Raw genomic sequence first — 56,141 nt, 5'->3', positions numbered from 1 at the left:
TATATATGTAGGGATACAGCGGATCGTAAAGCCATGGACCAAGCCACTGCCGAAATTGCCCAGACTGCGGCCCGCCTCGTGGTCGAGGAAGGTCTGGAATGGGGGCCTGCCAAGCACCGCGCTGTGCGCCAGCTGGGACTGCCCTCGCGCACTGCGCTGCCGGGCAATGACCTGGTGGAAGAGGCTGTGCGCGAATACATCGCCCTGTTCTGCGCCGACACCCAGCCCCAGGAACTGCAGGCCCTGCGCGAGCTGGCTCTGCAATGGATGGATCGCCTGGCCGAGTTCCGTCCCCACCTGGCCGGCGCCGTCTGGCGCGGCACGGCCACGCGCCTGTCCGATATTTATCTGCAACTGTTTTGCGACGACCCCAAATCGGCAGAGATCGCACTGATCAACCAGCATGTGAACTACGAACCCAGCACCGTGACGGGATTCACTGGCCAGAGCGTGGAGGCGCTGAGCATCCATGCCTTCTGCCGCCCGCTGAACGAGGATGTGGGTGTGCACCTGCTGGTCCATGATCTTGACGATCTGCGCGGCGCGCTCAAGCCCGATGGACAGGGGCGCAGCCCGCGTGGCAGCGCAGAGGCATTGCGCAAGCTGTTGAACCAGGACGAAGGGGAGGCCGACCGTGGCTGATTCCGTGGATGCAGGTCAAAACACATCTTCCCGCCGCCGCTGGCTGATGGGCGGCGTTGCCGCCGCTGCGGGACTGGGTGGCGCCGGATTGGCCTGGTGGCGATTTCAGCCCCATGCCATGGAGTCCAGCGCCGAAGAGCAGCTGTGGCAGCAGCGTTTCATCACGCCGGATGGCTCGGCCATGACGCTGTCGCGCTGGCGTGGCAAGCCGGTGCTGGTCAATTTCTGGGCCACCTGGTGCCCGCCGTGCGTGCGCGAACTGCCCATGCTGGATGCCTTCTCGGCACGCCAAGACCAGCATGGCATTCAGGTCATTGGCCTGGCCGTGGACAAGCCCGAGGCAGTGCAGCGCTTTCTGGGCCGCACACCCCTGCGTTTCCCCGTGGCGCTGGCGGTGGAAGGCGGTCTGGGCCTGACCCGCTCGCTCGGCAATCTGCAGGGCGGACTGCCCTTCACCGTGCTGCTCGGCGAGGATGGCCTAGTGCGGCAACGTAAAATAGGTGAGCTTACTACCGAAGATCTGGCTTCCTGGAGCGCAAAAGGCTGATTTCCGCAGCGACCGAGCCTGTGCAGGCTCAGGAAATCCCCCGAATTCCATGGCGACGTTGATGAAAAATATGCCTCAAAGCACGCAGAAGGGCGAAATTGGAGTAAATTCGCGCCCTATTTAGTTGTTAGCCGCTGGAGCTCCCATGGATTTGCGAAAACTCAAGACCCTCATTGATCTGGTGTCCGAATCGAACGTGTCGGAACTGGAGATCACCGAAGCAGAGGGCAAGGTCCGGATCGTCAAGAGCGAAGGCGCCGTGGTGCAGCACTACGTGGCTGCGCCCATGCAGGCTCCGATGGCTGCGCCCGTGGCAGCACCTGTGGCCGCTCCCGCAGCAGCGCCCGTGGCAGCCCCTGCCGAGGCAGCCGTCGCGGGACATGTGGTGAAGTCGCCCATGGTCGGCACCTTCTACCGCGCATCCAGCCCTGGCGGCAAGCCTTTCGTGGAAGTGGGCAACCAGGTCAAGGAAGGCGAGACCATCTGCATCATCGAAGCGATGAAGATTCTCAACGAGATCGAGGCCGACAAGAGCGGCACCATTACCCGCATCCTGGGTGAAAACGGCCAGGCCGTCGAGTACGGCCAGCCCCTGTTCGTGATCGAGTAACCTGCAGGCGAGCGATGCCGCAAGCGGCACGACGCCCTGGCGCGAACGCATGCCGCGGCGCGACAGAGCAATTGGCTCAACTGACGGCTTCGGCCTGCGTACCGCCGCAGGCACCAAGCCGCGAGGACCTTCATGTTTAAGAAAATTTTGGTTGCCAACCGGGGCGAGATCGCCCTGCGCATCCAGCGCGCCTGCCGTGAACTGGGCATCAAGGCGGTGATGGTGTATTCCGAGGCCGACCGTGACGCAAAGTACGTCAAGCTGGCCGACGAGGCCGTGTGCATCGGCCCCGCTCCTTCGCCGCTGAGCTACCTCAACATGCCGGCCATCATCTCGGCCGCCGAGGTGACCGACGCCGAGGCGATCCACCCTGGCTACGGCTTTCTCAGCGAGAACGCCGACTTTGCCGAGCGCGTGGAAAAGAGCGGCTTCACCTTCATCGGCCCCACGCCCGACAACATCCGCACCATGGGTGACAAGGTCTCGGCCAAGCAGGCCATGATCAAGGCGGGCGTGCCCTGCGTGCCGGGCTCGGACGGCGAACTGCCCGACGATCCGGTGCAGATCCGCCGCATCGCCAAGGCCGTGGGCTATCCGGTGATCATCAAGGCCGCAGGCGGCGGCGGTGGCCGTGGCATGCGCGTGGTGCATACCGAGGCGGCGCTGATCAATGCCGTGCAGATGACCAAGGCCGAGGCCGGTGCGGCCTTCGGCAATCCGGCCGTCTACATGGAGAAGTTCCTGCAGAACCCGCGCCATGTGGAAATCCAGATCCTGGCCGACAACCATCGCAATGCCGTCTACCTGGGCGAGCGCGACTGCTCCATGCAGCGCCGCCACCAGAAGGTCATCGAGGAAGCGCCGGCTCCCGGCATTCCCCGCCGCCTGGTCGAGAAGATCGGCGAGCGCTGCGCTGCAGCCTGCAAGAAGCTGGGCTACCGTGGCGCAGGCACCTTCGAGTTCCTCTACGAAAACGGCGAGTTCTACTTCATCGAGATGAACACGCGCGTGCAGGTGGAGCATCCGGTGACGGAACTGATCACGGGCGTGGACATCGTTCGCACCCAGATCATGGTGGCCGCAGGCGAGAAGCTGCCTTTCACCCAGCGCCAGATCAATGCCCAGCTCAAGGGCCATGCGATCGAATGCCGCGTGAATGCCGAGGACCCCTACAACTTCATGCCTTCGCCAGGCCGCATCACCATGTGGCATGCGCCCGGTGGCCCGGGCGTGCGCGTGGACTCGCACGTCTACAACAACTACTTCGTGCCGCCGAACTACGACTCCATGATCGGCAAGATCATCGTTCACGGCGACACGCGCGAGCAGGCGCTGGCACGCATGCGCACTGCGCTGCTGGAAACCGTGGTCGAAGGCATCAAGACCAACATCCCGCTGCACCAGGACCTGATGGTGGACGCCAAGTTCATGGAAGGCGGCACCAACATCCACTACCTGGAAGAGTGGCTGGCGCACCGCAACGCCAACAAGCGTTGAGCGGGTCACCCGATCGACCATGCATGCTGGCCCCCGGCGACGGCGGCCGGCATTTTTCATTGATTGCTTAGAAAAGGATGGGCCCATGTTCGAGTTGAGCCTGCTGTGCCCGGAAGACCGGGTCGAAACCATCAGCGATGCACTGGATGCGCTGGACGCCCTGAGCGTATCGGTCGAGGACGCCGACGCGCAGACCGAGGCCGAGCAGGCCCTGTTCGGCGAGCCCGGCATGCCGCCACCCAAGGACGGCTGGCAGCGCAGCCGCCTGGTGGCGCTGTTCCCCACGCAGCAAGCGGCCGAAGAGGCACGTGATCTGCTGCTGCCCCAGGACTTCTTCGAGGGCTGCAGCATCATCGCCGTCAAGCAGGTGCCCGAGCAGGACTGGGTGCGCCTGACGCAGTCGCAGTTCGCCCCCGTGGACATCACCCCCGAATTCTGGATTGTTCCCACCTGGCACGAACTGCCGCCGCAGGCGCGCGTGAGCATCCGCCTGGACCCGGGCCTGGCCTTCGGCACGGGTACGCACCCGACCACGCGCATGTGCCTGCGCTGGATCGCACGCCAGCCCGAGGGCAGCCTGGGGCGCACGCTGGACTACGGCTGCGGCTCCGGCATCCTGGCCATCGGTGCGGCCAAGTTCGGTGCCACCGACATCGACGCGGTGGACATCGACCCGGCTGCCGTGGAGTCCACGCGCTACAACGCCGATGCCAACGCCGTGCAGTTGAAGGCCGGCCTGCCCGATGCCGTGACGGGTGAATACCGCACCGTGCTGGCCAACATTCTGGCCACGCCGCTCAAGGTGCTGGCGCCGCTGCTGTGCGCCCGCGTGGCGGAGGGTGGAAGCCTGGTGCTGGCCGGCATCCTGGAGCGCCAGGCCGACGAACTCAAGCAGGCCTACGCGCCGTACCTGGCACTCGAAGTCGCCGACAGCGAAGATGGCTGGATCCTGATGACCGCGCGCCGCGCGGCCTGATTTGCGCCACGAGTCCCTGCGCGGCTGCCGCCTTCATGGCGCGTGCCGCGAGCAGCTGCCTACAATCGATCGCTGATGAGCCAAGTCACCCGCTGTCCTGCCTGTGGAACCCGCTTCAAAGTGGTGGCCGACCAGCTGCGAATTTCGCAGGGGTGGGTGCGCTGCGGCGTCTGCCATGAAGTGTTCGATGCCTCCGAGGATCTGCAGCCCCTGCCGGCCACGCCTGCGCATGCCGCCGGCAATCCCGTGGCGGGCGGGGCATCGCTCGATGGGCCGGAATTCGAGGACGATGACATCCGCGAATTCCGGGAGTCCATGTGGCTGCCGACGGCGCCCGTGGGGCTGCCTGGGCGGGGTGCTCCGGCACCGGCTGCAGCCACGGCAACTGCTGCAAGCACGGCGCCTGCTGCCAGGGTCGAGCCTTCGCCTGCCGTGCCGCCTGCCGAAGCTGCGGCTCCGCAGGCGCCCGCGTCCACGTCCACGGCGCCGCCTGCGCCGACCCCTTCGGCTTTTGGCGCCGACGATCCGGGCCGCGAGCTGCCTGGCGCGTCGCTGGTGGACGAGATCCTGGCGGCGTCCGTGGCTGCACCAGCGGCGCAGCCCCAGCCTGACGCGCGGCATGAGCCGGCGGTGGCGTCCCCGCCCGGCCTGGAGCCCGAACCCGAGCCTGAACCCCAGCCCGAGCCTGAACACAAGCCTGTTTCCGCGCCATCGCCGCACAAGGTGGATGGTGCCGTGCCGTCCCAGAAAGCCGATGCGCCTTCGCTGTCCGTCCCGACGGGCCTGGTCCGTGAATCGGAGCGGCAGGCGCAGGTATCCGTGCCTTCGCCGGAGTTCTCCCGCTGGCCCGACAGCGACGGCGAGGGTGGCAGCGACGACCAGCCTGCGCTGCCCGAGGCCGAGCCCGGCTTTGTGCGTCAGGCGCGGCGCAAGGCCTTCTGGCGCCGGCCTGCCGTACGCGTGGCCCTTGTGCTGGGCTGCCTGCTGGGCGCGGGCGCTTTGGCAGGCCAGGTGATGTGGGGCCAGCGCGATGCGCTGGCCGTGCAGCATCCTTCGCTGGCGCCCACGCTGCAGACCCTGTGCGCCATGGCGGGCTGCGAGCTGCAGCCGCGCCGACAGATCGGCGATGTGGTGATCGGCAGTTCGGGTTTTCGGCAGCTGCCGCGCAACGGCCAGTACCAATGGAGCCTGAGCCTGGAGAACCGCTCGGACTTCGCTGTGGCCATGCCGGCGGTCGAGCTCACGCTCACCGATGCGCAGGACAAGCTGCTGCTGCGGCGCGTGATCCGGCTCGACCAGTTCGGTGCCCCCGCGCAGATCGAGGGCCATGGCGAATGGAGCGTGACCGCCCCGGTCGAAGTGCAGGGCCTGGAGTCCGCCGTTGCCGGTTACCGCGCCCTGGTTTTTTATCCCTGATTCCCCTGACTCTTCAAGAAAGCCGAGACACACCATGGCCGCTCTCATCTGCGGATCGCTTGCGTTCGACAACATCATGACCTTCGACGGAAGGTTTGCCGACCAGATCCTGCCTGACCAGTTGCACATCCTCAATGTGTCCTTCCTGGTGCCCACGCTGCGCCGCGATTTCGGCGGGTGCGCGGGCAACATCGCCTATGCGCTGAGGCTGCTGGGGGGCGATGCCTGGCCCATGGCCATGGTGGGCAGTGACGGTGCCGACTATGTGCAGCGTCTGCAGGAGCTGGGCGTGCACACGGCGCACATCGGCCAGTTGCAGGACACGCACACGGCCCAGTGCATGATCATGACCGACCGCGACAACAACCAGATCACGGCCTTCCACCCGGGCGCCATGATGCAGGCCCACGGCAACCGCATCACGCCCGAACTCAGGGAGCAGGTGCGCGTGGGCATCATCGCTCCCGATGGCCGCGAGGCCATGATCGAGCATGCCCAGCAGTTCAAGGCTGCAGGCATTCCCTTCGTCTTCGATCCGGGCCAGGGCCTGCCCATGTTCGACGGGCAGGATCTGCGCCGCTTCATCGAGCAGGCCGACTGGGTGGCCGTGAACGACTATGAAGCCCGCATGCTCAGCGAGCGCACGGGCTGGAGCCTGGAGCAGATTTCAGGGCAGGTGCAGGGCCTGGTGGTGACGCTGGGCGCGCAAGGCTGCGAGGTCTGGGTGCAAGGCACCAAGACCCCGGTGGCGCCTGTGCAGCCCGCTGCCGTGGTCGACCCCACGGGCTGTGGCGACGCGTGGCGTGGCGCCCTGCTGTTCGGCCTGGAGCGTGGCTGGGATCTGGTGCGTTGTGCAGAACTGGGCAACCGCCTGGGTGCGCTCAAGATTGCCAGCCGCGGCCCGCAGAACTACGTGCTGGACTTCGCCAAGCCCTGATGCGGTGATCGCCGGGTGGCGGTACAGCCGCCATCGTCGCAATGAAAAAAGCCCGACTCGAAAGAGCCGGGCTTTTTGCTTTGAGACCGGAGAAGTCTCAGGGCTTGCTGCCTGTGGGGAAGGGCCATGCGGCTTGGGGTGCCAGGCGGGTTTGCGCGATGGGCGCGGGTGCGGCAGCGGGAGCTGCAGGCGCGGCAGCGGCGGGAGCTGCTGCGGCCTTCTTGGGAGCAGCGGCCTTCTTCGGCGCTGCAGCCTTCTTGGCGGGAGCGGCAGGAGCTGCTGCAGCCTTGGCGGGTGCTGCTGCGGGCTTGGCAGCCGGTGCAGCGGCGGGCTTCTTGGCCGCAGGAGCTGCAGCCTTCTTGGCGGGAGCTGCGGCCTTCTTGGCGGCAGGAGCAGCAGCCTTCTTGGCAGGCGCGGCAGCCTTCTTTGCAGCAGGAGCAGCAGCCTTCTTGGCGGGAGCAGCGGCCTTCTTGGCAGCAGGCGCAGCAGCCTTCTTGGCGGGAGCAGCGGCCTTCTTGGCAGCAGGAGCAGCAGCCTTCTTGGCGGGAGCTGCGGCCTTCTTTGCAGCAGGAGCAGCAGCCTTCTTGGCAGGAGCGGCGGCCTTCTTTGCAGCAGGCGCAGCAGCCTTCTTGGCAGGAGCGGCGGCCTTCTTGGCAGCAGGAGCAGCAGCCTTCTTGGCGGGAGCAGCGGCCTTCTTTGCAGCAGGAGCAGCAGCCTTCTTGGCGGGAGCAGCGGCCTTCTTTGCAGCAGGCGCAGCAGCCTTCTTGGCAGGAGCGGCGGCCTTCTTGGCAGCAGGAGCTGCAGCCTTCTTGGCGGGAGCAGCGGCCTTCTTCGCAGCAGGCGCAGCAGCCTTCTTGGCAGCAGGAGCAGCAGCCTTCTTGGCGGGAGCGGCAGCCTTCTTTGCAGCAGGAGCCGCAGCCTTCTTGGCGGGCGCTGCCTTGGCAGTGGCCGTGGCTTTCTTCACGGCTTCAGCCTTGGGGGCGGCCGCCTTTTTGGCGGTGGTCTTCTTGTCGGTGGGGGCCTTGGTAGAGGCCGTCTTCTTCGCAGTTGCCATCATCTTCTCCTTCGTTGATTTGCACAAAACACTTCGGGGTACGGGGCTCCGAAGCGATTCAATGCGATGTGGAGTGACGCATCGCAATGAACACGGAGACGCCCCACGCCGCAACACCATCGGTATTGCAAAAGCGTGAAGCGCGTCATGGTTCGCATTGTGCCTGCAGAGAAGCGATTAATCCCAGGAAAGTGCGCCTCCGGTTTGATACTCGATGACGCGTGTCTCAAAGAAGTTACGTTCCTTCTTCAAATCGATCATCTCGCTCATCCAGGGGAACGGGTTTTCCTCGTTCGGGAACAGGGCCTCCAGGCCGATCTGCGTGGCGCGGCGGTTGGCGATGTAGCGCAGGTAGCCCTTGAACATCGATGCGTTCATGCCCAGCACGCCGCGCGGCATGGTGTCCTCTGCGTAGCGGTATTCCAGCTCGACGGCCTTGACGAAAAGCGCCGTGATTTCTTCCTTGAATTCGGGTGTCCACAGCTGCGGATTTTCGAGCTTGAGCTGGTTGATCAGGTCGATGCCGAAGTTGCAGTGCATGGACTCGTCGCGCAGGATGTACTGGTACTGCTCGGCAGCGCCGGTCATCTTGTTCTGACGGCCCAGGGCCAGGATCTGCGTGAAGCCCACGTAGAAGAACAGGCCCTCCATCAGGCAGGCGAAAACGATGAGCGACTTCAGCAGCGTCTGGTCGGTCTCGAAGGTGCCGGTCTTGAAGCTGGGGTCCATGATCGCCTCGATGAAGGGGATCAGGAATTCGTCCTTGTCGCGGATGGAGGGAACCTCGAGATAGGCGTTGAAGATCTCGCCTTCATCCAGGCCCAGCGACTCCACGATGTACTGGTAGGCGTGGGTGTGGATGGCTTCCTCGAAGGCCTGGCGCAGCAGGAACTGGCGGCACTCGGGTGCGGTGATGTGGCGGTAGGTGCCCAGCACGATGTTGTTGGCAGCCAGCGAGTCGGCCGTCACGAAGAAGCCCAGGTTGCGCTTGACGATGCGGCGCTCGTCCTCGGTCAGGCCGTTGGGGTCCTTCCACAGGGCGATGTCGCGGTTCATGTTCACTTCCTGCGGCATCCAGTGGTTGGCGCAGGTGGCCAGGTACTTTTCCCAGGCCCACTTGTACTTGAAGGGCACCAGCTGGTTGACGTCGGTCTTGGCGTTGATGATTCGCTTGTCGGCGGCGTTGACGCGCTGGTGTGTGCCGGTGGCGGGGGCAGCTCCTGCGCCGGTCGGCGTGTTCGAGAGGGTGGCGTCGTCGTCAAAGGTCAGCATTTCAATTTTCTCCGGCATGCCCTGAGGCATATGTTCAGTTCATTCGGTGCGAAAGAGGCCTCTCTTTCTGCTCCGGTCAATGTAGGACCATGGGTGGCCTGGCATGTTGAGCAGGCCCAAGGTCCATGGCGAAGATCCTGCGCATGGCGCTGGCTGGCGGGCAGGGCGCGGGGCCTGCGCCGTGGCGAGGCCCCGCGCTGCGCGGCTTACTGGCAGGCTTCGCAGCCGGGATCGTCGATGGCGCAGAACTTGATGTCCGTCGCCGGGGCCTGGGCGCGTGCGGCGGCTGCCGCGGCTTCCAGGGCGCTGGAGGTGCTCACGGCAGCGGGCTGGGCGGCAGCCGTGGGCACTGCGTTGAGCACGCGGCTTTGCACCGTGGACTTCTCGATGTTGGTGGCGCTGGTGGTGCGCAGGTAGTAGGTGGTCTTCAGGCCACGCAGCCAGGCCAGCTTGTAGGTGTCGTCCAGCTTCTTGCCCGAGGCGCCGGCCATGTAGATGTTCAGGCTCTGGGCCTGGTCGATCCACTTCTGGCGGCGTGCAGCGGCCTCGACCAGCCAGGTGGGCTCGACCTCGAAGGCGGTGGCGTACAGGTTCTTGACGTCCTGGGGCACGCGGTCGATGGGGCGCAGCGAGCCGTCGAAATGCTTGAGATCCATGACCATCACGTCGTCCCACAGGCCCAGGCGCTTCAGGTCGCGCACCAGGTACTGGTTGATGACGGTGAACTCGCCGGACAGGTTGGACTTGACCGACAGGTTGCCGAACGAAGGCTCGATGGAGGCATCGACGCCGACGATGTTGGAGATGGTCGCCGTGGGCGCGATGGCCACGCAGTTGGAGTTGCGCATGCCGTGCTGGCCGATCTTGGCGCGCAGCGCATCCCAGTCCAGGCGCGAGGAACGGTCCACTTCCACGTAGCCGCCGCGGGCCTTCTCCAGCAGGTTCAGCGTGTCCAGCGGCAGGATGCCCTGGTCCCACAGCGAGCCCTTGTAGCTGGAGTACTGGCCGCGTTCCCTGGCCAGTTCGGTGGAGGCCCAGTAGGCGTAGTAGCAGATGGCTTCCATCGACTGGTCGGCGAACTCGACGGCCGCGTCGCTGGCGTAGGCGATGCGCATTTCATAGAGCGCATCCTGGAAGCCCATCAGGCCCAGGCCCACGGGGCGATGGCGCAGGTTGGAGTCCTTGGCCTTCTGCACGGCGTAGTAGTTGATGTCGATCACGTTGTCCAGCATGCGCATGGCCGTGGTGATGGTCTTGCGCAGCTTGCCGTGGTCGATGGCGCCGTTGGTGATGTGGCGCGCCAGGTTGACCGAGCCCAGGTTGCAGACGGCGGTCTCGGTGTCGCTGGTGTTCAGCGTGATCTCGGTGCACAGGTTGGACGAGTGCACCACGCCGGCGTGCTGCTGGGGCGAGCGCACGTTGCAGGGGTCCTTGAAGGTGACCCAGGGGTGGCCGGTCTCGAACAGCATGGACAGCATCTTGCGCCACAGGTCCACGGCCGGGATGCGCTTGAACAGCTTGAGCTCGCCGGTGTCGGCCTTGGTTTCGTAGGCCGTGTAGGCGCGCTCGAAGGCTGCGCCGAAGAGGTCGTGCAGGTCGCCGACATCGGAGGGCGAGAACAGGGTCCACTGGCCCTTTTCCATGACGCGCTTCATGAACAGGTCGGGAATCCAGTTCGCCGTGTTCATGTCGTGCGTGCGGCGGCGGTCGTCACCCGTGTTCTTGCGCAGCTCGAGGAATTCCTCGATGTCCAGGTGCCAGGTCTCCAGGTACGTGCAGACGGCGCCCTTGCGCTTGCCGCCCTGGTTCACGGCCACGGCCGTGTCGTTGACCACCTTGAGGAAGGGCACCACGCCCTGCGACTCGCCGTTCGTGCCCTTGATGCGCGAACCCAGGGCGCGCACGCGCGTCCAGTCATTGCCCAGGCCGCCGGCGAACTTGGACAGCAGGGCGTTTTCCTTGATCGACTCATAGATGCCGTCCAGATCGTCGGGCACCGTGGTCAGGTAGCACGAAGACAGCTGCGAGCGCAGCGTGCCGCTGTTGAACAGCGTGGGCGTGCTGCTCATGAAGTCGAAGGAAGACAGCAGTTCGTAGAACTCGATGGCGCGCGCGTTGCGGTCCTCTTCCTGCAGCGCCAGGCCCATGGCCACGCGCATGAAGAAGGACTGGGGCAGCTCGATGCGCGTCTTGCGCACGTGCAGGAAGTAGCGGTCGTACAGGGTCTGCAGGCCCAGGTAGTCGAACTGCTGGTCGCGTTCGGCCTTGAGGGCGGCAGCCAGGCGGGGCAGGTCGTAGTTCAGCAGCTCGGGGTTGAGCAGCTCGTTGTCCACGCCCTTCTGGATGAAGCCGGGGAAGTAGGCGGCGTAGGCCGACTGGATGTCGGCAGGCTGCACGTCATGGCCCATGACCTCGCGCACGATGGTGTGCAGCAGCAGGCGGGCGGTGACGTAGGTGTAGTCGGGGTCCTTTTCGATCAGCGTGCGCGCGGCCAGGATGGAGGCCTTGAAGACTTCTTCGATCGGCACGCCGTCGTACAGGTTGCGCAGCGTCTCGGCAACGATGGGCGCGGCCTGGATGTCGGCATTGAGGTTGCGGCAGGAGGCCTCGATCAGGGCCAGCAGGCGGGCCTGGTCCAGCGGAACGCGCTGGCCGTTGTCGGTCACATGCAGCACGGGGGCGGGCGCGGCCGCAGCGGCGGCAGCGGCCTCGGCGGCCTTCTTCTGCTCGGCACGCTCCTGGTTGCGGCGGTCGCGGTACAGCACGTAGGCGCGCGCCACGTCGTGGTGGCCGCCGCGCATCAGGCCCAGCTCGACCTGGTCCTGCACGTCTTCAATATGGAAGGTGCCGCCGCCCGGACGCGAGCGCAGCAGGGCGCGCACCACGGCCTGGGTGAGCTCGTCCACGGTCTCGCGCACGCTGGCGGAGGCAGCGCCCTGGGCGCCGCGCACGGCCAGGAAGGCCTTGGTCAGCGCGACGGCGATCTTTTGCGGGGTGAAGGGCACCACGTCGCCGCTGCGGCGGATGATCTGGTAGCCGTCCTGCACGGACAGGTGATGGGCGGAGGAAGGATTGGCAGCATCACCGTGCGCAGCGGGAGCCAAAGAATTCAGTGCTTCTTGCATGAGTTTCCTCAACGGGTGTTTGTGGATAGAACGGACGCGGACCTGCACTGGGGGCAGGCTTGCTGGGAGATGGAATCGATGGCCGGATGTGCACACCGTTTTCACAGGGTGTGCACAGCTTGTGAACACTAGATATGGTGTCCGGCGTGCTCTCAGGCACTACCTGTAGTGTATCGCCGTCTCATGTACACGGGGTACTCACGGCCGGAAAACCGCTGTTTGCGCTGCGCCAAAACAGTGCCCAGCATGCAAGCCCATAGCAGCAGATCACCGCTGCGCGGTGGCTGGCGGGCGATGGCCTGTCGCAAGCCGCTACAGCCTTGCCGCTGCGCCGGTCGGACCGCCGAAAGCCCCATGAACAGTGGGGCTGCGACACATGCGTGAATTTGTAAAAAAAGATCAGGCCGGCCCGGCGTGCGCCTGCGCGCCACATGGGTTGCTTTCTGGATTGACAGCGCACTTTTCCTGGGCCTGTGGACAAGCCGGCCTGCGTGCAAGGCCTGGCGCAGTCCGGCAGGAGGGTGTGTGCTTACGTGGAGGGCTGGCCGGCGCGGGGCGGCAGCTGCCAGTTCGCCGTGGCCTGGTGACGGGACAGCAGCCCGCGCAGCCGGGGCCAGTCGAAGCCGGGGCCGGGATCGCGTTTGCGGCCGGGCGCAATGTGCTCATGGCCTGCGAGATGGGCGACGGGGTAGCGTGCGGCGATGGCTTCGCACAGGTTCTCCAGGGCCGCATATTGCGCCGGCTCGAACGGCAGTCCCTCCAGGCCCTCCAGCTCTATGCCGATGGAGTCGTCGTTGCAGCGGTCCTTGCCGCGCCAGCTGGAGGCGCCCGCATGCCAGGCGCGCGCGTCACAGTCCACAAATTGCCAGACCTCGCCCAGGCGCGTGACGAAGAAATGGGCCGACACCTCCAGGCCGCGTATGCCCTGGTAGTAAGGATGGGCGTCCCAGTCGAGCTGGTTGGTGAACAGTTGCTGGACCGCCCCCGTGCCGTACTCGCCGGGGGGCAGGCTGATGGAGTGCACGACGACCAGATCGACCAGGGCCTGGGCCGGGCGCTCGCCGAAGTTGGGCGAGGGCAGGTGGCGTGCCTGTTGCAGCCAGCCGCCTTGCCAGGTCCAGGCCGGGCCCATGGTCGTGGTGGCTGGTGCCTGCGGATCAGGCTTCGCCATGGCCGCCTCCGTCCGCCTCGGCGCTGGCGTCGCCGGGCAGGGCGATGTTCAGCCGGTCGATGCGGTAGCGGATCTGGCGCAGGCTCAGCCCCAGGCGCGCGGCCGTGGCCGTGCGGTTGAAGCCGTTTTCCTGCAGCGCCTGCACCAGGATGCCGCGCTCGCGCTCGTCCAGCCAGGCCTGCAGGTCGCGGGGCAGCTCCATGTCGGCAGGCTCCGGCGGCGGTGCGGCGCCGTCGTGCGCCTGGGTCTGCGTCGATGCGGGTGGAGCCGGCGGAGTGCCGCAGGGCAGCTGCATCTCGGGGTCTATGCGCAGCGGCCCTTCCTCGCCCAGCGTGATGGCGCGGTGCAGCAGGTTCTCCAGTTCACGCACATTGCCGGGCAGGGGCAGGCGGGCGATCTGCTCCAGGGAACGCTCGTCGATCTCGGGCATGGGCAGGCCCGACTCCTGCGACAGCCGTGCCAGCAATGCACGGCACAGCGCGGGCAGGTCCTCGCGGCGCTCGCGCAGCGGCGGAAGAAGTACTTCGATGACGTTGAGGCGGTAGTACAGGTCCTGGCGAAAACGTCCTGCCTGCACGTCGGCGGCCAGGTCGCGGTGGGTGGCGCTGACGATGCGCACGTCGGCCGCTTCCTCCTGCGCCGAGCCCAGGGGGCGCACGCGGCGTTCCTGGATGGCGCGCAACAGCTTGGCCTGCATGGGCAGCGGCAGGTCGCCGATTTCGTCGAGGAACAGGGTGCCGCCGCGTGCCGCCTGGAAATAGCCGTCGCGGTCCTGGGTGGCTCCGGTATAGGAGCCCTTGCGGGCGCCGAAGAACTCGGCCTCCAGCAGGTTTTCGGGAATGGCGCCGCAGTTCACGGCCACCATGGGGCCGTGGGCGCGCTGGCTGCAGGCGTGCAGGGCGCGCGCCACCAGCTCCTTGCCCGTGCCCGACTCGCCGTGCACCAGCACCGGCGCCATGCCGCGCGCCACCTTGGCAATGCGCTGCTTGACGGCCTGCATGGCGGGCGACTCCCCAACCATGGCGTCGAGCGCCCCGCCGCCGCTGAGCACGGGGCTTGCGGCCGACGCCGCCGAGGGGCTGCGCGCCGGCATCACGCCGGGGGGCGGCACGCCGCCCACGCCCTGGGCGGCCGAGGCCACGACCAGGCGGAACTGCTTGAGGTCCACGGGCTTGGTCAGATAGTCGAAGGCGCCCGAGCGCAGGGCTTCGACGGCATTTTCGGCCGAGCCGTAGGCGGTCATGACCACGCAGCGTTCTCGCCGTTGCTGGTTGCGCAGGTCCTGCAGCAGCTCCATTCCCATGCCGTCGGGCAGGCGCATGTCGGTGATGACCACGTCGAAGCGCTGGGTCTGCAGCTGTTCGCGCGCCTCGCCCACGCTGGCGGCGGTTTCCACGCGGTAGCCTTCGCGCAGCAGGGTCAGTTCATAGAGGGTGCGCAGATCCGGCTCGTCGTCCACGACAAGAATCGATGCGGCAGCGGGCAGGGAGTTCAAGGGCATCACACCACAATCTGGTCAAACAGGGAGGCCGGCAGAGCCGATGCGGCGCCGGCGCGGAACACGATGCTGAAGGCATTGCCCTCGACAGGGCCGTGCGGCGCGGGCCGCGACAGCCGCTGGTAGCTGATGCCTGCATCGTAGCGCTGGCACAGCTCGCGGCAGATGTACAGGCCCAGGCCGCTGGAGCGGCTTTCCGACGAGAAGAAGGGCTCGAACAGATGGCGCTGCACCGTGGGCTCCAGTGCGGCGCCGTCGCTCCAGACCTGCAGCCAGATCTGGCCTGCGGCCGGCGCGCCGGTCAGCACCTGCAGCGTATGCGGCTGCTGGGCGTTGCTGCGGTAGCGCTGGGCGTTGTCCAGCAGGTTCACCAGGATGCGGCGCAGGTGCTCGCCGTCGAACACCACGGTCCTTGCGCGCGCGTCCAGCAGCAGCTGGACGCTGCGCGCAGGCTGGCCCTGGGCCTGCCACTCCTGGCAGGCCTGGGCCACATGCTGGTCCAGGTCCAGCAGGCCGGCGTGGGCCTCGCCAATGTGCTGCTGGGCCCGCGCGATGTTGAGCACGTCCTCGACGGTGCGCGCCAGCCGCTCGGCGTTCTGGCCCACGATGCGGCACAGCTGCTGCTGGGCCGGGTTCTGCGCCAGATCTTCTGCCAGCAGGGCGTTGGCCTGGGTGATGGCGGCCAGCGGATTGCGGATCTCATGGGCCACGGCGGCGGACATGCGGCCCATGGAGGCCAGCTTTTCCGTGCGCAGCCGCGCCTCCATTTCGCGCAGGTCGTGCAGAAAGACCACGCACAGCTGCTGCAGCAGCGCGGGCTCGGCGGCATCGGTGGCGTCGGACGGGGTGGCGACCTCGGTCAGCCAGGTGCGCAGATGCAGTCCCGTCATGCCTTCCTGGCCGATGGACTGCAGATGGATGGCGGCCGATATCGGCAGGTTCTGGGCAAAGCTCTGGGCCACGGCATCCTGCAGCCGCTGCCAGCCGGCGTGCTCCTTGAGGGCGAAGGGCAGGGCATGCGCGTCGGCCAGTCCCAGCAGGTGCAGCGCGGCCGGGTTGGCCTGCTGCACGCGGAATTGGGGATCAACCACCAGCACGCCTTCGCCCAGGTGGCGGATCACCAGGGCATTGACCTGCTCCTGGGCCTGGGCCTTGCGGCTGCTGTGCTGTGCCAGGTGCCGCTCGCGCCGCACGCGGCGCGCCAGCTCGTGCGTCAGATAGGCCACGGCGAAATAGCCTGCGCAGGCAAAGCTGGCCTGGTAGTAGGCCTGGGTACTTTCTATGCGGCCCGCTAGGTCCTGCCATGCGACCCAGCCCAGGGTCAGCAGCGTGACGCTGGCCGTGGTGGCCAGCGCCAGCGTCAGATTGCCCAGCACGGCCGAAATCAGGATGGGGATGGCCAGCAGGGCCGAGTAGTTGAGCGGGCCTGTCTGCAACACCTGCAGCAGGCAGATGGCCGCGATGTCCACGCCGATCACGGGCAGCCAGTGCACGCCGGCGCGGGCAGAGGGCGGCTGCTCGCGTGCGGTCAGCCGCACCAGCAGCGTCAGCCCCAGGTAGCCCAGGCAGACCAGCCAGACCAGGGGATTGCCGCCGGGCTGCACGCTGAGCAGCGCCAGCTGCAGCAGCAGCAGCGCGGTGGCGATGAGAACGCGGCCCGTCAGAAATCCCTGCCACAGCCGGACGAAGGGGGCGTTGGCGTCGTGCGGCGACTGCGCCGTGGCCTCGTCGATGGTGGGCGGCGGGGAGCGGGCGGCGTCCTGCATGCTCAGCGCCGTTGCGCCAGGGCCCGGTGCTCGGCGCTGCAATAGCTGCGGCCTGCGGCCTCGATGGCTTCGCTGCGCGGCAGGTGCAGTCCGCAGTGCGCGCATTCGACCATGTCCTGTGGAGCCGCCAGCGGCGCGTTGGCCGGGTTGGCCGGGTTGCGCGGCGCAGCCGCCTGGCGCCGCTCACGGGCCTCGGTGCGGCGCTGGCCGCGCCAGACGCCGACGGCAATGACGATGACGATCAGGACCAGCAGGTACTTCATGCGGCGCGCTCCAGCAGCACTTCCATTACGAAGCGTGATCCCGCATAGGCCAGCAGCAGCAGCGCGGCGCCTGCGTAGAGCACGCGCACGGCGCTGCGGCCACGCCAGCCAAAGCGCGCACGGCCGATCAGCAGCACGGCAAAGGTCAGCCACGACAGCAGCGAGAACACCGACTTGTGGTTCCAGACCCAGGCCTTGCCGTAGAGCTGTTCGCCGAACAGCCAGCCTGCGGCCAGCGTGGCCGTGAGCAGCACAAAGCCTGCGGAGACGAAGCGGAAGGTCAGGCGCTCCAGCGTGAGAAGGGGCAGGCCGCTGTCATGCCCGCCACCGCCCAGCCGCATGTGCTGCTCGGCGCGTGTCATCAGCGAGGCATGGACCACGGCGGCGGCGAACAGTCCGTAGGAGGCAATGCCCAGCGCCAGGTGCAGCGGCAGCCAGGGCGAGGCGTTGACATGCAGGGGCGTTCCCGGAAACAGCGCGGCCAGGAGCACGGCGGCCGTGCCCAGCGCTGACAGCGCCAATTGCGCGCGCATCTTGGGGAACAACTGCTGTTCGACCCCATAGACGGTGAGCACCAGCCAGGCCGTCATGGACAGTGCTGGCGCGAACCCGAAGTGCGGCTGTTCCCCGAGCAGGCCCCAGGCCAGGGCCAGGGCGTGGAGCACCCAGGCCAGGCGCAATGCGGCGCGGGCGCCAGCATGGCTGATGCGTCGGGCACCGGCGGCCGGCACGGCATAGGCCACGGCTGCGGCAAGCGCCAGCATCCAGCCCAGGGGCGATGCGTTGGCGGAAATCAGGGGGACGGAGAGCATCTTTCTATGATAGCTGTGGCTTTCCTGCCGCCGGTTGTGCAGGCTCAGAATCCGGGCGCCGTGCCGTGGTTCGGAGCGCATTTTCTTCAGGGCTCGATGGCTGCCTCGATGCGATTGCGCCCCAGGGCCTTGGCCTGGTAGAGCAGGCCGTCCACCTTCTGCAGCCAGGTTTCCAAAGGCGCGGCAGACGGCTGCCGCACGGTGAGTACGCCGCAACTGACGGTGAGCAGCGGCGCCGTGGGAGAGGCGGCGTGGGCGATGGACAGGCGCAGCACTTCCTGGCGGAAATTCTCGGCCATGACCTGGGCGTCGCTTTCGCCGGGGAGGATGAGCGCGAATTCCTCGCCGCCAAAGCGCGCTGCCAGGTCGTAGGGCCGGCGCGCATGGCGCTGCAGCGTGGCAGCCACTGCCTTGAGCGCCTCGTCCCCCTGCACATGGCCATAGCAGTCGTTGTATTGCTTGAAGTGGTCTATATCAATGAGAGCCAGGCCCACGGACTCGCCCGTGCGCAGGCTGCGGCGGTGGGAGCGCTCCAGCATGTCGTCGAAGTGGCGGCGGTTGGCCAGCCCTGTCAGCCCGTCCACCATGGCCAGGCGCTCCAGGGCCTGGCGCTGCAGGGCCAGGCGTATCTGGTTGCGCACGCGCACCTCGACCACGGCGGGACGTATGGGCTTGGAGACATAGTCGGCCGCGCCCAGGCGCAGGCCGTATTCCTCGGCCTGGGCATTGCTCTGGCCGGTGATGAAGATGACGGCGATATGGGCGGTGCGCTCCTGTGCGCGCAACGCACCCAGCACCTCGTAGCCGTTCATGCCGGGCATGGCCAGGTCCAGCAGGATCAGCTGCAGCCGGTGGGCTTCGCGCTGGGCGATCACCAGCGCACCCGGGCCGTCCTTGGCCAGCAGCACACGGTAGTGGGGGCTCAGCAGCTCGGCCAGCATGCTGCGGTTCAGCCGTTCGTCGTCAACGATGAGGACCGTGGGCAGTTCCGGCCCGGTCAAGGCTTCAAACATCTGCAGCTCCCGGTAGGGCCGTCAGGTTCACGGCCATGCTCCGCGCCAGCTGTTCGAGCGCCTGCAGCGCCGCCTCGGTTTCCAGGGACTCGGTGCAGCGCTGGATGCGCTGCAGCACGGACGCATGGCGCCCGTCGACCAGGGGCCGCAGCCGATCCAGTTCGGCCATGGCGGCATAGTCGCTGTCGGCAATCTGCAGCCGCAGCCGAGCCAGGGTGGACGAGACTTCTTCCGCGGTCATCGGCTGCCGCTGCGGGGGGGGCGCGGCAGTGGTCACGGCGGTCACGGCGGCCGCGGACGCCACGGCCACTACGGCCGTCTGCCCGGACCGCCGGGCGATTTCCGCCAGCAGGCCCTGCAGTCCATCGGCCAGCGCCTGGACCAGGGATTGCAGATCGCCGCCGGGCCGTGCGTTGCCGCCATTGCCGTCGCCTGACAGGCAGGCTTGCGCACCGGTCTCGGCCATGGCCGACCATTGCTCCAGCAGGTCCGCGCCCAGGTAGCCCAGACTGCCCTTGAAGGTGTGCACCAGCGTTGCCACGGTGTCCCAATGTCCGCTGCGCACGGCATCGCGCAGCCGTTGCGGCGCATCGGCAAAGTCCTGGGCAAAGCCTTCGATGGCGTGGAGCATGCGCGGCGATTGGCCGGCAAGGCGTTGCCGCAGCCGTGCCGGATCCCAGGCCTGGGCAGGACTTGACGGCGTCGGCTGCAAGGGCGCGGCCGGCGCAAGCGCTGCCGTTGGAGGAGGGCCCGCGCGCAGGCAGCGCTGCAGTGTCTCGTACAGCAGCACATCGTCAACGGGTTTAGTCAGATGGGCATTCATGCCTGCGGCCTCGATCCGGGCGCGCTCCTCGACATAGGCCTGCGCAGTCAGCGCGATCACCGGAAGATGCCGCAGCGCGCTGCGCGTGCGGATGGTGCGCGTGACACTGAGGCCGTCCATGCCGGGCATGTGCACGTCCATGAGCACGGCATCGAAAGGCTGGGTGTCCAGCAGCTGCAGCGCCTGCAGACCGTCCTGCGCAGTCTGTACCGATATGCCGGCCTGCTCCAGCAGCTCGGTGGCCACCTCGCGGTTGAGTACGTTGTCATCCACCACCAGCACCCTGCGCCCAGGCAGGCCCGGGTAGCGCTGCTGTGGCGAGGGGCCGGCCGCCGGGCTTTCCGGCGGGGGCGATTCGGGGTCCCGCAGTGCCTCCCGGATGCACGAGCGCAGTGCCGATGCGGTCAAGGGCTTGATCAGCAGGCCCCGCGGGCCCAACTGCGCGGCCTGCAGCTGCACTTCGTCGCGCCCGAAGGCCGTGACCATGAGCGCAGCCGGGGTCTTGGCCAGGTCCTGCTGCTCGCGCATGCGGCGTGCCAGGTCCAGCCCGTCCATGCCGGGCATGCGCCAGTCCAGCAGGGCCAGGCCGTAGGGGGATTCCTGGCGTGCGGCCTCTTGCAGCATGTGCAGCGCCTGCATGCCGTCCGCCGCCGTATCGCAGCGCATGCCCAGTTTGCGCACCATGGCGGCCAGGGCCTCGCGCGCGCTGGCGTTGTCATCGACGATGAGAACGCCGGTGCTGCCCAGGTTGTCGTGGCCGTCCAGCGGCGCATCCGTGGCAGGCCGGACCTTGGCCGTGAAGCGGAAGTTGCTGCCCTGGCCGGGCTGGCTGCAGACGCTGATCTCGCCGCCCATGAGCTGCACCAGCCTGTGGCAGATGGCCAGGCCCAGGCCGGTGCCGCCGTGGCGGCGCGTGGTCTGGATGTCGGCCTGGGTGAAGGGCTGGAACAGCCGTTCGGCCCGCGATGCATCCAGGCCTATGCCGGTGTCGCGCACGTTCACGCACAGGTGGTGCAGGGGCGCTGCCGTGGCGTGCGCGCCGGCCTCCACCGGCGCGCACGCCAGCGGCGGCTCCAGATGCAGGGAGATCACCACCTCGCCATGCTCGGTGAACTTGATGGCATTGCCGACCAGGTTGGTCAGCACCTGGCCCAGGCGCAGCGGGTCGCCGCGCAACCGGGGCGGCAGGTGCGGGTCCAGCGCATAGACCACTTCCAGTCCCTTTTCCTCTGCGCGCAGCGCCGTGGAGGCCGAGACGGTCTCCAGCACATCGTCAAGGGCGAAATCCACTTCCTCCAGCGCCAGCATGCCCGCCTCTATCTTGGAAAAGTCGAGGACGTCGTTGATCACGGCCAGCAGGGCGCTGGCCGAGCGCTCCACCTTCTCCAGGTAGCCGCGCTGGCGTGATGTCAGCGCGGTCTGCTGTACCAGGCGCGTCATGCCGATGACGGTGTTCATGGGGGTGCGGATTTCGTGGCTCATGATGGCCAGGAAATCCGACTTGGCCCGTTCGGCCGCTTCTGCGGCCTCCTTGGCCTGCTGCAGCGCCTGCTCGGCCTCGCGCTCGCGGGTGATGTCCAGCATGATGCCGTCCCAGACCATGCCCTCGTGGCTGCTCCGGGGGGCCGATCGGCAGCGCAGCCAGCGGATCTCTCCATCGGGCCTGATCACGCGGAAGCGGCAGTCGAAGACCCGCAGCGTATCGACCGAGCACTGCAGCATCTGCTGGTAGTGCGGCAGGTCCTCGGGATGGATGGCATTCAGGTAGGCCTGACGGTCGGCCATGATGGCGTGGGCCGGCACGCCGATCAGGTTCTCTATGCCGGCACTGATGTAGCTGAGCCGCAGTTGCGCCAGGCCGCCTTCCAGGCGGTAGATGGCGCCGCTGGGCAGGTTGTCGGCCAGGGCTTCGAGGCGCATGCGTGCGTCCTCGCGTTCGGACAGGTCCTGCAGCGTGCCGCTGAGCGCGACGATGCGGCCTTGCTCGTCGCGCAGGGCGCGGCCCATGAGGCGGGCCGCGAACCGCCGTCCGTCCGGGCAGTGGTGCACGACATCGAGGCTGTAGGACTGGCCGGTGCCGATGCACAGCTGCACGGCAGCGGTGAGCCGGGCAAGATCCTGCGGTCCGAGCATGGCGCGCAGGGCATGGCGCGTCAGCGGCGGACCCTGGGGGTCCAGGCCGTTCATCACATACATCATCTCCGAGGCCTGGAAGTGTTCGGTGTCCAGCTCCCATGTCCAGCTGCCCAGGCGCGCCAGCTGTTCGGCCTGGCGCAGCACGTCGTAGCTTTTTTGCAGCTGGGACTCGGTCTGGCGCATGAGGGTGATGTCGCGCGCAATGCCCAGCACGCCCACGGTCCGGCCCTCGTCATTGCGGTAAGGAATTTTGGTGGACTGGAAGAGGCGGCGCTGCCCGTTGACCAGCAAATGATCCTCCGACACCACGGGGGCGTCGCTGTCCAGCACCCGGCGGTCGCTGTGGGTGAAGCTGCTGTCGGGGAACAGTTCCTGGTCGGTCTTGCCCACGATGTCTTCGGGCGTGCGCCCGGAAAAGCGCGCGGCGGCGGGGTTGACGAAGGTGTAGCGGCCCTGCCGGTCCTTGGCGAAGACCAGGTCGGGCGTTTCGTGCATCACGGCTTCCAGCAGGCGCGTCGAATCCTGCCACGGCCCGGTGCTTTTTCGCAGGAGCGGCTCCAGCTGCGCATCGGGCTGGCCGATCGGCTCGTCCTGGCCGGTGCGCTCGCTGAGCTCGTGCCAGGTGGTGAAGAAAAGCCGCCCGCCCGACAGCGACTGGCAATAGATATGGAGCTCGGCGGGGACGCTGGTGCCGTCGCGGCGGATCAGTCGGCCGCAGAGATGGGCCTGGCTGTCCACGGCCATGTCCTGCCAGGGACCGCGCCTCAGTCCGTCCGCGTCGGGCCACACGTCCATGATGCCCAGCCCCAGCATGGCGGCCTTGTGATGGCCCAGGCTGGCGCAGGCATGGGCATTGGCATCGAGCAGGCAGCCCTGCTCGTCAAACAGAAGAAAACCGTCGGGCACACGGTCCAGGAACTGGCCATACGGCGTATCGGGCATGAAGACTCCTAGGCGGTAGCAAGCCGGCACTGCACAGGGCGATAGCCATAATCTATGGAAACAGTGTGGATGTTACTGCCGGCCGGTGCCCGCTGCGCGGCAGGGAAGGCCGGTACTTACCCCTGCAGGGGCAGCGGGTAGAATCGTCGGGATCTGCAGGGTCCGTGCCGCGACCCGGCCCCGCCTGGCCCCATTCGGCAACCTGGCCCCGGCTGGCTCGCTGCAGCACACCTTTTCCTTTCCGACGACTCCAGTTCCTCCCCGCTTATGGCCTCCGCTCTGACCGACAAACTTTCGCGACTCGTCAAGGAGATGCGCGGCCAGGCCCGCATCACCGAATCCAACGTACAGGACATGCTGCGCGAAGTGCGCATGGCCCTGCTCGAGGCCGACGTGGCCCTGCCCGTGGTGCGCGACTTCGTTGCGCGCGTCAAGGAAAAGGCGCTGGGCCAGGAGGTGCTGGGCTCCCTGCAGCCCGGCCAGCTGCTGGTGTCCATCGTCAACAAGGAACTGGCCGCCACCATGGGCGAGGGCGTGGCCGACATCAATCTCAACGCCCAGCCGCCTGCCGTCATCCTGATGGCCGGCCTGCAGGGCGCCGGCAAGACCACGACCACGGCCAAGCTGGCCAAGCACTTGATTGAAAAGCGCAAGAAAAAGGTGCTGACCGTGTCGGGCGACGTGTACCGCCCGGCCGCCATCGAGCAGCTCAAGACCGTGACCGGCCAGGCTGGCGCCGAGTGGTTCCCCTCCACGCCAGACCAGAAGCCCCACGACATTGCCGTGGCCGCGCTGGACTACGCCAAGCGCCACTTCTTCGATGTGCTGCTGGTCGATACGGCCGGCCGCCTGGCCATCGACGAGCTGCTGATGGCCGAGATCAAGGATCTGCATGCCACGCTCAAGCCCGTGGAGACGCTGTTCGTCGTCGATGCCATGCAGGGCCAGGATGCGATCAACACGGCCAAGGCCTTCAAGGAGGCCCTGCCCCTGACCGGCATCGTGCTCACCAAGCTCGATGGTGACTCGCGCGGCGGCGCGGCGCTGTCGGTGCGCCAGATCACGGGCGCGCCCATCAAGTTCGCCGGCGTGTCCGAGAAGATCGACGGCCTGGAAGTCTTCGACGCCGACCGCCACGCGCAGCGCGTGCTGGGCATGGGCGACATCGTGGCCCTGGTCGAGCAGGTCACCAAGGGCGTGGACATGGAGGCCGCCCAGAAGCTGGCCGAGAAGGTCAAGAGCGGTGACGGCTTCGACCTCAACGACTTCCTGGCCCAGATCCAGCAGATGAAGCAGATGGGCGGCCTGTCCAACCTCATGGACAAGCTGCCGGCACAGCTCACCGCCAAGGCCGGCCAGGTGGACATGGACAAGGCCGAGCGCGAGATCCGCCGCAAGGAAGGCATCATCTGTTCCATGACTGCCAAGGAGCGCAAGAAGCCCGAGATCATCAAGGCCACGCGCAAGAAGCGCATTGCCGACGGCGCGGGCGTGCAGGTCCAGGAAGTCAACCGCCTGCTCAAGGAGTTCGAGCAGATGCAGGAGATGATGAAGAAGATGAAGGGCGGCGGCCTCATGAAGATGATGAAGCGCATGGGCGGCATGAAGGCCATGAAGGGAATGATGGGCGGTGGCGGCGGCATGCCCAAGCTGCCGTTCTGAGCGGGCCGGGCCCCGCCGATGGACAGTCAAGCCGCAGCACAGCCTGCGGCTTTTCTTTGGCCGCTGCGGGGCTTTGTGAGAACATGCGGCGCCATGAAGGCTGGCGTTTCGACTTCCCTTGCGGCTTCCCGCGTGACTGCATCGCGGCTGTCTCGCCGTGACTGGGGCCTGCTGGCGGCGGCTGCGCTGCTGGCCGGCTGCTCGTCTGCTCCCCGCAAGGGCGCGGGTCCCGGGCCTGCTCCTTCGCCGCAGGCCCTGAACCTGGATGGCGAGTTGCGCGAGGCCCTGCTGGCGCGCACCATGCTCGTGGTCAACACGCCGTATACCTACGGCGGCAATTCGCCCGACGGCGGTTTCGACTGCAGCGGCCTGATCCAGTGGGCCGTGGGCGGCATTACCGAAAGCCGCCTGCCGCGCACCACGGCCCAGTGGGCGCAGTTCAGCAATCCCGTGGGCAGCCGCAGCCTGCAGCGCGGCGACTTCGTGTTCTTCAACACCCTGGGCTCGCGCTATTCGCACATGGGCATCTTTGTCGGCAACGGCCAGTTCGTGCATGCGCCGTCCAGCGGCGGCACGGTGCAGCGCGTGCGCATGGACAACCCCTATTTCGCCAGGCGCTTCACCGAAGCGCGCAGCATCTTCGCCTGAGCGCCTGCCAGGCAAGGCGCCGGGCTTGGCGCCGGCTCTTGAATCGATGGTCCAATGAGAGCTCCATAGAAATCCAGGGTTTCGGAATGGATAACAAGCTCGAATTCGCACAGCGCCTGCGCAAGGCCATCGAGGCTGCGGGTCTGGAGCCGCGGCCCAGCGTGCTGCTGAATCTGTTCAATTCCAGTTACTGGGGTCGGCCGATTTCGTTCCAGGCGGTTGCGCGCTGGCTCAACGGCGAGGCCGTGCCCGAGCAGGACAAGCTGGTGCTGCTGGCCGAGCTGCTCAGGATCGAGCCCGAAGTGCTGCGCTTTGGCGACCCTGCCCAGCGGTCACTGCCGCCTCAGCACGAATGCCAGGAACCGGGCGTGGGCTATCTTGAACGCGAAACCTTCGACGCCTTTCTGAGGCTGCCCGCGCCGCAACGCCAGGTGGTGCGGGAGGTGATCCTGACCTTCGCCAAGGTGCACGGCGAAGGCTGAGGGCCGGGCTACCGGGCAGCCGTCACCGCACCGCCTGCGGCTGCCAGGGCATGGCATGCCAGGGATGGCGCGGATCGGCCACCCATTGCTGCACCTCCTCGGGCGTCACGCTGCGGCCCAGCACGTCGGCCCGGCCACGGGCCAGCCATTGGCTGCGGCCCCGCGCATAGGCCTGGCCGAAGGCCTGCCAGCTGTCAAAGCAATCCCGCGCGCGGCATGCGTTCAGGTGAAGGATCTGCTGGTGCAGGGCCTCGTCCAGCCAGCCCAGCAGCCAGGCACATCGCACGTGGAAGGCCACGCGCGCGCAGGCAAAGGCCATGGCGGCATGGGGATCGTCGCCGGCCTGCAGGCGCTGCAGGTCCAGCGTGAACCAGCGCTGGCGCAGGCCGTCGGGCAACTGGCGTGCGATCTGGGCATCGTCCAGGTCGGTGCGCAGGCCCAGGTGGTGCAGCACCATGGGGCGCAGCTGGGTGGTCAGGGCGTCGTCGGCACCATGGAGCTGCCGGTCTGCAAAGCCGCCCTGGATGGCGTGAAAGGCCATGGGATGGGCCAGGGCCAGGGCCCAGTCCAGCGCCGCATCGCCGCTGCGGTAGCTGCTGAAGTCGCCGCGCTGGCGCGCCGCACGCCTGCGGCGCAGGCCGGCGCGCACTGCCCACCAGACCAATGCAGACAGCACAACAAGAGTGAAGGCGTTCATCGCGGATTTCCTGTCCTGCCCGGCGATCCTGCCCGGCGCCGCGCCAGCTCCAGCGACTGCTGCAGGGCCGCGCTGCGCGGCATGCGCTCGAAGGCGGGCACGGGCACGGGCACGGTGTCGCGGCGTGCCGCGACCAGCCATTGCATCAGGGGCGACCGGATATCCAGCTGCTCCAGCAGCGCCGGGTGGGCCTGGAGCAGCCACAATTGCTCGGCTTCGGTGTGCAGCTCGCTGGCCGCGCACCAGGCGCCGGTGTGGCCCGAGGCCAGCAGATGCGCCGGACGGCGCACGATGCCCATGGCCAGGGCATCCGCTGGCGCCTCGCCATCGGCATCGAGGTGGTTGAGCAGGGCCAGCACGTCGGCCAGGTAGCGCGCAATCGGCGGGCGGTTCTGCTTGCCCTTGATCTGGTCGATGCGCAGCCGCCCGCCGTCAAGCACCTGGGCGCTGACGGTGATGCGCGGCTGGGCCGTGCCCGTGCGGTAGCTGAACAGGCGCAGCCGGCCCTGCTCGCAGGCTTCGGCGTAGTGCTCGCCGTAGCCGCCGCGCAGCGCGCCGCGCGCGCTGAACTGGCCCAGGCAGTGCCGCATCATCTGGCTTTCATAGGCCATTTCGGCGCGCAGGTCCGGGCTTTGGGCATCGAATTCCACGAACACGCCCAACTGGCCGCGCAGCAGCGGACGCACGGCGCCGGGCCGGTGCTCGGCCCAGCCGCTTTCTCTTTTTCTGGCGAAGGCCAGGTGCTCCAGCGTCCAGCGCGCCAGGGCCTGCGGGCAGTTGATGCGCTGCAGCTTGCCCTCAAGCGCCGTGCCGCGCCGGGTGGACAGGAACTCCAGCAGCCGGCTTTCCAGCGCCAGCAGCGGGGCGCTGTCAGGCTCCACCCACCACAGCGGTGCGCTGGCGCCGGCTGCAGGGCTGTCCTGTAGAGGTGGCTGGCGGGCCGCATGCGCGCGCAGGCGCTCCAGCGCCCAGGCGGCAGGCTCGGTGCGCCGGTGCAGGCGCAGCAGTTCGGCCTGCGTGGAGATGGGCTGAACGGCCGGCGGATCGGCGTCGAGGTTGCCGATCACGTGGCGGTAGAAGTGGTTGGCCAGCCAGGCCGCGATCTCCTGACTGTCGCCGCGCGCCGCGCTGCGCTCACGTATGCGCTGCTTGATGTCCGGCGCATTGACCACGTCGCGCGGGCGGTAGGCGCTGGCTGCCGTGGCGGCTCCCGGGTTCACCACAGCTTCCACCAGGGCTTGCTGTCCGAGCGCAGCTTGAGGCAGCGCTGGAGGCCGTCCCTGGCCATCTTGTGCTCGGCCTCGCTGTCATCGGGGGTGAGCTTGGCGATGGCCTCGCGGTGCAGGGCCACGGCCTGATCGATGGGGCCGCAGCTTTCCATGGCGCAGGCCAGGCGGCGCAGCGTGTAGCACTCGCCCAGGGCGCGCACTTCGGGCAGCAGGGCCTCCAGGCGGGGGCGCACCACGTCGCCATGGCTTTCGGAGAAGAAGTCGAGCAGGGACATCAGGGCCGCCAGGTAGTCGCGCCGCTGTTCGCGCTGCTCGTCTGCGTCCAGTTCCTCGAACCACTGGTCCAGGCGTTCCAGCCAGATGCCGATCTCGCCCGCGCGGCCGAGCTGGTAGAGCACCAGCGCCACGCTGGGGAAGTAGTCGGTGGGGCAGTGGCGGCTGTAGCCGTAGTCCTGGGTGAAGTGCCACAGCTGCTCTGCCGCCGTGACGATGCCGGGTCGGTCATCACGGCGGATGGCACACCACAGCAGGCCGTCATGGTGCTCGGCGAAGGGGCTGCTGGACAGGCCCTTGTGGTGCAGGGCTGCAGCCTCGTCATAGCGCTGCTGCGAGCGGTACTTGATGGCAAGGTTGTTGCAGAGCATGGAGTAGACGTGCAGGTGCGCGTCCTTGTACCTGCCCTGGCCGCTGGCCCAGAAGGCCTCGAAGCGGGCCAGGCCCTCTTCGTAGTAGCGCTGCACCAGCGGCTCGCGCACCTCGTCGTCCGGCACCTGACGGCCTTCGCCCATGAGGGCGGCCAGGTCGTCCTCGTCGTCCAGGGTCACGCCCGCTGCATAGCACCAGTGGGCGCCGAAGCCCTGGGGAAAGGGCTGCTGCAGCGCCTGCGCGGCGGGCAGCACGGCGAAGCGCGCGGCCCAGAGCATGGGCAGCAGCTCGGAGTTGGCGTGCCGGGGCTGCTCGCCCACGCCGCGCTCGAGCAGCGGCAGGGCCTGTTCCCATTGGTGGTTCCTGGCCAGGCGCCAGCCGTCGATCATGTCCAGCAGCGGATGGCCGGGCGCCTGGGCACGCGCCAGGGCCAGGTAGTCGTCGGCGCTGCGCGCAGCAGCCGGGCTGTCTTCCAGGATCTCCTGCATGTCGGAATCCAGTCCCGCCCAGGCCAGGATCAGCGCCCAGGCGGGGGCGTGGGCGGTGTCGCTGTCCACCATGCGCAGTGCCAGCTCATAGCCCTGGCGGGCCGATCCGGGGCGGCTGTGCAGCACGCTCTCCAGCGCCAGGTCCGCCGCATCGGCCAGGCGGCCCGCCTCTTGCAGCCATTGCAGGACCAGGCCGCTGAAGGCGTCGTCGGAGTCGTCCACCAGGCCGAAGCGGCCCAGCTCGGCCAGCTGCAGCGCGGCCTCTGGCTGGCCCATGGCATGGCAGGCCATGGCCTGCAGCCGTGCCTCATGGACCTTGCGGTGCGCGCGCACCGCCTGCGATGCGGCGGGGCTTTCCGTGCGGGCCAGGTGCTGCTGCGCCGCCATCAGCACGGCCGGAACGCTTTGCGGGGCCAGCGGCAGCACTTCGCGCGCAAGGTGCAGCCAGTCGTCGAAGTCCACGTTCTGGTCGGCGTCTGCCAGGGCCAACTGCGCCGTGGCGGCCTGCACATGGCGCACGGTGGCCGGCACGTCGCCGCGCAGGCGGGCCAGCTCGGCCTTGCGCAGGCTGGCACGCGCGTCGCGGCGCGCGGGGGATGCCTCGCCGTCGGGGTCGCTGCGCTCGTGGTTGCGCTGCAGGTCCACGCCTTGCTCGGCCAGTTCCCAGGCCTGGGCCTCGCGGGCCAGGTAGTGCCAGCCATTCCAGTAGCGATAGGGCTCGCCGGTGTGCGGCAGCCGGCCCATGAGATCGGCGGCAGGCGCGAGCAGGGCCACGCCGCCTTCGCGGTCAAAGCGCAGCCGGCTCTGGATGTCGCTGAGCGCCAGGCTGGCCGTGGCCAGCAGGTGGTTGTCACCCTGCAGGTGCTGCAGCGTGGCATCGCGGTGCTCGCGCAGCAGGGCGTTGGCGGTCTCGGGCCGTTCCAGGTCGAGCCAGAGATCGTGCAGACGCTCCAGTTCGCTCACCGTGGCCGGCGCGAAGCGCTGCTGCGAGAGCAGCTCCATGACGGCCGCCTGGCGTTCGGCCGGGGCGATGGGGCTGATTTCATCTTCCTGTTGCAGCAGGTCGTGCGCCTGGTCCATGAAGGCATGCAGGGCTTCGCCCTCAAGGATGGCCTGGGCGTTGGCGGGCTGGGAGGTGTTCATGGAATCGATAGCAAGCAAGCGAAGCTGGAAAAGCCATGCAGGCCGACAGACCTCAGGGCGGCAACCCGCGATGCTAGCGGGCCGGCCCGCGCCAGGCCAGTGTGGCCGGGATGTTTTCACGTCCTGTTACACGCAAAAAGCCCGGCATTGCCGGGCTTTCGTTACGCCAGAGGTCGCTGGGCCACCGGGGCCGCCGGGATCGGGTTGGGATCAGTGGCGCACCACGACCTCGCCGCGCAGCGTGAAGGTGCGTGCCTCGGTGATCTTCACATCGATCATCTGGCCGATCAGGCGTTCGTTGCCCGGGAAGTTGACCACGCGGTTGCACTCGGTGCGGCCCATGAGTTCGCTGCCATCGCGCTTGGACAGTCCTTCCACCAGCAGGCGCTGCACCGTGCCCACGCGCTCGTCGCTGATGTCCTTGATGTTGTTGTTGATCACGGCCTGCAGCTCCTGCAGGCGGCGCAGCTTGACCTCGTGCGGCGTGTCGTCGTGCAGGTTGGCGGCCGGCGTGCCGGGGCGGGGGCTGAAGATGAAGCTGAAGCTGTTGTCGAAGCGCACGTCGTGGATGAGCTTCATCATCTTCTGGAAGTCTTCCTCGGTCTCGCCGGGGAAGCCCACGATGAAGTCGCTGCTCATGGCCATCTCGGGCCGGATGGCGCGCAGCTTGCGGATGGTGCTCTTGTATTCCATGGCCGTGTAGCCGCGCTTCATGGCCATGAGGATCTTGTCGCTGCCGTGCTGCACGGGCAGGTGCAGGTGGCTGACCAGCTTGGGCAGCCGAGCGTAGGCCTCGATCAGGCGCGGCGTGAATTCGTTGGGATGGCTGGTGGTGTAGCGGATGCGCTCGATGCCGGGGATCTCGGACACGTACTCCAGCAGCAGGGCAAAGTCGGCGATCTCGGCCGTGTCACCCATCTTGCCCAGGTAGGCGTTCACGTTCTGGCCCAGCAGCGTGACCTCCTTCACGCCCTGGTCGGCCAGGCCCGCGACCTCGACCAGCACGTCCTCGAACGGGCGGCTGACTTCCTCGCCGCGCGTATAGGGCACGACGCAGTAGCTGCAGTACTTGGAGCAGCCTTCCATGATGGAGACAAAGGCCGAGGAGCCTTCCACGCGCGCCGGTGGCAGGTGGTCGAATTTCTCGATCTCGGGAAAGCTGATATCGACCTGGGGCTTGTGCCTGGCGGCGCGCGCATTGAGCAGCTCGGGCAGGCGGTGCAGGGTCTGCGGGCCGAAGACCACGTCCACATAGGGCGCGCGCTTGATGATTTCCTCGCCCTCCTGGCTGGCCACGCAGCCGCCCACGCCGATGAGCACGCCGCGTTCCTTCAGGTGCTTGTAGCGGCCCAGGTCGCTGAACACCTTCTCCTGTGCCTTCTCGCGCACCGAGCAGGTGTTGAACAGGATCAGGTCGGCCTGCTCCGGGTCGTCGGTGGACTCGTAGCCCTGGGCGGCGCCCAGCACATCGGCCATCTTGTCCGAGTCGTACTCGTTCATCTGGCAGCCGAAGGTTTTGATAAAGACTTTCTTGGACATGGTGGGGTTCCGTCAGGCAGCCGCCGCACTGCAAGCGGCGGTCTGCAGAAAAATGAAGATGGCCGGGCCAGGGCGGGCGCTGTGCTCCCTGGCCCGAGCCGCTGCGCCCCGCAAGCTGCGGGCCGCGTCCATCGTGCGCGTGCGGTGTGCGCCGGCCTCAGTTGAAGAAGCGGTGCAGCATCGACTTGGGCTTGTAGTGCTTGTCGGCCTCGGCCTTGGTCAGGATCCAGGCCTGGTGCAGCCACTGCGTCTGCGGCTCGATCACATAGCCCACCACGAGCTTGCTGCCCTGGTAGTTGATGGCCTGCACCAGCGTGCGCTCGGGGCTGAACAGGCGAAAGCCCGGGCTGGTGCGAATGGTCTTGCCGTCGATTTCGACCACGGGAAACTGCGCGGTCACAACCAGCTCGCCGAACTGGGCCTGCGGCGGGAAGTTCCGTGTCTCGTTGGAGGGCAGGCCCTGCGCGGCCGCGCCCAGGCTGGCGCAGGCCAGGCCGGCGAGCAGGGCGCCGGCGCACAGGCGGCGGACGGCAGAGAAATGGGGCTTGCAGCGGTTCATGGTGTACATCCAGGGGCTGAACCCGCGATTCTACGAACTTGCCGCCGCGCAGGCGCAGCACTCGGGCATTTGTTCAGGTGCGGCCCGGCGCATACAGCACCGCCTTGGGCGGGCGGCACAGGCCCCAGAAGCGCAGGCCGATCAGCTCGGCCATCTGCACGCCCATGGCCGTGGGGGCGGAGATGGTGGCCAGGGCGGCGATGCCGACCCTGGCGCATTTGCGCACCAGCTCATGGCTGCCCCGGCTGGAGAGCACGACAAAGCCGGCCTCGCCCAGGCGGCCGGTGCGCGAGAGGCGGCCGACCAGCTTGTCCAGCGCGTTGTGGCGGCCCACATCCTCGAGCACATCCGTCAGTTGCCCGTCCAGCCCTGCCCAGCCTGCGGCATGCACGGCGCCGGCTTCGGCGTTGAGCCGCTGCAGCGGCGGCAGGGCATCGATGGCAGCGCACACCGTGGTGGCATCGACACGGGCGATCCAGTCGTGCGCGGGCAGGGGGTCGAAGGACAGGTCCAGCGCCGCGAAGCTGTCCACGCCGCAGACGCCGCAGCCTGTGCGCCCGCTCATGCTGCGGCGCCGGTCCTTGAGGCGCGCGAAGCAGCGCGAGGCCACGTCCAGCTGCACCTCGATGCCGTCCATGCCGGACGGAAGGCCTGCGGCCTGTGCAGCCACGGTGCGCACCTCGATGCCGTAGCAGTCGGCAGCGCTGTCCAGAATGCCTTCGGTGAGCGCAAAACCCAGCGCAAAGTCTTCCAGGTCCGAGGGCGTACCCATCATCACGGCATGCGAGATGCCATTGAACACCAGGGCGATGGGGACTTCGCTGGCCAGCACCTGCGGCTCGGCCTGGATGCTGACGGCGCCGCCATCGGCGATCCGGTGGCGCACCACCGCATGCGTGCGCAGTGCGGCAATGGCGGGCGCGGTGGCGCAGGCAGCATCTGCCGGGCCCGAGTCCGGGGCGGGTGCGGGAGCGTGTTCGGTGGTGGCGTTCATGGCGTGGGCCGCGCAGGCGGCCTGCGCATGATATCGGTGCCGCCGCGCAGCTTCAGTCCAGCAATGCCATGCCCTTGATCTGGGCGAAGACATGCATGCCCGGCGCAATGCCCAGCTGCCGGGCGGAATGCAGGGTGATGCGCGCCAGCAGGCGGGATGGGCCCAGCTGCAGCGAGACCATGACCTGGCCCGGGCCGTCCTCGCGCAGATCCTGCACGGTGGCCGCCAGGATGTTGAGGATGCTGCTGTCTTGCGGGTGCTGCAGGCTCAGGCTCACATCGCGCGCCTGCACGCGCAGCTGCACGCTCTCGCCGATGGGGCGCGGGCGGGCCATGACAAGGCGAAGGCGCCCGCCGTCGAAGGACAGCGTGCTCAGGTGGGCATCCGGATCGTGCTGCCGGATCTGCGCACTGAGCATGGCCGCTGCCGTGTCGCCCATGCTCAGCGGCAGGTCCAGCCGTGCCAGCAGTTCGCTGGTGGCGCCGGCCGCGACGATGCCGCCTGCCTTGAGCAGCACCAGGTGCTGGGCCAGGCGCGCTACCTCGTCGATGGAGTGGCTGACATAGACCACGGGAATGTCGAGTTCACGGCGCAGCTGGTCCAGGTAGGGCAGGACCTCGGCCTTGCGCTGGGCGTCCAGCGCGGCCAGCGGTTCGTCCATGAGCAGCACGCGGGGGCTGGTGGCCAGGGCGCGCGCAATGGCCACGCGCTGGCGCTCGCCGCCCGACAGGGTGGAGGGCATGCGGTCCATCAAATGGCCTATGCCCAGCAGGGACACGGCCTGGTCCTGGGACACCTTGCGCCGCTCGGCGGGCGTGCGCCGCATGCCGTAGTCGATGTTGCGCTGCACGCTCAGGTGCGGGAACAGGCTGGCTTCCTGGAACACATAGCCCAGTGCGCGGCGGTGCGTGGGCAGCCACTGGCTGGCCGCATCGTCCTGCCAGACCTCCCCATTGACGGCGACACGGCCCCGTGCGCGCTCCAGCCCCGCCAGCGCGCGCAGGCAGGTGGTCTTGCCGCAGCCCGAAGGGCCGAACAGGGCCGTGACGCCGCGCCCGGGCAGCTGCAGCAGCACATCGAGGCGGAAGTCGGCACGCTCCAGCGCCAGCGCAGCAAGGATTTGCGAAGGGCTCGCGGCGGGCGGGGCGCCGGCCGAAGCAACGGGAGAGAAGTCAGTCATCATGCGCGGCGCTCCTCGCGCGGCTGCAACAGGTGCAGGGCCAGCAGCACCAGGAAGGAGAACACCACCATGCCGCCGGCCAGCCAGTGGGCGTGGGCGTACTCCATGGCCTCCACGTGGTCGTAGATCTGCACCGAGACCACGCGCGTCACGCCGGGGATATTGCCGCCCAGCATCAGCACCACGCCGAACTCGCCCACGGTGTGCGCGAAGGTCAGCACGGCTGCGGTGATGAAGCCCGGGCGCGCCAACGGCAGCGCCACGGTGAAGAAGCGGTCCAGTGGCCCCGCGCCCAGGCTGGCCGCGGCCTCCATGGGGCGCGTGCCCAGCGACTCGAAGGCGCGCTGCAGCGGCTGCACCGTGAACGGCAGGGAATAGACCAGGGACCCGATGACCAGGCCTGGAAAGGTGAAGGGCAGGGTGCCCAGCCCCAGCGCCTGCGTCAACTGGCCCACGGGGCCATTGGGCCCCATGGTCACCAGCAGGTAGAAGCCGATCACCGTGGGTGGCAGCACCAGGGGCAGCGCCACCACGGCGCCAATCGGGCCGCGCCAGCGCGAGCGCGTATGGGCCAGCCACCAGGCCAGCGGCGTGCACAGCGCCAGCAGCAGCACCGTGGTCACGCTGGCAAGTTTCAGCGTCAGACGTATGGCGGCGTAGTCGTCGGCGGTAAGAATCATGCTGGAAGAATTCAGTGGTTCGCAGCGCTGGCGTCGTCCCCCTACCGCGCAGCGGGAGGGGGGAAGGCGCGTCAGCGCCTCAGGGGGAGCCTAGAGCCCGTAGCCGTAGGAGCGGATGATGGCACGCGCTTTATCAGCACGCAGGTACTTCATCAGCTCGGTGGCGGCTTCGTTGTCCTTGCCGCTGTTGAGCACGATGGCGTCCTGGCGGATGGATTCGTGCATGGCGGCGGGCACCTGCCAGGCCGAGCCTTCGCGCAGCTTGCCGTTTTCCATCACCTGCGACAGGGCCACGAAGCCCAGCTGGGCATTGCCCGTGGCCGCGAACTGGTAGGTCTGGGCGATGTTCTCGCCCATGACGATGCGCGGCTGCACCTGGGCCGTGATGCCCAGCTTGTCCAGCACTTCCATGGCGGCCGTGCCGTAGGGCGCGAGCTTGGGGTTGGCCACGGCGATGTGCCTGTAGTCGCCGGTCTTGAGGACCTCGCCCTTGTCGTCCACATAGCCGGGCTTGGGGCTCCACAGCACGAGCTGGCCGATGGCGTAGGTGAAGCGCGAGTCGGGCAGGCCACGGCCTTCCTTGACGATCTTTCCGGGCGTGGTGTCGTCGGCGGCCAGCAGGATCTGGAAGGGCGCGCCGTTGACGATCTGCGCATAGAACTTGCCCGTGGCGCCGAAGGACAGCAGGGCCTTGTGGCCGGTGTCCTTCTCGAACTCGGCGGCGATCTTCTGCATGGGCGCCGTGAAGTTGGCGGCAACGGCCACCGACACTTCGGCAGCCTGCGCAGCGACACCACCCAACAGGGCAAGGGCGGCAAAGGCGGTGGCACGCAGGGGCTGGTTCACGTTCATGGGTCTCTCGCTATTCCGTTGGTGAATAGCGCAGTGTAGCGACCTGAAAATGCGCATGCAGGGTGCAGGCGTTTTGCTTCGTGGGAAATAACGCTTGGCGGGCATGATGTCGCGCATGACTGCCGACGCTCCTGCCTCCCCTTCCGATCTGGTGCCCGCGCTGGGCCATGACCTGGCTGACCGCCGCCTCGCCATCCTGCGCCATATCGCAGCAGGGCATTCGATTTCACAAGCGGCGCGCGAGGCCGGCGTCAGCTACAAGGCGGCATGGCAGGCGCTGGATGTGCTGACCAATCTCGCGGGCTGTGCCCTGGTGGAGCGCTCGGTCGGCGGCGCCGGCGGCGGCGGCGCGCGCATCACCGCAGCCGGGCAGTCCCTGCTGGCCATGGCCGATGCGCTGGAGCAGGCCCGTGCACAGGTGCTGCAGCGCTTTGGCGGGCCGGCCAGCGTTTCCTCGGCGGCTCCCGGACTGGGGCTGGGCCTGCGCACCAGCATGCGCAATCTGTGGCCTTGCCGGGTCGGGGCCCTGCAGGCGCAGGGTGCCCAGGTCCGCGTCTGGATGCTGCCCGATGGCGGTGGCGATGCACCAGGCATTGCCGCTCGCATCACCGCCGAAAGCGCCCAGTTGCTGGGCCTGGCCCCTGGCCTGCCCGTGATGGCGCTGTGCAAGGCCACTGCCGTCCAGGTGCTGCCAGTGGCGCCGCTGGCCGGTGCGCAGGGCCTGGCCAATGCCTGGCCTGCCAAGGTGCAACGCCTGGCCCGTGCCGAGGGGGACGGGCCGCGCGAAGTGGTGGCCAGGCTGCCCTGGGGCGGCAGCGGCGTGGGGTATGCGGCGCAGCAGGCGCAAGGCGAGCCCTGGACGCTGCGCACAGGACGCAAGGTCTGGCTGTCGGTGCCGGAGTCCGCCGTGGTGCTGGCCGTGGCCGACTGACACGACTGACACGACTGACATGACAGGGTCGATTGAGCTGACTGTGCCGATTGGGCGTCGAGAAGGCCGCAGCGCGTTGCGCGTGCGCTGCAGTGGCTGCAGATTCGGACGGGTCTTATGGCGCATCCCGGGCGGGATACGAAAAATTGTGCCGCAGCGCAACCTGCGCGCTCCGGTGGCGCAGGCTTTCCCGGCGACCGATCCATCGAAACCTCCCTGGCCCCATGACCATCCTGAAATTGCGCAGGCAAGAGAAAGTGGCGTTCTACACCGCCTTGCTGTGTTCGTCCGTCGCGGCGTTCATCTTCTTCGCGTCCCAGGACGTGGCGGACAGTCTGGAGCAGCGACTGGGTGCGCTGGCCATCTGCATCGTCATCGGCGCCGTGGTGACCCTGTTCAATCACTGGTGGTTCAGAGTCTGGGGCTGGCACCTGGTGCCGGTCACCCTGCTCCTGTTCTATGGCGGCACGCTGGTCGCAGGCTGGCTGTTTGGCGGTCGATGATCGCGATGGCGCCGAAGGGGAACCTGCCGCAATGCTTTGCGTCGAAGAGCCTTTGCGACTGCATCCCAGGCCTCACACGGCCTTGCCCCTGCCATGAAGACCACCCTGTCCGCCGCCCTGATCTGCCTGTTCCTGTCTGCCCCGGCCCTGGCCCGTCCGCTGGACCCGGCGCCGCTGGATGCCTCGCAGTTCAACCTGGGACTGGTCGGCCTTGCCGGCGAGATTTCGCCAGCGGAGCGGCACCTGGAGGCCATGCTCAGGCGGCCCGAGGCCAATGCCGTCCTGCTGTCGGTGATCGACGATCCGCGCCGATCTCCCGTGGCCAAGCTCTATGCGCTGTGCGGGCTCAAGCGCATGGGCAGCGGCGGCTACGAGGCAGCGCTGGTCAAGCTGCGCGGCTTCGAGGGCCAGGTTTCCGTGATGCTGGGCGACCAGATGTTCCAGGAAGACATCCGAGAGGCGGCAGACCGCATCGAAAACCTGGAATGCAGCGAGGGCGGCTGAGCCCCGGGCCGGCCGGTCCCGGGACAAAAAAAGAGCTGCCATCGGCAGCTCTTTGCATGGCAGGGCCGTTGCCCGCACCGCTCAGGACAGCTCGCGACCCTTGAGTTCGGGGATCAGAAAGGCCGTGGCCAGCATGTCCAGCACATAGATGGCCGCCAGCAGGGCGATCGCCACCTGGAACGAATAGCTCATGGCCAGCGCACCGATCACCACCGGGCCCAGTCCGCCCACGGCGCGGCCGATGTTGAACAGCACGTTCTGCGCGGTGGCGCGCGCCTCGGTGGGATAAGCCTCGCTCATCACGGCGCCGTAGCCGCCCATCATTCCATTGACGAACAGGCCCATGAGGGCCCCCGCCCAGAGCATGGCCGCAGGGCCGGACAGCTGTGAATAGAGCACGACCATGATGACCGAGCCCAGCTGGAAGATCAGGAAGCTGGGCTTGCGGCCGATGCGGTCGGCCAGCTGGCCGAAGACCCAGATGCCGACCATCATTCCCACCACGGTCACGGCAGTCCATATCGAGGACTTGGTCAGGCTGAAGCCCAGTTGCTTGGACAGGAAGCTGGGCATCCAGATCATGATGCCGTAGTAGCCGAAGTTCTGGACCGAGGTCAGCACGATCACACCCAGGCTGACCTTGGCCGTGGCGCGGTCCTTCACCAGCAGCTTCAGGCTTTGCAGCACCGGCACGCGGGCCGAGGGCGTGGCGGACTGCTGGCGCTTCACGAAGACCTCGGGCTCGTGCAGCTTGTTGCGGATCACCCAGGCCACCACGGCCGGTATCACGCCCACCAGGAACATGCCGCGCCAGCCTATGAGGGGCAGCAGCAGCGGCGTCAGCAGCGCCGCACCCAGCACACCCATTTGCCAGCCCAGGGCCACATAGGACGAGACGCGCGCGCGGTGGCGGGCAGGCCAGGCCTCGGCAGCCAGTGCCATACCGATGCCGAACTCGCCGCCCAGGCCGATGCCCGCAATCGTGCGGTAGGCCAGCAGGTCCCAGTAGCCCTGCGCGAAGGCGCACAGGCCCGTGAACACGGCGAACAGCATGATGGTCCAGGTCAGCACGCGGATGCGCCCGTAGCGGTCGCTGAGCAGGCCGAAGAAGATGCCGCCGAACACGGCCCCTATCAGCGTCCAGGTCACCAGCGAGCCGGCCTGGCCCGGCGTGAGGTGCAGGTCGGCCGAGATGGCCGACAGCATGAAGCCCAGGATCAGCAGGTCGAAGCCGTCCATGGCATAGCCGACGGCCGAGCCGGCCAGGGCCTTCCAGCTGTAGCCATTGACCTGGGTGGCATGGGCGCCGGCATGCGTGTCTGTGCTGGCGCCGGCAGCATTGGCTGCGAGCGCCCCGGAGGAAGTGGTGGTCACGTGAAGATCCTTGAAAGCCAGGACGGCGCGCGCTCTCGCTGGGGTGCGGCACCGCGCAAAACGCCTGCGCCGCCGGCTGAGCCGGCGTGCGGGCACGCTGCGCGTGTGCTGCATCCTGGGAAGGCGATGGGCACGGGAGTCCTGGTGGGAAAACAAGCTGGGCGGCCGGCATGCCGGAGCATGGCAGGGGCTGCGCGCAAAGACAGAGCGCAAGGTGCAGCGCCAAAAGACCGCTTCTGCAAAAAGCGAAAGCCCTGAATCGGCTGGGCGATCAGGGCTTGGAGGCTGCGGGCAGGCCCGGTGAAAAGGGCGCTCCCATGCGGGCGGGCGCAATGGTAAGGGAAGTGGCCGGACAAGGCAAGTAGGGCAGTCTTGCCAGACAGCTTCTACGGCATGGACGGCTGGTACTGCCCGGCGGGCGCGGGACGGATTCGGGTGTTGCGCGGATGCAGCAGCCCCTGTGCTGCCGATGGCCCAGACAATTGAAGAAACGATAATGAGAACAAATCGCATTCGCTTTCTCTTCATGCCCTTCGACCCATCGGAGGGCATGGCGAGGAAGTTTTTTTATTGCCGTATTGCTGTTCTCCCGGAGCATTTCATGCCACTGCATCGCCTTCAACCCGGCCATCGCCCTGCGCCTCTTGCGCTGGCCATCTCCCTTGCCATCGGCGCCCTGTCCGCTCAGGCTCAGGCATTGCCGGACACGCAGAACCCGGCCACGCTGCCCACGGTCAACGTGATCTCCAACCAGTTGGGCGAGGTGACCGAAGGCTCGGGCTCCTATACGCCGGGCACCATTGCCACAGCCACGCGCATGGTGCTGACGCCGCGCGAGACGCCGCAGTCCATCAGCGTGGTCACACGCCAGAAGATGGATGACTTCAACCTCACCTCCATCGATCAGGTGATGGAGCACACGCCCGGCATCAGCATCGTCACCTATGACAGCGAGCGCACCGAGTACTACGCCCGCGGCTTCGCCATCCAGAACTTCCAGTACGACGGCATTCCGATGATGCGCGACTCCGCGTACTCGGCCGGCAACACCCTCAGCGACATGGCGATCTATGACCGCGTCGAGGTGCTCAAGGGCGCAACCGGCCTGCTCACGGGCAGCGGCACTCCGGGCGCGACCATCAACCTGATCCGCAAGAAGCCCACGCGCGATTTCCGCGGGCATGCGTCCATCTCTGCGGGCAGCTGGAGCAACTACCGCACCGAGGTGGATGTGGGCGGCGCACTCAATGCAAGCGGCAGCGTGCGCGCGCGTGGCGTGGCCGCCTACCAGGACAAGGACTCGTTCATGGACCGCTATTCGCGCAAGACCGCGACGCTCTACGGCATTGTGGAAATGGACCTGACGCCACGCACTTTGCTGACGCTGGGCGGCGATGCGCAGAACAACCGTCCGGTCAACTCCACCTGGGGCGGCATTCCGCTGCTCAATGCCGATGGCCAATTCAATGACATGCCTCGCTCGCACAACAACGGCACGCGCTGGAGCCGTTGGGACCAGTACACGCGCACGGCCTTTGCCACGCTGGAGCACAGCTTCAGCAACGGCTGGGTGGCCAAGGCGCAGTTCAACCACCAGATCAACGGCTACAACGCCAACCTGGGCGCGGCGGCTGCGGGCTTCCCCAACCCGGCCGACGGCTCCGGCGTGTCGCTGTGGCGCGGCCAGTACATAGGCCGCACCACCAGCAATGCGCTCGATGCCTACGCCAGCGGGCCCTTCTCGCTGGGCGGGCGCGAGCACGAACTGGTGCTGGGCGCCAGCGTAGCAAGGCGCCACTGGAAGAACGATGGCTACTGGCAACTGCCCGCCGACTATGTGTCCACGGTCAATGACTACTACCACTGGAATGGCGATTCGCGCCTGCCGGTGTGGGGCGCCTCACCCGACTACGTGAACAGCGAAGTGACCAAGGAGCAGGGCTTGTACACGGCGGCGCGCTGGAACCTGGCGGCCGACCTCAAGCTGATCACGGGCGGGCGCTGGTCCAACTATCGCAACCAGGTGCAGGGTCAGCGCGAGACCGGCGTTTTCGTGCCCTATGTGGGCGCGATCTACGACCTCAATGGCAACTATTCGGTCTACGCCAGCTACACCAGCATCTTCAGCCCGCAGTCCAAGCAAAACGAGAGCGGCAAGGCGCTGGACCCGCTGCGCGGCAACAACGCCGAGGTCGGCGTCAAGGCGGCCTTCATGGACGGCCGCCTCAATGCATCGGCGGCGCTGTTCCAGCTTCAGCAAGACAACTTCGGTATCGAGACCGGCGGCCTGACGCCCGGCGGCGCCACGGCCTACCGGGCCGTCGATGGCGTCAGGACGCGCGGCTTCGAGGCGGAGATATCCGGCCAGATCACGCCCGCCTGGCAACTGCAGGCCGGTTTCTCGCATGCCATTTCGCGCGACCAAGGCAAGCGCGTGGCCACGCTCACGCCCTCCAACCAGTTCAGCCTGCACACCAGCTACAGGCTGGACGGCCCGCTTTCCGGCCTGACGGTGGGCGGCGGCGCGCGCTGGCAGGACAAGACCTGGGGCGACATCTCCACGCCATCGGGCGGCACGGCCGTTCACACCGTCAAGGGCTACTGGCTGCTGGACATGATGGCGCGCTACGAGTTCAGCAAACAGCTGTCGGCCACCGTCAACGTGCGCAACCTGCTGGACAAGAAGTACTACACCATCTTCAGCTACTACAGCACCTACACCTGGGGCGAGCCGCGCTCGGTGAATGTCAGCCTGAACTACAAGTTCTGAGGCCCGGCCCGCGCTGCGCCAGCGCGGGGTCTTTGGCCCTGGCGCCAAGGGCGCCGTGCTAGGCTGGCGCCCGCTGCGGCCCGTGCGCCGCAAGCGCTCCCATTGCCGTCCGTTCACTGCCCGTTGGCCGCCCGGGTCCGTCTATGACCTTGCGGTGCAGTGCGGCGATATCTCGCAGGTTTTGCCAATAAAAACAATTCTCATTACAGTTTGGCATTCCGAGTTCTCCAACCTCCGATCCTTTCTGCCATGCATCCCATCCTGATTGCAGCCGCCCTCGCTTTGGGCGCGGCCGCCCCGATGAGCCAGGCCGCAGCCGCCGGCACCGTTCAACAGCCCGTGAAGAAGAACCTCTCCGTTGCAGAGGTGGTCAAGCATTACGGCACCCTGGTGCACGCCAATTACTCGGATTCCATCAGCTCGGCCAAGACCATGCAGAAAGCCATCGGGGCCTTTCTCGCATCACCCAGCGAGCAGGGCCTGAACAATGCGCGCAAGGCCTGGCTGGATGCACGCGAGTACTACGGCCAGACCGAGGCCTTCCGCTTCTACGCCGGTCCCATCGACAACGATGAAGGACCCGAAGGCCAGATCAACGCCTGGCCCATGGACGAGTCCTATGTGGACTATGTGGAAGGCAACCCCAATGCCGGCATCATCAACAACCGCAAGGAAGCCATCACCAAGAAGCGCCTGGCCGAGCTCAACGAGCATGACGGCGAGGAGAACGTTTCCACCGGCTGGCACGCCATCGAGTTCATGCTCTGGGGCCAGGACCTGAATGACAAGGGACCGGGCGCGCGTCCCTACACCGACTTCGTCGATGGCAAGAAATCCAATGCCGACCGCCGCCGTGAGTACCTGAAGGTGGTGACCGAGTTGCTGATCGAGGATCTGCAGTCGGTGGCCGACCAGTGGAAGCCCGGCTCGGCCAAGAATTTCCGCGCCCAGTTCGAGAAAAAGCCCGACGACGCGCTGCGCCGCATCTTCGTGGGCCTGGGTTCGCTGTCGCGCGGCGAGCTGGCCGGCGAGCGCCTGGAAGTGGCGCTGGCCAGCCGCGACCAGGAAGACGAGCACTCCTGCTTCTCGGACAACACGCACCGCGATGCCGTGACCAATGCCCAGGGCATCCTCAACGTCTGGCAGGGCAGCTACAAGCGCCTGGACGGCAGCGAGCTGCAAGGCCCGGGCATCAGGGACTGGGTGGCCTCCAAGGACAGCGCGCTGGCCGACAGGACCACGCGCCAGATCACGCAGTCGGTGCAGGCGGCCCAGGCCATTCCCGCGCCGTTCGACCAGGCCATCCAGGGCGCGCGCGACTCGGCCTCGCGCGCCAAGATCCAGGCCACCATCGACAGCCTGGTCCAGCAGAGCAAGGACCTGGTGGAGGCGGCCAATGCCGTCGGCATCACCCAGCTCAACCTGGTGGACCCCAAGGCCAACTAAAAGAACATTCACCCCAAGCGTCCAACCCCTCTCACGCCCATGCGCCAAGGCCGCCGCCCCCGAAAGGGTTCGGCGGCCCTGGCATTTGCAGGGTCGCCCTCACCATGAAATTTTCCCCATTGCTGCTGGCCGCAGCCTGCCTGAGTCTGCTGGGTTGCTCGGCGCAACAGCAGGAGTCCAAGGCTGCCGCGCCGCCAGAGCCGATGCCCGCGTCCACGCCTGCGGCGCAACTGCTGTTCGCGGCACCGGGCGAGCCGCTGCCCCCGGGTGGCCAGACCACGGTCCACGCCACGGGCCGCAACGCCTTCTCGCTGCCTGCCGCCAACCTGGACGATGCCGAGCGCACGCGCTTCGTCATCGGCAACTCCTTCTTCAAGCGCAACTGGGTGCAGGCGCCGGCCTCCACCACGGCGCGCGATGGCCTGGGCCCGCACTTCCTGGCGCGCTCCTGCGGCGGCTGCCATGTGCAGGATGGCCGCGCCCAGCCGCCCGACTTCCACAACCCGCTCAAGCCCCAGCCGTTCGCGGGCCTGCTCATGCGGCTGTCCATTCCGGGCGAAGGCCCGCACGGCAGCCCGGTGCCGGACCCGGTCTATGGCGACCAGTTCAACACTGAGGGCGTGCTGGGCGTCAAGGGCGAGGGCCAGCTGCGCATCCGCTATGAACAGGTGCATGGCCGCTTTGCCGACGGCACGGCCTACACGCTGGAAAAGCCGGTCTACGAGCTGGCTGCGCTCAACTACGGCCCCCTCGCTGCCAACCTGATGACCAGCCCGCGCATTGCGCCCCAGGTCATCGGCCTGGGCCTGCTGGAGCACATCCCGGAGTCCGAGATCCTGGCCAACGCTGCCGCCCAGGCGGCCCTGGGCGGCCCCATCAAGGGCCAGCCCAACTATGTCTGGGATGCCTACGGCGAACGCATGATGCTGGGCCGCTTCGGCTGGAAGGCCAACGTGGCCTCCATTGCCCACCAGACGGCTTCGGCCTTCCTGGGCGATATCGGCATCACATCTAAGCGTTTCCCGCACCAGACCTGCACGCCCGCGCAAAAGGACTGCCTGGCCGCGCCCAACGGCAACGGCGCCGAAGGCGTGGAGATCGAGGACCGCGTGCTGGACGACGTGATCTTCTACCAGGCCACGCTGGCGCCGCCTGCACGGCGCAACGCCAGCGACCCTGCCGTGCGCCGTGGCGAGGCACTGTTCCACCAGGCCCAATGTGCGCAGTGCCATCGGCCCTCGTACAAGACGGGCGGGGCGCTGTTCCCCGCGCTGTCGCCGGCACTCAGCAGCAAGGGGTTGTCGGGCCAGACCATTGCGCCCTACACCGACCTGCTGCTGCACGACATGGGCGATGCGCTGGCCGATGGCCGGCCCGACTTCAAGGCCTCAGGCCGCCAGTGGCGCACGCCGCCGCTGTGGGGCATAGGCCTGCTGCCCGATGTCAACAACCACCAGCGCCTGCTGCACGACGGCCGTGCGCGCGGCGTGCTGGAAGCCATCCTCTGGCACGGCGGCGAGGCCGAAGCCGCGCGCGAACAGGTGCGCCAGTTCAGCGCCGAAGACCGTGAAGCCCTGGTCAAATTTGTGGAGTCCCTCTGATGCAAGACATGCGCATGACCCCTCGCCAAATCCTTTGTGCCGCCGCGCTGGCGCTGCTGGCCACCACCCCGGCCCAGGCCCAGGAAGTGGAGGCCAACATGGCCATCCCCTTCTACAACACGGCCCATGCCGTGCAGGGGCTGTATGGCCAATGGTTCTCGCCCCAGGCCAAGGCCGCGCAGGCATCCGCCCAGGCGCTGAGCCAGGCGCTGCGCGCGCACTGCACGGCACCTGCGGCACCTGCGGGATCGGCTGCCGCCACGCTGCAGACGGCGCGCCAGGCCTATGTGCAATCGTCGCGGCAGTGGAGCAGCTTCTCGGCCGTGGCCCTGGGGCCGCTGGTGGAGCGCCGCTCGGCGCGTCTGGTGGACTTCCGCCCCATGCGCCCGGCTCTGCTCAAGAAGGCCATACAGTCGGCCCCCGCCGATCTGGCTGCCATGGAGCGCATCGGTGCACCCGCCAAGGGATACCCGGCGCTCGAGAACCTGCTGTGGACCCAGCCCGTGGAGCCGCAGACGCCGGCTTGCGCCTATGCCACCCTGGTGGCCGAGGAAATCGGCGCCGAGATGGGCATCCTCAGCAACGGCTTTGCCAAGCTCGCGACCCAGGATTGGTCCGAGGATGGCGATGCCACCACCGAAGCCATGGCCGAGTTCATCAACCAGTGGGTCGGCGGCCTGGAGCGCCTGCGCTGGGCGGACATGGAAAAGCCCTTGCGCAGTGCGGGCAGTGCAGGCAGCAAGCCCCCCGCCTGGGAGCACCTGGCCAGCGGCAGCACCGTCGAGGTCTGGCGCGCGCACTGGCAGGGCCTGCGCACGCTGGCCGTGAGCGTGGACCGCAAGGTGCCCCGGCCCGGCGTGGACATCGTGCCCATCGAGTCCTACCTGCGCGGCCGTGGCCTCAACCCGCTGGCCGACCGCTGGCTCAAGGCCGTCAACGAGGCCGATGCCGGCATGCGTGCCCTGACCGAGCCGAGTGCCAAGGCCGTCGATGCCGCGACCAAGCCGCTTTCGCGCCTCAAGCGCCTCATGGAAGGCGAGGTGGCGCCTGCGCTGGAAGTCAACATCGGGTTCTCGGATGCCGACGGGGATTGAGCAGGCGCTGAATCGCCGCCGCTGGCTGCAGGGCCTGGGTCTGCTGGCTGCCATGCCGCTGGCAACCTCCCATGCGGCCAGGCCGTCTGGACCGGCACGGTCGCTGGCTGCGGCCTGGATGCAGGGCGAGCAGATGCGTGTCGGCATCGTGCAGGCCAGTGCGCAGGTGGACAGGCCGCTGCAGGTGCTGCAGGCCCTGGATGTGCCCACGCGCGCCCATGGCATGGCCGCGCTGCGCGACGGCTCCGTGGTCTTCGCCAGCCGCCGCCCCGGCGACTGGCTGGTGCGTCTGAAGCCGGGACAGGCCGCCGAGGATGCGCAATGGCAGTGGATAGAGCCCGACCGCTTCTTCAACGGCCATGTCATCGAAAGCGCCGATGGCCGCCATCTCTACACCACTGAGACCGACCTGGAAGATGCCCAGGGACTGATCGGCGTGCGCGATGCCATCACCTTGGAGAAGATCGCCGAATGGCGCACGGGCGGCATGGACCCGCACCAGCTGCTGCTGGACGCCGACGGCACGCTCATGGTCGCCAACGGCGGCATTCCCACGCAGTCCGAGACCGGCCGGCGCAAGCTGCAGCTGGACCACATGGACTCATCCATCGCGCGGCTGTTGCCGGCAGAAGGCGGCGCCCGTGCCGGCCTGTGGAAGCTGGACGACAGCCGCCTGAGCCTGCGCCACCTGGCCTGGGGCCCGCAGGTCGCCCACGCGCCCGCGCGCCGCTGGCTGGGCATTGCGCTGCAGGCCGAGCACCGCGACACCGAAGCGCGCGCCGCCGCGCCCGTGCTGGCCCTGTTCGATGGCCACCGTTTGCATGCCGTGCCCCTGCCCGAAGGGCGCGAGCCCCTGGCCGGCTATGGCGGCGACATCGGTTGCGACGGCCAGCTCTTCGCCGTCAGTTGCCCGCGCGTGAACACCGTCACCTGGTGGCAGGTGCCCGGCAACGGCCAGGCCAGCGGACGCTGGCTGCGTGGCGATGCCATGCCAGGCGTGTACTGCGTGGCCAACGCAAGTGTCTCGCTCGATGCCAAGGGCCGGCCCCTGCCTGCCGAGCCCGCGCTGTGGATGGGCGGTGCGCGCCAGGCCCAGCTGCGCCAACGCGGCCAGGTGTTGCGCACGGTGGCAGTGCCTGGAATGGCGCTGGACAACCACTGGATTGAGCTGAAGAGCCGCCGCTAGCAGCCGGGGGAGGGCGCCGAGCAGGGTGCGCTCCCGGCGTGCCCGCGCTCTGTTCGTCGGGCAATAAAAAAGGGTCTACGCTTGCACGTAGACCCTTTTCTTTGTTTGGTGGCGCTTCACGGACTCGAACCGCGGACCTGTGGATTATGATTCCATCGCTCTAACCGACTGAGCTAAAGCGCCGTAAGACCTAAATTATATGCAGAATTTTTGGTCGATCCGGGAAGTTGTGCAAATTTCTCGAAATTTCTTTGCGAGAGGCCTGCAGTGCCTTGCCGGAAGACGCGCATTGTAGCGTGTCTTTCAGCAGGTTCAGAGATGTTTGAAGTTTGCGGGGCGCTTGTTGACGAAGGCGTCCATGCCTTCCTTCTGGTCCTGTGTGGCGAACAGCGCGTGGAACAGGCGGCGCTCGAACATGACGCCGTCGGCCAGCGAGCCCTCGAAGGCGCGGTTCACCGATTCCTTGGCCGCCATGACGGCGATCTGCGAGAAGCCGCTGATGATGATGGCGGCGCCCAGGGCTTCGTCCATGAGCTTGTCGAAGGGCACGACGCGGCTGACCAGACCGGCGCGCTCGGCCTCGGTGGCGTCCATCATGCGGGCTGTGAGGGCCATGTCCATGGCCTTGGACTTGCCCACGGCACGTGGCAGGCGCTGCGTGCCGCCGGCGCCGGGGATGACGCCCAGCTTGATTTCCGGCTGGCCGAACTTCGCATTGTCGGCGGCGATGATGAAGTCGCACATCATCGCCAGCTCGCAGCCGCCGCCGAGGGCAAAGCCGCTGACGGCGGCGATCACGGGCTTGCGGATGCTGCGGATGGTCTCCCAGTTGCGCGTGATGTAGTCGCCCTTGTAGGCGTCGGCAAAGCTGTACTTGGCCATGGCGCCGATGTCGGCGCCGGCCGCAAAGGCTTTCTCGCTGCCGGTGATGATCATGCAGCCGATGGCCTCGTCGGCATCGAAGGCCTGCAGGGCCTGGCCCAGCTCGTTCATGAGCTGGTCGTTGAGCGCGTTGAGCTGCTTGGGGCGGTTGAGCGTGATGATGCCGACCTTGTCGGCTTCGACGCGAACTTCAATCATTTCGTAGGCCAAGGGAGTCTCCTGCTGGGGTTGTCGTCGTGATGCTCAAGAATAACCGGCCAGGGGCGCGGGTGCGCGTGTGTGCATGTGCGCGCGTGCACCGCGTTTCACGGCGTGCCGGGAGCCTGCGGGCTGTCGGCGCGGCCGCCCAGCCAGCGTCCCACGGCCTCTTCGTCGGTGATTTCCAGGGCGAGGTTGCTGGGAGACGGGGGCTGTGGAGCGCTGGAGATGGCAGCTTTTGCATCGCCGTTGTCCGTTTTCTCGACCATGGCGGCCTCGCTCAGCAGGGCCGAGCCCCAGGGCAGGGTGAAGGCCAGGATCTGGCGGTCGCGGGCCACCCAGGCCACGACCTCCAGCGCCGTGCCTGCGTACAGCGCCACATCGTCCAGGCGGGTGATGCGCCAGCGTGCGGGCTGTGCATCCTCGGCCCCGGTGGGCAGCTCGATGGCCAGCCATTCGTCGCCGGCCATGAAGCCTGCGCGCTCGGCCAGGCTGCCGCGCAGCACGGTCTTGACGGTGATGCCCTGGCTTTCCTGTACGCGCAGGCCCAGCCGCTGGGCAGTCTGCGCCGGTTCGGCCTTGGCCTGCACGCCCTGGGCGGCCAGCAGCTCGGCCAGCGGCAGGTCGTCGGTGCCGTGCACCCATTGCGTGATCTCGGGGGCGAAGCTGCGCCCGCCCAGCTCCTGCAGCACGGCCAGCACATCGGCCTCGCGCATGGGGCCGCCCTGGCAGCGCTGCCACAGCGCGCGCATCACGTCGTCCAGCGTGCTGCGGCCTTCGCGGCGCAGTTGCAGGTCCAGGGCCAGCGCGACCAGGCAGCCCTTGGTGTAGTAGCTGACGGTCTGGTTGGGCGTGTTCTCGTCCTGGCGGTAGTACTTGACCCAGGCGTCATAGCTGGCCTGGGCCACGGACTGCAGGCGGCGGCCCGGTGTCTGCAGCACCTGGTTGATGGTGCGCGTGACCAGCTTGAGGTACTGGGCGTTGTCGATCAGGCCGGCGCGGCGCAGCAGCAGGTCGTCGTAGTAGCTGGTGAAGCCTTCGAAGAACCACAGCAGCTCGGTGTAGTTCTCCTGCCCGTAGTCGTAGCGTGCGAATTCTGCGGGGCGCAGGCGCTTGACGTTCCAGGTGTGGAAGTACTCGTGGCTGATCAGGCCCAGCAAGGTGGTGTAGCCCTCGGCGGCCTTGCGCTCGCCCACGCGCGGCAGGTCGCGCCGGCCGCAGATCAGGGCCGTGGAGTTGCGGTGCTCCAGGCCCCCATAGCCGTCATCGACCACGTTGAGCATGAACACATAGCGCTGCATGGGCGCGGGCGTGGCCTGCTCGCCCGTACCGTGCCAGAAGGCCAGCACGGTCTCGCAGATCCTGCGTGCATCGGCAACCAGGCGCGCGCCGTCGAAGCTGGGCGCGGCGCCCGCAACGACGAAGCTGTGGGGCACGCCCGCGGCCACGAAGTCGCCACGCCAGAAGCTGCCCATCTCCACGGGGCAGTCCACCAGTTCGTCGTAGTGGGCAGCGCGGTACAGGCCCCAGCCGCGCGCATCGGCGTCCACGGCGTCCAGGCCGGTGGCCACCTGCCACGATGCCGTGGCGTCCGATGCAAGCAGCTGCAGCGTATGCGGCGTGTCTTCCTGGCCGTGCACGCGCAGGCACAGGCTGGTGCCGTTGAAGAAGCCGCGGCGGCGGTCCAGCCAGGCCGTGCGCACCGAGCTGTCGTAGGCGCAGAACTGGTAGCTGAGCACCAGCGGCACGCCGGCTGCGCAGTCGACCTGCCAGAGGTTCTTGCCCTGCTGGGCCAGCGCGACGGGACGGCCGTCCTGCTCGGCAGACAGGTCCTGGAGGTTCTTGGAGAACTCCCGCACCAGATAGCTGCCGGGAATCCAGACCGGCAGCGACAGGGTCTGGCCGGCGGCCGGGCGGGCGATGTGCAGCTGCACGCTGAACAGGTGCGCATCCACATCAAGGGCCTGCACGCGGTAGTGGATGTCCGCTGCGGCAGTGGCAGCGGCGGTGGCGGCGAGGGGAGAGGTCATTCGGGCTCCTGCAGGTGTGGCCTGGAGGCTGCCCGGGCCCGCTGCGGCGGGCTGGAGCCGGGAAGCTCCGGCCAAGGGGAATCAGAGGGGCGGGCCCGGCATCGGGCCCGCGAGGCGGCGATCAGCGTGCGGCTGCGGCCAGGTTCTTCTCGACTTCCTGGGCGCTGATGGCGCCAGGCACTCGGGTGTTGTTGGTGAAGATGACGGTGGGCGTTCCCGTGATCTTGTACTTGCGGCCGAAGGCCAGGTTGCGCTGCACGGCCGAGGTGTCGCATTGGGCAGCGGCCGGCACCTTGTCGCGCAGCATGTGGTCGGCCCATGCACCGGCCTGGTCCTTGGCGCACCAGATGTTGCGCGATTTCTCGGCCGAATCGGGGCTCAGGATGGGGTACAGGAACAGGTAGATGGTGACGTTGTCCACGTTCTGCAGGTCGCGTTCGAAGCGCTTGCAGTAGCCGCAGTTGGGGTCCTCGAACACGGCCATCTTGCGTTCGCCCTTGCCGTGGACGATGGTCACGGCGTCCTTGAGCGGCAACTGCTTGAAGTCCACCGCCGTCAGCTGGTTCATGCGGTCTTCGGTGAGGTTGCGGCGTGCCTTGGTGTCGATCAGCTCGCCCTGGATCAGGTAGTTGCCCTTGGCGTCCGTGTAGAACAGATCCGTGCCGATGCGCACCTCGAACAGGCCGGACATGGGCGTGGGGCGGATTTCGTCGATCTTTTCCAGCTGGGGAATGCGCTCGGTCAGCGTCTTGCGCAGGTTGGCGTCCTGGGCGTGAACACCGAGGCTCCAGGTCAGGCTGGCAGCCGTCAGCAGGCAGGCGAAGAGTTTCATGGCAATGCGGAGGTGGGCGGGGCCGCGTTCAGGCCGGCCGCGCCGTGGTTGAGGGGGAGTGCGCAGCGCAGTGCGCCACGGAGCACGGGTACGAGTCGCAAATCGGCAAAGGGTTCAACGGCAAGCATTCCTGCATGCCGGGCTCAGGCGCCGCTGCGCGGGTCCAGGCCCATGGCCTGGCGCGCCATCCAGTCCTTGAGCGGGCCGAAGCGCTCGAAGCCCTTCATGCCCCAGTTGCGCAGCATCTGCACCGGCACCTCCGGTCGGCTGAACAGCTGCTGCAGCCCGTCCATGGCCAGGCCCATGGGCGCCAGCGCGGCCTTGCGCTCGCGTTCGTATCGGCGCAACAGGCGCAGATCGCCCGTGCTGCGCCAGTAGCCGCGCTCCTGCAGCACGCGGGCCAGGGCCTGCACATCGCCCAGGCCCAGGTTCAGGCCCTGGCCTGCCAGCGGGTGCACGTTGTGGGCCGCGTCGCCCACCAGCACCCAGCTGCGGGCCGAGCGTGCATCGCCGTCAGGCATGGAGCCGCACCAGTGGTCGGCCACGGCCTGCTGCAGCGGCCAGGCCATGCGCGGTGCGCTCAGCTCCAGCCGGCCCAGTGCGCCCTGGCTGATGGCTTCCAGCCGCGCCGTGAAATCCTGCGTGTCGGCGGCCAGCCAGCCATCGGCCAGCTCGCGCGCAATGGACCAGACCACGGCCACGCTGTGGCCTTGGGGACCTTCCAGCGGAAGCAGGGCCAGGATGCCTTCGGGCGTGAACCACTGGCGCGCCACCTGGCCGTGCGGCAGCTCGCAGTGCAGCCGGGTGGCGATGGCGTGCTGTGCATAGGGCGTGACGGCGAAGTCCACGCCGAACTCGCTGCGCGTGCGGCTGGCACGGCCTTCGCAGATGGCCGTCAGCGGCGCGGCCACGGGCTGGTGCACCACCTCGACCATGGGCTGGTAGCGCACGGCCTCGGCCAGGCGCTGCTCCAGCGCGGGCACATCGACGATCCAGGTCAGGGCGTCGACGTCCTGGCGGGCAGCGTCGAACAGCACATGGCCGTCCAGGTCGCCAAAGACTTCCATCTGCGTCACGGGCGTGGCGTGCTCGTCGTCCGGCCAGCAGCGCAGGCTGTCCAGCAGGCCGCGTGCGCTGGCATTGAGCGCGTAGGCGCGCACATCGGGCGCGTTGCCGGTGGGAGCGGCCACCACCAGGGCCACGCGCAGCCGTTCCCGGGCCAGCAGGAGAGCCAGGGTCCGGCCTGCGATGCCGGCCCCGCGTATACATACATCAAAGGTTTGCGCCATGGCCGGCATTGTAGGAGTCCGGGCCATGCCGGGGATTCCAACTGGCGCAAACTCCGGCTTTGGCGTGATGTGCCGCAGCCTGCGTCGCCATCTGGCATATTGCCGCCCATCGCATGGCGCCATTCGCGCCATGGATGGCATACACACTCCAGATTTCCCCAAAAAGAGCTATCCGATGTTTGACCAAGAAAGAGACGTGCAGGGCCGCATTGCCCAGTTGTGGGTATATCCCGTCAAATCCTGCGCGGGCATCGCGCTGCAAAGCAGCGGCGTCGGCGCCACGGGCCTGGCCTGGGACCGCCATTGGATGGTGGTCGATGCCAACGGCGAATTCCTGACCCAGCGCGACCATCCGCGCATGGCCTGGATACGCCCCGAGCTGGAGGCCGGCCACCTGGTCCTGCATTTCCCCCAGCTCCCGCCCCTGCGCATCCCGCTGCAGGCCACGGGCCCGGTGCGCCAGGCGCGCGTCTGGTCGGATGGGGTCCAGGCCTGGGACATGGGGCCGGAGGCAGCGCGCTGGCTGACCCAGGCCCTGGGCGCGGATTGCGCCCTGGTGCGTTTCGACCCGGCCGCGCCGCGCCGCACCAGCGAGCGCTGGACAGGCGGCGAGGCCGCGCCCGTGCACTTTGCGGACGGCTACCCGCTGCTGGTGCTGAGCCAGGCGGCCGTGGATGAACTCAACCAGCGCCTGCAGGCCGCCGGCCAGCCCGCCGTCGATGCCCGCCGCTTCCGACCGAACATCGTGATCGAGGGCCTTGAGGCCCACGACGAGGACCGGGTCGACGGGTTCGACGTGCTCGATGCCCGGGGCCTGCGGCTGCGCATGGCCAAGCCCTGCACACGCTGCCCCATTCCCGACATCGACCCCGTCACGGCCGTGCAGGGCACCGCCGTGGGTGATGCCATCCGTGCCTACCGCCAGGACGACCGTGTCGATGGTGCCATCACCTTCGGCATGAATGCCGTGCTGGAAAGCCTGCACGACGGGGCTGAACTGGCTGTTGGCCAGTCCGTGGCCGGCGACTGGCAGTTCGCCTGAAACGACAGGAAATGCCCGGTTGACTAAAATACGGGGTTTGTCCCCAGAATCCCTGTAGAAAGCCCTGCCATGAGCCTCAAATGCGGCATCGTGGGCCTGCCCAATGTGGGCAAGTCCACTCTCTTCAACGCGCTGACGAAGGCCGGCATCGCCGCCGAGAACTATCCCTTCTGCACCATCGAGCCGAACACCGGCGTGGTGGAAGTGCCCGATCCGCGCCTGCAGAAGCTGGCCGACATCATCACGCCCGAGCGCATCGTCCCGGCCATCGTCGAATTCGTGGACATCGCCGGCCTGGTGGCCGGCGCCTCCAAGGGTGAAGGCCTGGGCAACCAGTTCCTGGCCCACATCCGCGAAACCGACGCCATCGTCAACGTGGTGCGCTGCTTCGAAGACCCGAACGTCATCCACGTGGCCAACAAGGTGGACCCCATCGCCGACATCGAGGTCATCCAGACCGAGCTGTGCCTGGCCGACCTGGCCACCGTCGAGAAGGCGCTGAACCGCTACAGCAAGGCCGCCAAGTCGGGCAACGACAAGGAAGCCGCCAAGCTGGTGGCGCTGCTGACCCCCATCCAGGCTGCGCTGGACCAGGGCAAGCCCGCACGCACGGTGCCCGTCTCCAAGGAAGACGCGCCCCTGCTCAAGCAGTTCTGCCTGATCACCGCCAAGCCCGCCATGTTCGTGGGCAACGTCAGCGAAGACGGCTTCGAGAACAACCCGCTGCTCGACAGCCTCAAGGCCTATGCCGAGGCACAAGGCGCTCCCGTCGTGGCCATCTGCGCCAAGATCGAGGCTGAAATGGCCGAGATGAGCGACGAGGACCGCGACATGTTCCTGCAGGAACTGGGCCTGGAAGAACCGGGCCTGAACCGCCTGATCCGCGCCGGCTTCGGCCTGCTGGGCCTGCAGACCTACTTCACGGCCGGCGTCAAGGAAGTGCGCGCCTGGACCATCAAGGTCGGCGACACCGCCCCCCAGGCCGCAGGCGTCATCCACGGCGACTTCGAGCGGGGCTTCATCCGCGCCCAGACCATCGCCTTCGACGACTTCATCGCCTTCAAGGGCGAGCAAGGCGCCAAGGACGCGGGCAAGATGCGCGCCGAAGGCAAGGAATATGTCGTCAAGGATGGCGACGTGATGAACTTCCTGTTCAACGTCTGAGGCAACGGATGCCGCGGCAGAACTGCTGAAAAGCAGTTCTCGCCCACCTCAGGAAACCGCGCTTGTGCGCGGTTTTTTCATGTCTGGATCGATTCGGTCCCACGCACCGAACGTCCATGGACAATGGCGCCTTTCCATTGGGGAAAGAGAGACCTTGAAATGGACCGCCCGCATTTCAGATTCCATCCCGGTGCCTACGAAGCCGTCTTCGAGCAGGAAGAGGGTGTGTGTTCCTGCTGCGGACAAAACCGCAGCCTCAAGTACGAAGGCCCGTTCTACAGCCAGCAAAGCCCCGACTACCTGTGTCCCTGGTGCATTGCCAGCGGGCAGGCTTGCGAGACATACGACGGCGAACTTGTGGGATACACCGATATCGAAGGCGTGTCGCCTGATCCGGCAGACCCGGAGCCCGCCATCGCCAGGGAGCTGCTGCTGGAAGTATCGCTGCGCACGCCCGGCTACAGGGCCTGGCAGCAGCCCGTGTGGCTCACGCACTGCAACGAGCCCTGCGTCTTCCTGGGTCACGCCGACAGGCAGACCGTAGAGCCTTTCCTTGCTGAAGTCCTGCCCGACATGGAAGGCATCTACAAAAAGGATGCCCAGTGGATGCTGGAGCGGATGTCCAAGGACGGCATGATTTCAGGCTGCCTTTTCCGGTGCGTGCGTTGCGGCGAGCATAGGCTGCATATGGATGTGGGATGAACCCGATGATCGACTACGAAACGCTCTCCACCCAGACCGGCATTGCCTTGCCGCCACTGTTGAAGGAATTTCTGGCATCGGGAAAGACCCACTACGGCCCGGATTGGGCTGATACCTGGCGCCAGCGCTGCCTGCAGGACCCGCCCTTGTTCATGAGTTGGCAGGACTTCGAATGGATAGACGCCGAAGCCAGCCGGGAAATCATCGAGGGCTGGCTCAATCCTTCCGCGCAGAACGGCAGGCGCTTTTTGCCATTCGCCCAGTCGGGCGCCGGCGATGCCTGGTGCCTGACGCCGCTGGACACGCATGGCGTGGGCGTGGCGCTGGTGTTGCACGATGACGAGGCCAGCAGCGTTTCGCACGCCTGCTTCGATGACTTTGTCTGCGCGGGATTTCTGCAGGCCTTTGCGGACCTGAGCGATCAGCTGGATGAATTCTCGGAGCCGGAGGCTTTGCAATTGTTGCGGGCCGATGTCGCACAGACCACGCGCTTCATGACGCAGGAGTTGGGAGGCTATCTGCAGGATTTTTGCCGGCGTCCCTTGGAGATCAGGCCTTGGCGCGACGGGCCCCGGGCGCGTGTTCGCCAGGTGGCTTCATTGATTTCACAGGATGAACTGGCGGCCGAACTGGACCGGCTGCCCGCCGTGGACCTTTCCTTTCCCGTCGTGGCGCGCTGGGAAGTGTGTTCATCGGACGAGGGCAGCACGCAGCCCGGCCTGGTGCCAGAGCCCGCAAAGATCGACTGGCGCACCCTTGCCGCCGATCCCCTGCAGAAGATGGCGGCCATCAGGGCCTGCCAGAGTGAGCATGGCTGCAGCCTGGGACAGGCCAAGGCCATGGTGGACCAGCACCTCGGCGGCCGTGTGAACGCGCACGCCTGACCGGGGGCAGGCCGGCGCCTTCAACCCACCATAGCCATCCATCCCGCCAACCGACCGCCTTCACCCTCCAGTTCCGCAGCCCCTCCCATCCGTGCCGAACTCTTCTTCGGGAATGCAAGGCAGATGCTCCGGGGGGGCCTGGACATTGAGCTTCCGATCGTGCTGGATTGCTTGGCAGAGGCCCAGGCTGTTTCGGAGCGAGCGCCGTAAGATGACCCGTCGTCACCCGACAGGGTGAAAAGACAGGCCCGAGCAAGGTAACGCCAGCAAGAAAGGAATCACGTCCTATGGATAAGCAGGCGCTTGGCGAACGCGATATCTGTACCAAGCGCATCACGCAGGCTATGGAAAAGGCTGGATGGGACGCCCGGACCGAGGTGCGCGAAGAATTCCCTCCGGACGGACTCAGGG

46 protein-coding genes and 1 tRNA gene are annotated in these 56,141 nt (G+C 67.5%); 22 read left to right on the top strand and 25 right to left on the bottom strand.

Going from position 1 to position 56,141, the window contains the following annotated elements:
- The first annotated feature begins 33 nt into the window (after window positions 1–33).
- The 7 genes from ACF8ML_RS01475 (at window position 34) to ACF8ML_RS01445 (ending at window position 6,625) form a co-directional block, all read left to right on the top strand.
- A complete protein-coding gene (locus tag ACF8ML_RS01475) occupies window positions 34–642 on the top strand; it encodes a hypothetical protein (RefSeq protein WP_016448010.1) in 609 nt (202 codons plus the stop codon).
- A 46-nt stretch (window positions 643–688) separates the two neighbouring features.
- Entirely contained in the window at window positions 689–1,189 is a 501-nt protein-coding gene (locus ACF8ML_RS01470) for a TlpA disulfide reductase family protein (RefSeq protein WP_016448009.1), read from the top strand.
- Window positions 1,190–1,334: 145 nt separating this feature from the next.
- On the top strand, window positions 1,335–1,799 hold the full coding sequence (gene accB / locus ACF8ML_RS01465) for an acetyl-CoA carboxylase biotin carboxyl carrier protein (protein WP_016448008.1): 465 nt from the start codon (window positions 1,335–1,337) through the stop codon (window positions 1,797–1,799).
- A gap of 132 nt (window positions 1,800–1,931) precedes the next feature.
- Window positions 1,932–3,296 (top strand): acetyl-CoA carboxylase biotin carboxylase subunit, encoded by a 1,365-nt coding sequence (gene accC, locus ACF8ML_RS01460; protein WP_016448007.1) that lies wholly within the window; start codon window positions 1,932–1,934, stop codon window positions 3,294–3,296.
- Window positions 3,297–3,381: 85 nt separating this feature from the next.
- The gene (gene prmA / locus ACF8ML_RS01455) at window positions 3,382–4,272 is read left to right on the top strand and encodes a 50S ribosomal protein L11 methyltransferase (RefSeq protein ID WP_017404628.1); all 891 of its coding nucleotides are present in this window, start codon (window positions 3,382–3,384) and stop codon (window positions 4,270–4,272) included.
- A gap of 75 nt (window positions 4,273–4,347) precedes the next feature.
- Window positions 4,348–5,688 carry a zinc-ribbon and DUF3426 domain-containing protein gene (locus ACF8ML_RS01450; RefSeq protein WP_392405993.1) on the top strand — a complete coding sequence of 447 codons (1,341 nt, stop codon included), beginning with the start codon at window positions 4,348–4,350 and terminating at the stop codon, window positions 5,686–5,688.
- Between the two features lie 34 nt (window positions 5,689–5,722).
- Window positions 5,723–6,625 carry a carbohydrate kinase family protein gene (locus ACF8ML_RS01445; protein ID WP_016448004.1) on the top strand — a complete coding sequence of 301 codons (903 nt, stop codon included), beginning with the start codon at window positions 5,723–5,725 and terminating at the stop codon, window positions 6,623–6,625.
- A 97-nt stretch (window positions 6,626–6,722) separates the two neighbouring features.
- On the opposite strand, the gene ACF8ML_RS01440 is transcribed toward ACF8ML_RS01445, so the two are convergent.
- The 10 genes from ACF8ML_RS01440 to ACF8ML_RS01395 form a co-directional block, all read right to left on the bottom strand.
- Window positions 6,723–7,679, bottom strand: a complete 957-nt coding sequence (locus ACF8ML_RS01440; protein WP_070080660.1) for a hypothetical protein — start codon at window positions 7,677–7,679, stop codon at window positions 6,723–6,725.
- Window positions 7,680–7,856: 177 nt separating this feature from the next.
- On the bottom strand, window positions 7,857–8,951 hold the full coding sequence (locus tag ACF8ML_RS01435; RefSeq protein ID WP_016448002.1) for a ribonucleotide-diphosphate reductase subunit beta: 1,095 nt from the start codon (window positions 8,949–8,951) through the stop codon (window positions 7,857–7,859).
- A 206-nt stretch (window positions 8,952–9,157) separates the two neighbouring features.
- On the bottom strand, window positions 9,158–12,076 hold the full coding sequence (locus tag ACF8ML_RS01430; protein ID WP_016448001.1) for a ribonucleoside-diphosphate reductase subunit alpha: 2,919 nt from the start codon (window positions 12,074–12,076) through the stop codon (window positions 9,158–9,160).
- A gap of 529 nt (window positions 12,077–12,605) precedes the next feature.
- On the bottom strand, window positions 12,606–13,247 hold the full coding sequence (gene ampD, locus ACF8ML_RS01425; protein WP_016448000.1) for a 1,6-anhydro-N-acetylmuramyl-L-alanine amidase AmpD: 642 nt from the start codon (window positions 13,245–13,247) through the stop codon (window positions 12,606–12,608).
- Window positions 13,234–14,748, bottom strand: coding sequence for a sigma-54 dependent transcriptional regulator (locus ACF8ML_RS01420; RefSeq protein WP_017407447.1), 1,515 nt, complete (start codon window positions 14,746–14,748; stop codon window positions 13,234–13,236). Before ACF8ML_RS01420 ends, ampD begins: the two co-directional genes overlap by 14 nt.
- On the bottom strand, window positions 14,748–16,511 hold the full coding sequence (locus ACF8ML_RS01415; protein ID WP_392405990.1) for a sensor histidine kinase: 1,764 nt from the start codon (window positions 16,509–16,511) through the stop codon (window positions 14,748–14,750). The genes ACF8ML_RS01420 and ACF8ML_RS01415 overlap by 1 nt, the downstream gene beginning before the upstream one ends.
- 2 nt (window positions 16,512–16,513) lie before the next feature.
- Window positions 16,514–16,774 carry a PP0621 family protein gene (locus ACF8ML_RS01410; protein ID WP_016453148.1) on the bottom strand — a complete coding sequence of 87 codons (261 nt, stop codon included), beginning with the start codon at window positions 16,772–16,774 and terminating at the stop codon, window positions 16,514–16,516.
- Entirely contained in the window at window positions 16,771–17,586 is an 816-nt protein-coding gene (locus ACF8ML_RS01405) for an inner membrane protein YpjD (protein ID WP_017407444.1), read from the bottom strand. The genes ACF8ML_RS01410 and ACF8ML_RS01405 overlap by 4 nt, the downstream gene beginning before the upstream one ends.
- Before the next feature lie 86 nt (window positions 17,587–17,672).
- The gene (locus ACF8ML_RS01400) at window positions 17,673–18,599 is read right to left on the bottom strand and encodes a diguanylate cyclase (protein WP_016447995.1); all 927 of its coding nucleotides are present in this window, start codon (window positions 18,597–18,599) and stop codon (window positions 17,673–17,675) included.
- A complete protein-coding gene (locus ACF8ML_RS01395; protein ID WP_392405987.1) occupies window positions 18,592–22,500 on the bottom strand; it encodes a response regulator in 3,909 nt (1,302 codons plus the stop codon). The genes ACF8ML_RS01400 and ACF8ML_RS01395 overlap by 8 nt, the downstream gene beginning before the upstream one ends.
- A gap of 267 nt (window positions 22,501–22,767) precedes the next feature.
- Here ACF8ML_RS01395 and ffh point away from each other — a divergent pair, with 267 nt between their 5' ends.
- The 3 genes from ffh (at window position 22,768) to ACF8ML_RS01380 (ending at window position 25,292) form a co-directional block, all read left to right on the top strand.
- Window positions 22,768–24,162: a signal recognition particle protein gene (gene ffh, locus ACF8ML_RS01390; protein WP_016447993.1), complete on the top strand. Its 1,395-nt coding sequence runs from the start codon at window positions 22,768–22,770 to the stop codon at window positions 24,160–24,162.
- 93 nt (window positions 24,163–24,255) lie between these two features.
- Window positions 24,256–24,810 carry a C40 family peptidase gene (locus ACF8ML_RS01385; protein WP_016447992.1) on the top strand — a complete coding sequence of 185 codons (555 nt, stop codon included), beginning with the start codon at window positions 24,256–24,258 and terminating at the stop codon, window positions 24,808–24,810.
- A gap of 86 nt (window positions 24,811–24,896) precedes the next feature.
- Window positions 24,897–25,292, top strand: coding sequence for a helix-turn-helix domain-containing protein (locus ACF8ML_RS01380; protein WP_310042467.1), 396 nt, complete (start codon window positions 24,897–24,899; stop codon window positions 25,290–25,292).
- 22 nt (window positions 25,293–25,314) lie between these two features.
- Here ACF8ML_RS01380 and ACF8ML_RS01375 read toward each other — a convergent pair whose 3' ends face one another.
- The 9 genes from ACF8ML_RS01375 to modA all read right to left on the bottom strand — a co-directional run bounded on the left by ACF8ML_RS01375 (window position 25,315) and on the right by modA (window position 35,298).
- Entirely contained in the window at window positions 25,315–25,989 is a 675-nt protein-coding gene (locus ACF8ML_RS01375; protein ID WP_016453151.1) for a DUF1266 domain-containing protein, read from the bottom strand.
- Window positions 25,986–27,209 carry a hypothetical protein gene (locus ACF8ML_RS01370; protein ID WP_209671658.1) on the bottom strand — a complete coding sequence of 408 codons (1,224 nt, stop codon included), beginning with the start codon at window positions 27,207–27,209 and terminating at the stop codon, window positions 25,986–25,988. Before ACF8ML_RS01370 ends, ACF8ML_RS01375 begins: the two co-directional genes overlap by 4 nt.
- Window positions 27,206–29,494 carry a hypothetical protein gene (locus tag ACF8ML_RS01365; protein WP_392405983.1) on the bottom strand — a complete coding sequence of 763 codons (2,289 nt, stop codon included), beginning with the start codon at window positions 29,492–29,494 and terminating at the stop codon, window positions 27,206–27,208. Before ACF8ML_RS01365 ends, ACF8ML_RS01370 begins: the two co-directional genes overlap by 4 nt.
- Before the next feature lie 210 nt (window positions 29,495–29,704).
- On the bottom strand, window positions 29,705–31,033 hold the full coding sequence (gene miaB, locus ACF8ML_RS01360; protein ID WP_016447987.1) for a tRNA (N6-isopentenyl adenosine(37)-C2)-methylthiotransferase MiaB: 1,329 nt from the start codon (window positions 31,031–31,033) through the stop codon (window positions 29,705–29,707).
- A 157-nt stretch (window positions 31,034–31,190) separates the two neighbouring features.
- On the bottom strand, window positions 31,191–31,592 hold the full coding sequence (locus ACF8ML_RS01355; RefSeq protein ID WP_016447986.1) for a hypothetical protein: 402 nt from the start codon (window positions 31,590–31,592) through the stop codon (window positions 31,191–31,193).
- Between the two features lie 73 nt (window positions 31,593–31,665).
- Window positions 31,666–32,586: a formate dehydrogenase accessory sulfurtransferase FdhD gene (gene fdhD, locus ACF8ML_RS01350; RefSeq protein ID WP_392405981.1), complete on the bottom strand. Its 921-nt coding sequence runs from the start codon at window positions 32,584–32,586 to the stop codon at window positions 31,666–31,668.
- Between the two features lie 52 nt (window positions 32,587–32,638).
- Window positions 32,639–33,769, bottom strand: a complete 1,131-nt coding sequence (gene modC, locus ACF8ML_RS01345) for a molybdenum ABC transporter ATP-binding protein (protein WP_154835634.1) — start codon at window positions 33,767–33,769, stop codon at window positions 32,639–32,641.
- Entirely contained in the window at window positions 33,766–34,446 is a 681-nt protein-coding gene (modB, locus tag ACF8ML_RS01340) for a molybdate ABC transporter permease subunit (protein ID WP_016447983.1), read from the bottom strand. Before modB ends, modC begins: the two co-directional genes overlap by 4 nt.
- 90 nt (window positions 34,447–34,536) lie before the next feature.
- Window positions 34,537–35,298: a molybdate ABC transporter substrate-binding protein gene (modA, locus tag ACF8ML_RS01335; RefSeq protein ID WP_392405978.1), complete on the bottom strand. Its 762-nt coding sequence runs from the start codon at window positions 35,296–35,298 to the stop codon at window positions 34,537–34,539.
- Window positions 35,299–35,401: 103 nt separating this feature from the next.
- Here modA and ACF8ML_RS01330 point away from each other — a divergent pair, with 103 nt between their 5' ends.
- The 3 genes from ACF8ML_RS01330 (at window position 35,402) to ACF8ML_RS01320 (ending at window position 37,236) form a co-directional block, all read left to right on the top strand.
- Window positions 35,402–36,229, top strand: a complete 828-nt coding sequence (locus ACF8ML_RS01330) for a TOBE domain-containing protein (protein ID WP_126312454.1) — start codon at window positions 35,402–35,404, stop codon at window positions 36,227–36,229.
- A 224-nt stretch (window positions 36,230–36,453) separates the two neighbouring features.
- Window positions 36,454–36,732 carry a hypothetical protein gene (locus ACF8ML_RS01325; RefSeq protein ID WP_074922759.1) on the top strand — a complete coding sequence of 93 codons (279 nt, stop codon included), beginning with the start codon at window positions 36,454–36,456 and terminating at the stop codon, window positions 36,730–36,732.
- Between the two features lie 93 nt (window positions 36,733–36,825).
- Window positions 36,826–37,236, top strand: coding sequence for a hypothetical protein (locus ACF8ML_RS01320; RefSeq protein WP_047217464.1), 411 nt, complete (start codon window positions 36,826–36,828; stop codon window positions 37,234–37,236).
- An 81-nt stretch (window positions 37,237–37,317) separates the two neighbouring features.
- On the opposite strand, the gene ACF8ML_RS01315 is transcribed toward ACF8ML_RS01320, so the two are convergent.
- Complete coding sequence (locus ACF8ML_RS01315; protein WP_392406034.1) at window positions 37,318–38,475, bottom strand: MFS transporter; 1,158 nt, start codon at window positions 38,473–38,475, stop codon at window positions 37,318–37,320.
- Between the two features lie 736 nt (window positions 38,476–39,211).
- On the opposite strand from ACF8ML_RS01315, the gene ACF8ML_RS01310 reads away from it, so the two are divergent.
- From ACF8ML_RS01310 to ACF8ML_RS01290, 5 genes are all read left to right on the top strand, one after another.
- Window positions 39,212–41,380: a TonB-dependent siderophore receptor gene (locus ACF8ML_RS01310; RefSeq protein WP_016453159.1), complete on the top strand. Its 2,169-nt coding sequence runs from the start codon at window positions 39,212–39,214 to the stop codon at window positions 41,378–41,380.
- 249 nt (window positions 41,381–41,629) lie between these two features.
- On the top strand, window positions 41,630–42,826 hold the full coding sequence (locus tag ACF8ML_RS01305) for an imelysin family protein (RefSeq protein WP_016447976.1): 1,197 nt from the start codon (window positions 41,630–41,632) through the stop codon (window positions 42,824–42,826).
- Between the two features lie 104 nt (window positions 42,827–42,930).
- Window positions 42,931–44,427, top strand: a complete 1,497-nt coding sequence (locus tag ACF8ML_RS01300) for a di-heme oxidoredictase family protein (protein WP_133072296.1) — start codon at window positions 42,931–42,933, stop codon at window positions 44,425–44,427.
- Window positions 44,427–45,521 (top strand): imelysin family protein, encoded by a 1,095-nt coding sequence (locus ACF8ML_RS01295; RefSeq protein WP_126312457.1) that lies wholly within the window; start codon window positions 44,427–44,429, stop codon window positions 45,519–45,521. The genes ACF8ML_RS01300 and ACF8ML_RS01295 overlap by 1 nt, the downstream gene beginning before the upstream one ends.
- A complete protein-coding gene (locus tag ACF8ML_RS01290) occupies window positions 45,505–46,707 on the top strand; it encodes a DUF1513 domain-containing protein (protein ID WP_392405973.1) in 1,203 nt (400 codons plus the stop codon). The genes ACF8ML_RS01295 and ACF8ML_RS01290 overlap by 17 nt, the downstream gene beginning before the upstream one ends.
- A 106-nt stretch (window positions 46,708–46,813) precedes the next feature.
- On the opposite strand, the gene ACF8ML_RS01285 is transcribed toward ACF8ML_RS01290, so the two are convergent.
- The 5 genes from ACF8ML_RS01285 to ACF8ML_RS01265 form a co-directional block, all read right to left on the bottom strand.
- A tRNA-Met gene (locus ACF8ML_RS01285) sits at window positions 46,814–46,890 on the bottom strand.
- A 129-nt stretch (window positions 46,891–47,019) separates the two neighbouring features.
- The gene (locus ACF8ML_RS01280) at window positions 47,020–47,799 is read right to left on the bottom strand and encodes an enoyl-CoA hydratase (RefSeq protein WP_016447972.1); all 780 of its coding nucleotides are present in this window, start codon (window positions 47,797–47,799) and stop codon (window positions 47,020–47,022) included.
- Window positions 47,800–47,894: 95 nt separating this feature from the next.
- The gene (locus tag ACF8ML_RS01275) at window positions 47,895–49,817 is read right to left on the bottom strand and encodes a M61 family metallopeptidase (RefSeq protein ID WP_392405971.1); all 1,923 of its coding nucleotides are present in this window, start codon (window positions 49,815–49,817) and stop codon (window positions 47,895–47,897) included.
- A gap of 121 nt (window positions 49,818–49,938) precedes the next feature.
- Window positions 49,939–50,649, bottom strand: a complete 711-nt coding sequence (locus ACF8ML_RS01270; protein ID WP_034364245.1) for a DsbC family protein — start codon at window positions 50,647–50,649, stop codon at window positions 49,939–49,941.
- 143 nt (window positions 50,650–50,792) lie between these two features.
- The gene (locus ACF8ML_RS01265) at window positions 50,793–51,938 is read right to left on the bottom strand and encodes an FAD-dependent monooxygenase (protein WP_026062153.1); all 1,146 of its coding nucleotides are present in this window, start codon (window positions 51,936–51,938) and stop codon (window positions 50,793–50,795) included.
- A 175-nt stretch (window positions 51,939–52,113) separates the two neighbouring features.
- Here ACF8ML_RS01265 and ACF8ML_RS01260 point away from each other — a divergent pair, with 175 nt between their 5' ends.
- The 4 genes from ACF8ML_RS01260 (at window position 52,114) to ACF8ML_RS01245 (ending at window position 55,730) form a co-directional block, all read left to right on the top strand.
- A complete protein-coding gene (locus ACF8ML_RS01260; RefSeq protein WP_392405968.1) occupies window positions 52,114–52,980 on the top strand; it encodes an MOSC domain-containing protein in 867 nt (288 codons plus the stop codon).
- A gap of 69 nt (window positions 52,981–53,049) precedes the next feature.
- Window positions 53,050–54,144: a redox-regulated ATPase YchF gene (ychF, locus tag ACF8ML_RS01255; protein ID WP_016447967.1), complete on the top strand. Its 1,095-nt coding sequence runs from the start codon at window positions 53,050–53,052 to the stop codon at window positions 54,142–54,144.
- 159 nt (window positions 54,145–54,303) lie between these two features.
- The gene (locus ACF8ML_RS01250; protein ID WP_016447966.1) at window positions 54,304–54,846 is read left to right on the top strand and encodes a CbrC family protein; all 543 of its coding nucleotides are present in this window, start codon (window positions 54,304–54,306) and stop codon (window positions 54,844–54,846) included.
- A 5-nt stretch (window positions 54,847–54,851) separates the two neighbouring features.
- Window positions 54,852–55,730, top strand: coding sequence for an SMI1/KNR4 family protein (locus tag ACF8ML_RS01245; RefSeq protein WP_374725855.1), 879 nt, complete (start codon window positions 54,852–54,854; stop codon window positions 55,728–55,730).
- Window positions 55,731–56,141: the final 411 nt, after the last annotated feature.

Origin of the sequence: Delftia sp. WSY_10 (assembly GCF_043104705.1) — a bacterium.
GTDB classification, from domain to species: Bacteria; Pseudomonadota; Gammaproteobacteria; order Burkholderiales; family Burkholderiaceae_C; genus Comamonas; species Comamonas tsuruhatensis.
The sequence above is the reverse complement of the archived record's forward strand: the minus strand, read 5'-3'. Positions and strand labels throughout refer to the sequence as shown.

What these genes read in the sequence shown, in the direction of transcription:
- ACF8ML_RS01475 (WP_016448010.1), top strand. Translation starts at nt 34, where the DNA reads ATGGACCAAGCCACTGCCGAAATTGCCCAGACTGCGGCCCGCCTCGTG.
- ACF8ML_RS01470 (WP_016448009.1), top strand. Translation starts at nt 689, where the DNA reads ATGGGCGGCGTTGCCGCCGCTGCGGGACTGGGTGGCGCCGGATTGGCC.
- accB (WP_016448008.1), top strand. Translation starts at nt 1,335, where the DNA reads ATGGATTTGCGAAAACTCAAGACCCTCATTGATCTGGTGTCCGAATCG.
- accC (WP_016448007.1), top strand. Translation starts at nt 1,932, where the DNA reads ATGTTTAAGAAAATTTTGGTTGCCAACCGGGGCGAGATCGCCCTGCGC.
- prmA (WP_017404628.1), top strand. Translation starts at nt 3,382, where the DNA reads ATGTTCGAGTTGAGCCTGCTGTGCCCGGAAGACCGGGTCGAAACCATC.
- ACF8ML_RS01450 (WP_392405993.1), top strand. Translation starts at nt 4,348, where the DNA reads ATGAGCCAAGTCACCCGCTGTCCTGCCTGTGGAACCCGCTTCAAAGTG.
- ACF8ML_RS01445 (WP_016448004.1), top strand. Translation starts at nt 5,723, where the DNA reads ATGGCCGCTCTCATCTGCGGATCGCTTGCGTTCGACAACATCATGACC.
- ACF8ML_RS01440 (WP_070080660.1), bottom strand. Translation starts at nt 7,679, where the DNA reads ATGGCAACTGCGAAGAAGACGGCCTCTACCAAGGCCCCCACCGACAAG.
- ACF8ML_RS01435 (WP_016448002.1), bottom strand. Translation starts at nt 8,951, where the DNA reads ATGCTGACCTTTGACGACGACGCCACCCTCTCGAACACGCCGACCGGC.
- ACF8ML_RS01430 (WP_016448001.1), bottom strand. Translation starts at nt 12,076, where the DNA reads ATGCAAGAAGCACTGAATTCTTTGGCTCCCGCTGCGCACGGTGATGCT.
- ampD (WP_016448000.1), bottom strand. Translation starts at nt 13,247, where the DNA reads ATGGCGAAGCCTGATCCGCAGGCACCAGCCACCACGACCATGGGCCCG.
- ACF8ML_RS01420 (WP_017407447.1), bottom strand. Translation starts at nt 14,748, where the DNA reads ATGCCCTTGAACTCCCTGCCCGCTGCCGCATCGATTCTTGTCGTGGAC.
- ACF8ML_RS01415 (WP_392405990.1), bottom strand. Translation starts at nt 16,511, where the DNA reads ATGCAGGACGCCGCCCGCTCCCCGCCGCCCACCATCGACGAGGCCACG.
- ACF8ML_RS01410 (WP_016453148.1), bottom strand. Translation starts at nt 16,774, where the DNA reads ATGAAGTACCTGCTGGTCCTGATCGTCATCGTCATTGCCGTCGGCGTC.
- ACF8ML_RS01405 (WP_017407444.1), bottom strand. Translation starts at nt 17,586, where the DNA reads ATGCTCTCCGTCCCCCTGATTTCCGCCAACGCATCGCCCCTGGGCTGG.
- ACF8ML_RS01400 (WP_016447995.1), bottom strand. Translation starts at nt 18,599, where the DNA reads ATGTTTGAAGCCTTGACCGGGCCGGAACTGCCCACGGTCCTCATCGTT.
- ACF8ML_RS01395 (WP_392405987.1), bottom strand. Translation starts at nt 22,500, where the DNA reads ATGCCCGATACGCCGTATGGCCAGTTCCTGGACCGTGTGCCCGACGGT.
- ffh (WP_016447993.1), top strand. Translation starts at nt 22,768, where the DNA reads ATGGCCTCCGCTCTGACCGACAAACTTTCGCGACTCGTCAAGGAGATG.
- ACF8ML_RS01385 (WP_016447992.1), top strand. Translation starts at nt 24,256, where the DNA reads ATGAAGGCTGGCGTTTCGACTTCCCTTGCGGCTTCCCGCGTGACTGCA.
- ACF8ML_RS01380 (WP_310042467.1), top strand. Translation starts at nt 24,897, where the DNA reads ATGGATAACAAGCTCGAATTCGCACAGCGCCTGCGCAAGGCCATCGAG.
- ACF8ML_RS01375 (WP_016453151.1), bottom strand. Translation starts at nt 25,989, where the DNA reads ATGAACGCCTTCACTCTTGTTGTGCTGTCTGCATTGGTCTGGTGGGCA.
- ACF8ML_RS01365 (WP_392405983.1), bottom strand. Translation starts at nt 29,494, where the DNA reads ATGAACACCTCCCAGCCCGCCAACGCCCAGGCCATCCTTGAGGGCGAA.
- miaB (WP_016447987.1), bottom strand. Translation starts at nt 31,033, where the DNA reads ATGTCCAAGAAAGTCTTTATCAAAACCTTCGGCTGCCAGATGAACGAG.
- ACF8ML_RS01355 (WP_016447986.1), bottom strand. Translation starts at nt 31,592, where the DNA reads ATGAACCGCTGCAAGCCCCATTTCTCTGCCGTCCGCCGCCTGTGCGCC.
- fdhD (WP_392405981.1), bottom strand. Translation starts at nt 32,586, where the DNA reads ATGAACGCCACCACCGAACACGCTCCCGCACCCGCCCCGGACTCGGGC.
- modC (WP_154835634.1), bottom strand. Translation starts at nt 33,769, where the DNA reads ATGATGACTGACTTCTCTCCCGTTGCTTCGGCCGGCGCCCCGCCCGCC.
- modB (WP_016447983.1), bottom strand. Translation starts at nt 34,446, where the DNA reads ATGATTCTTACCGCCGACGACTACGCCGCCATACGTCTGACGCTGAAA.
- modA (WP_392405978.1), bottom strand. Translation starts at nt 35,298, where the DNA reads ATGAACGTGAACCAGCCCCTGCGTGCCACCGCCTTTGCCGCCCTTGCC.
- ACF8ML_RS01330 (WP_126312454.1), top strand. Translation starts at nt 35,402, where the DNA reads ATGATGTCGCGCATGACTGCCGACGCTCCTGCCTCCCCTTCCGATCTG.
- ACF8ML_RS01325 (WP_074922759.1), top strand. Translation starts at nt 36,454, where the DNA reads ATGACCATCCTGAAATTGCGCAGGCAAGAGAAAGTGGCGTTCTACACC.
- ACF8ML_RS01320 (WP_047217464.1), top strand. Translation starts at nt 36,826, where the DNA reads ATGAAGACCACCCTGTCCGCCGCCCTGATCTGCCTGTTCCTGTCTGCC.
- ACF8ML_RS01315 (WP_392406034.1), bottom strand. Translation starts at nt 38,475, where the DNA reads ATGGACGGCTTCGACCTGCTGATCCTGGGCTTCATGCTGTCGGCCATC.
- ACF8ML_RS01310 (WP_016453159.1), top strand. Translation starts at nt 39,212, where the DNA reads ATGCCACTGCATCGCCTTCAACCCGGCCATCGCCCTGCGCCTCTTGCG.
- ACF8ML_RS01305 (WP_016447976.1), top strand. Translation starts at nt 41,630, where the DNA reads ATGCATCCCATCCTGATTGCAGCCGCCCTCGCTTTGGGCGCGGCCGCC.
- ACF8ML_RS01300 (WP_133072296.1), top strand. Translation starts at nt 42,931, where the DNA reads ATGAAATTTTCCCCATTGCTGCTGGCCGCAGCCTGCCTGAGTCTGCTG.
- ACF8ML_RS01295 (WP_126312457.1), top strand. Translation starts at nt 44,427, where the DNA reads ATGCAAGACATGCGCATGACCCCTCGCCAAATCCTTTGTGCCGCCGCG.
- ACF8ML_RS01290 (WP_392405973.1), top strand. Translation starts at nt 45,505, where the DNA reads ATGCCGACGGGGATTGAGCAGGCGCTGAATCGCCGCCGCTGGCTGCAG.
- ACF8ML_RS01275 (WP_392405971.1), bottom strand. Translation starts at nt 49,817, where the DNA reads ATGACCTCTCCCCTCGCCGCCACCGCCGCTGCCACTGCCGCAGCGGAC.
- ACF8ML_RS01270 (WP_034364245.1), bottom strand. Translation starts at nt 50,649, where the DNA reads ATGAAACTCTTCGCCTGCCTGCTGACGGCTGCCAGCCTGACCTGGAGC.
- ACF8ML_RS01265 (WP_026062153.1), bottom strand. Translation starts at nt 51,938, where the DNA reads ATGGCGCAAACCTTTGATGTATGTATACGCGGGGCCGGCATCGCAGGC.
- ACF8ML_RS01260 (WP_392405968.1), top strand. Translation starts at nt 52,114, where the DNA reads ATGTTTGACCAAGAAAGAGACGTGCAGGGCCGCATTGCCCAGTTGTGG.
- ychF (WP_016447967.1), top strand. Translation starts at nt 53,050, where the DNA reads ATGAGCCTCAAATGCGGCATCGTGGGCCTGCCCAATGTGGGCAAGTCC.
- ACF8ML_RS01250 (WP_016447966.1), top strand. Translation starts at nt 54,304, where the DNA reads ATGGACCGCCCGCATTTCAGATTCCATCCCGGTGCCTACGAAGCCGTC.
- ACF8ML_RS01245 (WP_374725855.1), top strand. Translation starts at nt 54,852, where the DNA reads ATGATCGACTACGAAACGCTCTCCACCCAGACCGGCATTGCCTTGCCG.